This is a genomic window from Streptomyces shenzhenensis, from assembly GCF_003688995.1.
Lineage (GTDB): Bacteria > Actinomycetota > Actinomycetes > Streptomycetales > Streptomycetaceae > Streptomyces > Streptomyces shenzhenensis_A.
In genome coordinates this window covers 1-57671 of the sequence record NZ_PENI01000027.1, presented here as the reverse complement: position 1 = coordinate 57671, position 57671 = coordinate 1, and the positions used below count along the sequence as shown (strand labels likewise).

General features: G+C 72.8%; 45 protein-coding genes and 1 pseudogene (1 of these 46 running past the window's edge). 22 read left to right on the top strand and 24 right to left on the bottom strand.

Annotated elements, in window-relative coordinates:
- The 6 genes from CTZ28_RS32845 to CTZ28_RS32820 form a co-directional block, all read left to right on the top strand.
- Positions 1-876, top strand: partial view of a GMC oxidoreductase gene (locus tag CTZ28_RS32845; protein WP_121893370.1) — the 3' portion only. Its footprint begins 663 nt before the window's first position; only the last 876 of its 1539 coding nucleotides appear in the window; the start codon falls outside the window, past its left edge; the stop codon is at positions 874-876.
- A 423-nt stretch (positions 877-1299) separates the two neighbouring features.
- Positions 1300-2772, top strand: coding sequence for an AAA family ATPase (locus CTZ28_RS32840; RefSeq protein WP_121893369.1), 1473 nt, complete (start codon positions 1300-1302; stop codon positions 2770-2772).
- A gap of 310 nt (positions 2773-3082) precedes the next feature.
- A complete protein-coding gene (rsgA, locus tag CTZ28_RS32835) occupies positions 3083-4195 on the top strand; it encodes a ribosome small subunit-dependent GTPase A (protein ID WP_121893368.1) in 1113 nt (370 codons plus the stop codon).
- A gap of 75 nt (positions 4196-4270) precedes the next feature.
- The gene (locus CTZ28_RS32830) at positions 4271-5725 is read left to right on the top strand and encodes an AlkA N-terminal domain-containing protein (protein ID WP_121893367.1); all 1455 of its coding nucleotides are present in this window, start codon (positions 4271-4273) and stop codon (positions 5723-5725) included.
- Entirely contained in the window at positions 5722-6222 is a 501-nt protein-coding gene (locus tag CTZ28_RS32825; RefSeq protein WP_121893366.1) for a methylated-DNA--[protein]-cysteine S-methyltransferase, read from the top strand. Before CTZ28_RS32830 ends, CTZ28_RS32825 begins: the two co-directional genes overlap by 4 nt.
- Positions 6223-6370: 148 nt before the next feature.
- A complete protein-coding gene (locus CTZ28_RS32820; protein WP_121893365.1) occupies positions 6371-7618 on the top strand; it encodes an SGNH/GDSL hydrolase family protein in 1248 nt (415 codons plus the stop codon).
- A 12-nt stretch (positions 7619-7630) separates the two neighbouring features.
- Here CTZ28_RS32820 and CTZ28_RS32815 read toward each other — a convergent pair whose 3' ends face one another.
- Both CTZ28_RS32815 and CTZ28_RS32810 read right to left on the bottom strand, forming a co-directional pair.
- Entirely contained in the window at positions 7631-8113 is a 483-nt protein-coding gene (locus tag CTZ28_RS32815) for a DUF456 domain-containing protein (RefSeq protein ID WP_121893364.1), read from the bottom strand.
- A 47-nt stretch (positions 8114-8160) separates the two neighbouring features.
- Positions 8161-9150 (bottom strand): helix-turn-helix transcriptional regulator, encoded by a 990-nt coding sequence (locus CTZ28_RS32810; RefSeq protein WP_121893363.1) that lies wholly within the window; start codon positions 9148-9150, stop codon positions 8161-8163.
- Positions 9151-9464: 314 nt separating this feature from the next.
- Between CTZ28_RS32810 and CTZ28_RS32805 the strand changes: the two genes are divergently transcribed.
- The 3 genes from CTZ28_RS32805 to CTZ28_RS32795 all read left to right on the top strand — a co-directional run bounded on the left by CTZ28_RS32805 (position 9465) and on the right by CTZ28_RS32795 (position 13371).
- Positions 9465-10772, top strand: coding sequence for a protein phosphatase 2C domain-containing protein (locus CTZ28_RS32805; protein ID WP_121893362.1), 1308 nt, complete (start codon positions 9465-9467; stop codon positions 10770-10772).
- A gap of 74 nt (positions 10773-10846) precedes the next feature.
- Complete coding sequence (locus CTZ28_RS32800) at positions 10847-12589, top strand: pyruvate dehydrogenase (protein WP_121893361.1); 1743 nt, start codon at positions 10847-10849, stop codon at positions 12587-12589.
- 329 nt (positions 12590-12918) lie between these two features.
- Positions 12919-13371, top strand: coding sequence for an ATP-binding protein (locus tag CTZ28_RS32795; RefSeq protein ID WP_121893360.1), 453 nt, complete (start codon positions 12919-12921; stop codon positions 13369-13371).
- Positions 13372-13490: 119 nt separating this feature from the next.
- Here CTZ28_RS32795 and CTZ28_RS32790 read toward each other — a convergent pair whose 3' ends face one another.
- On the bottom strand, positions 13491-14534 hold the full coding sequence (locus CTZ28_RS32790; protein WP_121893359.1) for a DUF2637 domain-containing protein: 1044 nt from the start codon (positions 14532-14534) through the stop codon (positions 13491-13493).
- A 436-nt stretch (positions 14535-14970) separates the two neighbouring features.
- Here CTZ28_RS32790 and CTZ28_RS32785 point away from each other — a divergent pair, with 436 nt between their 5' ends.
- Positions 14971-15768 carry a GntR family transcriptional regulator gene (locus tag CTZ28_RS32785; RefSeq protein WP_121893358.1) on the top strand — a complete coding sequence of 266 codons (798 nt, stop codon included), beginning with the start codon at positions 14971-14973 and terminating at the stop codon, positions 15766-15768.
- A gap of 299 nt (positions 15769-16067) precedes the next feature.
- On the opposite strand, the gene CTZ28_RS32780 is transcribed toward CTZ28_RS32785, so the two are convergent.
- On the bottom strand, positions 16068-16835 hold the full coding sequence (locus CTZ28_RS32780; protein ID WP_183154700.1) for a hypothetical protein: 768 nt from the start codon (positions 16833-16835) through the stop codon (positions 16068-16070).
- 167 nt (positions 16836-17002) lie between these two features.
- The gene (locus tag CTZ28_RS32775) at positions 17003-18730 is read right to left on the bottom strand and encodes a PucR family transcriptional regulator (protein WP_121893356.1); all 1728 of its coding nucleotides are present in this window, start codon (positions 18728-18730) and stop codon (positions 17003-17005) included.
- Between the two features lie 345 nt (positions 18731-19075).
- On the opposite strand from CTZ28_RS32775, the gene CTZ28_RS32765 reads away from it, so the two are divergent.
- The 4 genes and pseudogenes from CTZ28_RS32765 to CTZ28_RS32750 all read left to right on the top strand — a co-directional run bounded on the left by CTZ28_RS32765 (position 19076) and on the right by CTZ28_RS32750 (position 24207).
- Positions 19076-19966, top strand: coding sequence for an FAD binding domain-containing protein (locus CTZ28_RS32765; protein WP_121893354.1), 891 nt, complete (start codon positions 19076-19078; stop codon positions 19964-19966).
- Positions 19966-20538 carry a (2Fe-2S)-binding protein gene (locus CTZ28_RS32760; protein WP_121893353.1) on the top strand — a complete coding sequence of 191 codons (573 nt, stop codon included), beginning with the start codon at positions 19966-19968 and terminating at the stop codon, positions 20536-20538. Before CTZ28_RS32765 ends, CTZ28_RS32760 begins: the two co-directional genes overlap by 1 nt.
- Before the next feature lie 2 nt (positions 20539-20540).
- Entirely contained in the window at positions 20541-22922 is a 2382-nt protein-coding gene (locus CTZ28_RS32755) for a xanthine dehydrogenase family protein molybdopterin-binding subunit (protein WP_121893352.1), read from the top strand.
- Positions 22923-23056: 134 nt separating this feature from the next.
- Positions 23057-24207: pseudogene (locus CTZ28_RS32750) on the top strand (XdhC family protein).
- A 22-nt stretch (positions 24208-24229) separates the two neighbouring features.
- Here the strand turns inward: CTZ28_RS32750 and CTZ28_RS32745 are convergent.
- A complete protein-coding gene (locus tag CTZ28_RS32745) occupies positions 24230-24670 on the bottom strand; it encodes an SRPBCC family protein (RefSeq protein ID WP_121893351.1) in 441 nt (146 codons plus the stop codon).
- Positions 24671-24781: 111 nt separating this feature from the next.
- Between CTZ28_RS32745 and CTZ28_RS32740 the strand changes: the two genes are divergently transcribed.
- Together CTZ28_RS32740 and CTZ28_RS32735 are read left to right on the top strand one after the other, a co-directional pair.
- Positions 24782-25423, top strand: a complete 642-nt coding sequence (locus CTZ28_RS32740) for a phosphoribosyltransferase (protein ID WP_121893350.1) — start codon at positions 24782-24784, stop codon at positions 25421-25423.
- A gap of 32 nt (positions 25424-25455) precedes the next feature.
- Positions 25456-25926: a TIGR03668 family PPOX class F420-dependent oxidoreductase gene (locus CTZ28_RS32735; protein ID WP_183154699.1), complete on the top strand. Its 471-nt coding sequence runs from the start codon at positions 25456-25458 to the stop codon at positions 25924-25926.
- Positions 25927-25951: 25 nt separating this feature from the next.
- Here CTZ28_RS32735 and CTZ28_RS32730 read toward each other — a convergent pair whose 3' ends face one another.
- Positions 25952-26248 (bottom strand): SCO0607 family lipoprotein, encoded by a 297-nt coding sequence (locus CTZ28_RS32730; protein WP_121893349.1) that lies wholly within the window; start codon positions 26246-26248, stop codon positions 25952-25954.
- Between the two features lie 124 nt (positions 26249-26372).
- Here CTZ28_RS32730 and CTZ28_RS32725 point away from each other — a divergent pair, with 124 nt between their 5' ends.
- The gene (locus CTZ28_RS32725; RefSeq protein ID WP_121893348.1) at positions 26373-26810 is read left to right on the top strand and encodes a Fur family transcriptional regulator; all 438 of its coding nucleotides are present in this window, start codon (positions 26373-26375) and stop codon (positions 26808-26810) included.
- A 33-nt stretch (positions 26811-26843) separates the two neighbouring features.
- The gene (katG, locus tag CTZ28_RS32720; protein WP_121893347.1) at positions 26844-29063 is read left to right on the top strand and encodes a catalase/peroxidase HPI; all 2220 of its coding nucleotides are present in this window, start codon (positions 26844-26846) and stop codon (positions 29061-29063) included.
- A gap of 104 nt (positions 29064-29167) precedes the next feature.
- Here katG and CTZ28_RS32715 read toward each other — a convergent pair whose 3' ends face one another.
- The 3 genes from CTZ28_RS32715 to CTZ28_RS32705 all read right to left on the bottom strand — a co-directional run bounded on the left by CTZ28_RS32715 (position 29168) and on the right by CTZ28_RS32705 (position 31408).
- Entirely contained in the window at positions 29168-30382 is a 1215-nt protein-coding gene (locus tag CTZ28_RS32715) for a glycosyltransferase family 39 protein (protein ID WP_121893346.1), read from the bottom strand.
- A gap of 143 nt (positions 30383-30525) precedes the next feature.
- Positions 30526-30942, bottom strand: a complete 417-nt coding sequence (locus tag CTZ28_RS32710; protein WP_121893345.1) for a VOC family protein — start codon at positions 30940-30942, stop codon at positions 30526-30528.
- A gap of 10 nt (positions 30943-30952) precedes the next feature.
- Entirely contained in the window at positions 30953-31408 is a 456-nt protein-coding gene (locus CTZ28_RS32705) for a helix-turn-helix transcriptional regulator (RefSeq protein WP_259471921.1), read from the bottom strand.
- A 726-nt stretch (positions 31409-32134) separates the two neighbouring features.
- Here CTZ28_RS32705 and CTZ28_RS32700 point away from each other — a divergent pair.
- Positions 32135-34519, top strand: a complete 2385-nt coding sequence (locus tag CTZ28_RS32700) for an ATP-binding cassette domain-containing protein (RefSeq protein ID WP_121893343.1) — start codon at positions 32135-32137, stop codon at positions 34517-34519.
- Between the two features lie 344 nt (positions 34520-34863).
- Here the strand turns inward: CTZ28_RS32700 and CTZ28_RS32695 are convergent, their stop codons facing one another.
- The 8 genes from CTZ28_RS32695 to CTZ28_RS32660 form a co-directional block, all read right to left on the bottom strand.
- Entirely contained in the window at positions 34864-35442 is a 579-nt protein-coding gene (locus CTZ28_RS32695; protein WP_121893342.1) for a universal stress protein, read from the bottom strand.
- Positions 35443-35613: 171 nt separating this feature from the next.
- Positions 35614-36915, bottom strand: coding sequence for a Gfo/Idh/MocA family protein (locus CTZ28_RS32690; RefSeq protein ID WP_121893341.1), 1302 nt, complete (start codon positions 36913-36915; stop codon positions 35614-35616).
- A 77-nt stretch (positions 36916-36992) separates the two neighbouring features.
- A complete protein-coding gene (melA, locus tag CTZ28_RS32685) occupies positions 36993-38321 on the bottom strand; it encodes an alpha-glucosidase/alpha-galactosidase (protein WP_121893340.1) in 1329 nt (442 codons plus the stop codon).
- The gene (locus tag CTZ28_RS32680; RefSeq protein ID WP_121893339.1) at positions 38321-38563 is read right to left on the bottom strand and encodes a hypothetical protein; all 243 of its coding nucleotides are present in this window, start codon (positions 38561-38563) and stop codon (positions 38321-38323) included. The genes melA and CTZ28_RS32680 overlap by 1 nt, the downstream gene beginning before the upstream one ends.
- A 96-nt stretch (positions 38564-38659) precedes the next feature.
- Entirely contained in the window at positions 38660-39556 is an 897-nt protein-coding gene (locus CTZ28_RS32675; protein ID WP_121893338.1) for a carbohydrate ABC transporter permease, read from the bottom strand.
- A complete protein-coding gene (locus CTZ28_RS32670) occupies positions 39553-40536 on the bottom strand; it encodes a carbohydrate ABC transporter permease (RefSeq protein WP_121893337.1) in 984 nt (327 codons plus the stop codon). The genes CTZ28_RS32675 and CTZ28_RS32670 overlap by 4 nt, the downstream gene beginning before the upstream one ends.
- A 10-nt stretch (positions 40537-40546) precedes the next feature.
- Complete coding sequence (locus CTZ28_RS32665) at positions 40547-41884, bottom strand: ABC transporter substrate-binding protein (RefSeq protein ID WP_121893336.1); 1338 nt, start codon at positions 41882-41884, stop codon at positions 40547-40549.
- A gap of 238 nt (positions 41885-42122) precedes the next feature.
- Positions 42123-42941 carry an endo alpha-1,4 polygalactosaminidase gene (locus CTZ28_RS32660; protein ID WP_121893335.1) on the bottom strand — a complete coding sequence of 273 codons (819 nt, stop codon included), beginning with the start codon at positions 42939-42941 and terminating at the stop codon, positions 42123-42125.
- A gap of 287 nt (positions 42942-43228) precedes the next feature.
- Between CTZ28_RS32660 and CTZ28_RS32655 the strand changes: the two genes are divergently transcribed.
- A complete protein-coding gene (locus CTZ28_RS32655; RefSeq protein WP_121893334.1) occupies positions 43229-43990 on the top strand; it encodes a DeoR/GlpR family DNA-binding transcription regulator in 762 nt (253 codons plus the stop codon).
- 300 nt (positions 43991-44290) lie between these two features.
- On the opposite strand, the gene CTZ28_RS32650 is transcribed toward CTZ28_RS32655, so the two are convergent.
- The 6 genes from CTZ28_RS32650 to CTZ28_RS32625 form a co-directional block, all read right to left on the bottom strand.
- A complete protein-coding gene (locus CTZ28_RS32650) occupies positions 44291-46138 on the bottom strand; it encodes a phospholipase C (RefSeq protein ID WP_121893333.1) in 1848 nt (615 codons plus the stop codon).
- A 176-nt stretch (positions 46139-46314) separates the two neighbouring features.
- Positions 46315-47529 carry an iron uptake transporter deferrochelatase/peroxidase subunit gene (efeB, locus tag CTZ28_RS32645; RefSeq protein ID WP_121893332.1) on the bottom strand — a complete coding sequence of 405 codons (1215 nt, stop codon included), beginning with the start codon at positions 47527-47529 and terminating at the stop codon, positions 46315-46317.
- Entirely contained in the window at positions 47526-48722 is a 1197-nt protein-coding gene (locus CTZ28_RS32640; RefSeq protein WP_121893331.1) for an EfeM/EfeO family lipoprotein, read from the bottom strand. Before CTZ28_RS32640 ends, efeB begins: the two co-directional genes overlap by 4 nt.
- Before the next feature lie 344 nt (positions 48723-49066).
- Entirely contained in the window at positions 49067-49858 is a 792-nt protein-coding gene (locus CTZ28_RS32635) for a S1 family peptidase (protein ID WP_121893330.1), read from the bottom strand.
- A 201-nt stretch (positions 49859-50059) separates the two neighbouring features.
- On the bottom strand, positions 50060-52906 hold the full coding sequence (locus CTZ28_RS32630; RefSeq protein WP_183154698.1) for a helix-turn-helix transcriptional regulator: 2847 nt from the start codon (positions 52904-52906) through the stop codon (positions 50060-50062).
- 145 nt (positions 52907-53051) lie between these two features.
- Entirely contained in the window at positions 53052-53897 is an 846-nt protein-coding gene (locus CTZ28_RS32625; protein ID WP_121893329.1) for a helix-turn-helix transcriptional regulator, read from the bottom strand.
- A gap of 172 nt (positions 53898-54069) precedes the next feature.
- Here CTZ28_RS32625 and CTZ28_RS32620 point away from each other — a divergent pair, with 172 nt between their 5' ends.
- Entirely contained in the window at positions 54070-55740 is a 1671-nt protein-coding gene (locus CTZ28_RS32620; RefSeq protein ID WP_121893328.1) for an AMP-binding protein, read from the top strand.
- Positions 55737-57365 carry an AMP-binding protein gene (locus CTZ28_RS32615; RefSeq protein ID WP_121893327.1) on the top strand — a complete coding sequence of 543 codons (1629 nt, stop codon included), beginning with the start codon at positions 55737-55739 and terminating at the stop codon, positions 57363-57365. Before CTZ28_RS32620 ends, CTZ28_RS32615 begins: the two co-directional genes overlap by 4 nt.
- Positions 57366-57671: the final 306 nt, after the last annotated feature.

Sequence of the window (57671 nt, the reverse complement as noted above, 5' to 3'; positions counted from 1 at the left end):
ATCGGCCATGGCACGGACGACCGTTTCCTGTTGCTGTCCGACACGCTCTGCCTGAAAGTCCTCATGAACGGCGAGCGCGCGACGGGCGCGCTGGTACGCAACCTCGTCACCGGTGAGGAACACGAGATCAGGGCGTCCGCGGTGGTGGTGTGTGCGGACGCGCTGCGCAGCCCGCAGCTGCTGTGGGCCTCCGGAGTGCGCACGGCGGCGCTCGGGCGACATCTCAACGAGCACGTTTTCGTCAGTGGCCGTGTGTTCGTCGACTTGGACCGGGTGCCGGTCGACCTGAGCAAGCTGCGGCTTCCGCTGCCCGGCGAGTGGTGTGTCGCCTCGCACTGGCTGCCCCACAGCGGGAGCCGGCAGCCGTTCCAGGGGCAGATCATGAGCTCCCTGCTCCTCGAGTCCGACCTGCGCACCCCGTACGGGTACTCGGTGCAGTTGTCCTGGTACGTCCCGACCGAGACGCAGGCCGAGAACCGTGTCGAGTTCTCGGACAGCCTGACGGACGCCGCGGGCCTGCCGCGGATGCGCGTCCGCTTCTCCTACAGCGACAAGGACCGGGAGACCATCGCCGCCGGGCTGAAGTGCCAGCAGCAGGCCGGGCAGGCGCTCGGGGACTTCGACCCCGAACGGGACTCGGCGGTGCTCGCTCCGGGCTCCTCTCTCCACTACACGGGAACGGTCCGCATGGGCCCGCACGACGACGGCACCAGCGTCTGTGACCCCGACGGCCGAGTCTGGGGCACCGACAACCTGTTCGTCGCCGGCAACGGCGTGATCCCCACGCCGATGACGGCCAACACGACGCTGACCGGCATGGTGACGGCCGTCCGAGCGGCCCGCGGGCTCACCCGGGGCGTCCTGACCCGGGGCTGAGGCACCCGTGCCTGTGGAACAAAGGCGCCCTGGACGATCTCACTGACATCGATCCCCTCGACTACGAAGATGCCCTGGCTGCGTGCCGACGCCGGGCAGCGACAGCGGTCCTGGTACGGCGGCCGGGTCCTGGTCGGTGCCCTGCTCGGCGACGGTGACGCCGATGCTGCCCGGCGGGCCGCGGCCGAACCGCGTGCGCACGACCGGCAGTGGCTCGCCCGCGCCGACCGGGCCAGCGCTCCGTCCTGCCGACGCGCTCGGGGTCTGCCTACGGCTGGCCGAACCACTCATGAAACAGACGAGCAGGCGCGACTGCCACCGTCGCCTGGGTGCGGAAGTCCAGCCCTCGGCAGATGCAGCGATGGTGAGATAGATAGGGGTACAGTTTATAGAAGTGTGGTTCTGCTATAGGGGCGGAGAGGCATGGACAAGCCCGTCGAGATGTTCGACCGCGACTACGAATGGTCGGCACTGGCCCGGTTCATCGAAGATGACCAACCCGGTGCGACGCTCGGGGTGGTCTCCGGACGGCGCCGACAGGGCAAGACCTTCTTGCTCGACGCGGCCTGCCGCGCCGCAGGCGGGTTCTACTTCGGGGCGACCGAGGCCGCCGATGCCGAGTCCCTGCGGCGCATGAGCGCTGCGCTCACCGCGCATGTGCGCCCTGCCAGTCCGTACCACTTCTCCGACTGGGCCGAGGCCGTCGACGCACTCCTCGCGCTGGGTGCGGAACGGCCTGTGCCCGTCGTGATCGACGAATTTCCGTACCTCGCCAAGGCGAGTCCGGAGCTCCCCTCGATCATCCAGGAGGCGTTGCGGACCCTGCGCGATCAGCGCATCGGTTCCCGCACCCGGCTACTGCTGTGTGGCTCGGCGCTGTCGTTCATGGGAAGGCTGCTGTCCGGCAATGCCCCCCTGCGAGGCCGGGCAGGGCTGGAGTTGGTGGTCCGCCCTCTCGACCACCGCTTGGCCGCGGAGTTCTGGAACATCACGGACCCGCGCCTGGCCATGCAGGTCAACGCGATCGTGGGCGGTACACCTGCGTATCGACGGGAATTCGCCCGTGGCGACACCCCGAACGGTGCTGACGACTTCGACGACTGGGTCGTTCGCACCGTCCTCAACCCAGAGACTCCCCTTTTCCGGGAGGCCCGCTACTTGCTCGCGGAAGAGCCCGACCTGCGAGACACCGCCCTGTACCTGTCTGTGCTCGCCGCAGTAGCCGACGGCAACGCGACCCGGGGCGGGATGGCCGGGTACCTGGAGCGCAAGGCCACCGACATCGCTCACCCCATCAATGTCCTCGAAGACGCCGGCCTGCTGCACCGGGATGCCGACGCCTTCCGCGACAACCGTCCTACCTACCGCATCGCCGAGCCGCTGATCGGCTTCTACCATGCGATCATGCGACCGGTCTGGGACCAGTTGGAACGTCCTGGCAGCGCAGCCCGGGTTTGGCAGGCCAGCCGCCGCCGCTTCACCAGTAATGTCCTCGGCCCCCATTTCGAACAGGTCTGCCGCGACTGGGCGCTGCACCACGCCGACCCCGAAGTGATCGGCGGTCTGCCCGCCCGGGTCGGACGCGGCGTGGTGCACGATCCCAAGGCCCGCATCGGACACGAGGTGGATGTGGCGGTCATCGGTATCGCCGACGGAACCAGGCCGCCGCTTCTGGCCATCGGCGAGGCCAAATGGAATGACACGATGGGCATCGCCCACATCGAACGCCTCCGGCGCATCCGCGACCTCATCACCCAGGCCGGTCGCTACGACACCAGCAGTACCCGACTCCTGTGTCTCAGCGGCGCAGGCTTCAATGACAAGGCATACGCGGCCGCACAGACTGACCCTGATATCCAACTGGTCGACCTGGAGGCGCTCTACGGCATGGAATGAAGCTTGCGAAGGTGTGGTGCGGTCGGTCCAGAGGGTCGCCTGCCGGGCTGGCAGATGTGAGCCTGTCAGAAAAATAGGTGGCGCCGGAATGCGCCCGGTTCTAGTGTGAAGCCCGCTTCACGCAGTGGCTGTCGGCCGCTGCTGTCGGCTGGGTGAGGAACGGGAGGTGTGACCGATGGCTGTCTCTGTGGTGGGCGCTGCCCGCAACCAGAAGTTCATCCACTCCACCTCCGTGGCCTCCGGCTGATCTATCCTGCTTCTTCGCGCCTGCGAGTGCGCGCGGCCGGGGCCGCCCTGTGAAGGGTTCCCCTTGCATCTCTCTTCTCTTCCGGCTTCCTCCGCTTCGTCGCACCCTCTGGCCCCCTACGGGTGGGATGCGGACTGGGAAGCCGAGTTCGCTCCCTACGCCGAGCAGGGTCTCCTGCCCGGCCGTGTCGTGCGGGTCGACCGCGGTCAGTGCGACGTGGTCACCGCCGTCGGAACCGTGCGTGCCGACACCGAGTTCGTCGTCCCCCGCGACCCGATGAAGGTCGTGTGCACGGGGGACTGGGTCGCCGTCGATCCCGGAGGCAGTGATCCGCGGTATGTGCGGACGCTGCTGCCCCGGCGTACCGCGTTCGTCCGGTCGACGTCGTCCAAGCGTTCCGACGGGCAGGTGCTGGCCACCAACATCGATCACGTCGTCGTCTGCACGTCGCTCGCTGTCGAACTCGACCTCGGCCGCGTCGAACGGTTCCTGGCCCTGGCCTGGGAGTCCGGCGCGCAACCGGTGGTCGTGCTCAGCAAAGCCGACCTCGTGCCCGACCCGGTGACCCTCGCGCACCTCGTGCGGGACGTGGAGACCGCCTCGCCCGGAGTGCCGGTGCTCACCGTCAGCGCCCTGCACGGGGAAGGCCTCGGCACCCTCGGCGCGCTGGTCGGCGCCGGCACCACCGTGCTGCTCGGGCAGTCCGGGGCGGGCAAGTCGACCCTCGCCAACGCCCTGGTCGGCGAGGACGTCATGGACGTACAGGCCGCCCGGGACGTGGACGGCAAGGGCCGGCACACGACCACCACCCGCAATCTGCTCCCGCTGCCCGGTGGTGGCGTGCTCATCGACACGCCGGGGCTGCGCGGCGTCGGGCTCTTCGACGCCGAGACCGGGGTCGGGCAGGTCTTCGCCGAGATCGAGGGACTGGCCGGGGAGTGCCGGTTCCACGACTGCGCGCACGACAGCGAGCCCGGGTGCGCGGTCATGGCCGCCGTCGAGAACGGCCGGCTGCCGGCCCGCCGCCTGGACAGCTACCGCAAGCTCGTCCGGGAGAACCAGTGGATCGTCGCGAAGACCGACGCCCGGGTCCGCGCCGAGCTGCGCCGGGACTGGAAACGGAAGGGGGCGGAGGGCAGGGCGGCCATGGAGGCCAAGCGCGGACGCCTGCGCTGACCCCACGGGGGCGGCAGCGTCGCGTCCGATTTCCGCCAGCCCCCCCCGTACGCGTCACCCACACTGGATGACGTGATGGACGAAGACACCAGGTACGAGGCCGTGCGCAGCCGGGACGCCCGGTTCGACGGGGAGTTCTTCTTCGCCGTCGAGACGACCGGGATCTACTGCCGGCCCAGCTGCCCGGCCGTGACCCCGAAGCGGCGCAACGTGCGGTTCTTCACGACCGCCGCCGCGGCGCAGGGCGGCGGTTTCCGGGCGTGCCGCCGCTGCCGCCCGGACGCCGTGCCCGGCTCCGCCGACTGGAACGTGCGCGCGGACGTCGTGGGCCGCGCCATGCGGCTGATCGGCGACGGCATCGTGGACCGCGAGGGCGTCGCCGGGCTCGCCACCCGGCTCGGCTACAGCGCGCGACAGGTCCAGCGGCAGCTCACCGGCGAGCTGGGCGCCGGACCCGTCGCGCTCGCCCGGGCCCAGCGGGCGCACACCGCGCGCGTCCTGCTGCAGACCACCGGCCTGCCGATCACCGAGATCGCGTTCGCCTCCGGGTTCGCCAGCGTGCGGCAGTTCAACGACACGATCCGGGCCGTGTACGCGGCCACCCCGAGCGAGCTGCGCGCCGCCGCGCCCCGGGACAGGGGCCGGGCGCCGCGTGCCGTCCCCGGCACCGGGATCCCGCTGCGGCTCGCCTACCGCGGGCCCTATCAGGCCGCCGCCGTCTTCGATCTGCTCGCCCGCGAGAGCGTGCGCCGGGTCGAGGAGGTGAGCGGCGCCTGGGGCGACCGCACCTACCGGCGCACGCTCCGGCTGCCGTACGGCACCGGCATCGTCGCCGTCGCGGAGCGCACCCGGTCCCCGAAGGCGGGGCCCGCCGCCCACCCCGGCGGCTGGCTCGACGCCCGGCTGCAGCTGACCGACCCGCGGGACCTGACCACGGCGGTGCAGCGGCTGCGCCGGCTGTTCGACCTGGACGCCGATCCGTACGCGGTCGACGAACGGCTGAGCGCCGACGCACAACTCGCCCCGCTGGTCGCAGCCCGGCCCGGGCTGCGCTCACCCGGAGCCGCCGATCCCGCGGAGTGGGCGGTGCGCGCGCTGGCCGGGCCCGCTGAGTCGGAGCGGCTGGTGCAGCGTTACGGAAAGGCGCTCGACGCCCCCTGCGGCAGCCTCACCCAGCTGTTCCCGGAGCCCGCCGTCCTTGCCGCTGCCGAGCCGCACGGCACCCTGGGCGCGCTGGCCGCCGCGCTGGCCGACGGCACCGTACGGCTGGATCCGGGCGCGGACCGGGACGACGCCACACAGGCCCTGCTCGCCCTGCCCGGCCTGGACCCGGCCGTCGCCGCCGCGATCCGGGTCCGCGCCCTGGGCGATCCCGACGTGGCCCCGCCCGGCCTCGACATGCCGGACGGCCGACGGCCCTGGCGCTCCTACGCCGTGCGGCACCTGGAGGCCGCACGGGACCTCGGTGCAGGGCCAAACCCGTACGCCCCGCAACACCCGTATCCGGAAGGGAAATCGGAACAGGCATGACCCTCGAACCGACGTACTGGACCACCGTGGCCGGACCGCTCGGCCCGCTGCTGCTCACCGCGGGCCCGGACGGCGCGCTCAGCTCGCTCTCCGTGCCCGGCCAGAAGGGCGGCCGCACGGTCGGTGAGGGCTGGCGGCGCGACCCCGGCCCCTTCCGGGCGGCCGAGGAGCAGCTCGCCGCCTATCTCGCCGGTGAGCTCAAGGAGTTCCGGCTGGAGCTGCGGACGCACGGCACCGAGTTCCGGGAGCGGGTGTGGGCCGCGCTCGACTCCGTTCCCTACGGGGCGACCACGACGTACGGCGAGATCGCCGCGCGGATCGGCGCGCCGCGGGCAGCGGTGCGGGCGGTCGGCGGCGCGATCGGCGCCAACCCCTTGCTGATCGTGCGCCCGTGCCACCGGGTGATCGGTGCGGACGGCTCCTTGACCGGCTACGCCGGCGGCCTCGACCGCAAGACCTGGCTGCTCACCCTGGAGGGCGCGCTCGCCCCGCGCTGACCGCCCGCGTGACCGGACCGCCTCGTTCTGCCAGGTCGATCGCGTGCGCTGGGCCGAACGGGTGGCATCGCGGTGATACCGGCCCGGCACCGTCCGTCCGCGTGCGACCTTCGCCTCCTGGGGGACATCGGGAAGGGCGGGGGCACACATGGTCAAGGCCGGGCGGGTACTTGCGGCGGCGCTCCTCGCGCTGATCGGCACGACGGGAGCGGCGCCGCAGACGGAGGCGGCGACAGCAACGGCGCCGGGTGCGGTGCGCGCGGCGGTGCCGGCAGCGGTCCGCGCCGCGCCCGCGCCGGCCCCCTGGACCGGTACCTGGGAGGCCGCGCCCTCCGGTACCGCCCCCGCGCTGCCCGGCGCCGCCGTCCGCAACGTCGTGCATCTCAGCGTCGGCGGTGACCTCCTGCGGATCCGGCTCAGCAACCGGCTCGGCACCGGACCCCTGACGCTCGGCGCGGTCACCGTCGCGCTGCGCGGCGCGGCCGGTCCGGACGCCGTCCCCGGCACGATGCGGAAAGCGACCTTCGGCGGCGCGCCCACGGCCGCGGTCCCGCCAGGCGGCGACCTGGTCAGCGATCCGGTGCCGCTGGCCGTGCCGGCCGCCGCCGACCTGCTCGTCACGGTCCACACACCCACCGACTCCGGACCCGCGACGTACCACCGCACCGCCCTGCGGACCAGCTACGTCGCCCCGCGGGGCGCCGGCCGGGCCGCCGACGAGGACGGTGCGGCGTACACGGCCACCACCAGCCACTGGTACTACGTCACCGGCGTCGACGTCCGCGCACCCCGCGGCGCAGGCAGCGTCGTGGCCTTCGGGGACTCCCTCACCGACGGCACCGGCTCCACCCACGACGCCGACCGCCGCTGGCCCGACCGGCTCGCCGAACGCCTCCGGCCCCGCCGGCTGGGGGTGCTCAACGCCGGGATCGCCGGCAACCGCCTGCTGCGGGACGGCACCGGGCCGAGCGCGCTGTCCCGGCTGGACGCCGACGCGCTGTCCCGGTCCGGCGTGCGGGTGCTGATCGTCTTCGAAGGCATCAACGACATCAACGGCACACCCCGGGCGAACGACGTCGCCGGCTTCGAGGCCGCGTACCGCACGATCGTCTCCCGCGCGCACGCCCACGGCATCCGGGTCGTCGGCGCCACCCTCACCCCGTACGGCGGCCACCGCGCCTTCACCGCCGCCCGCGAGGACCTGCGGCAGCGGATCAACGCCGTCATCCGCACCGGGGGCGTCTTCGACGCCGTGGCCGACTTCGACGCCGCCGTCCGTGACCCGGCACGGCCCCAGCGGATCAGGCCCGCCTACGACCCCGGCGACCATCTGCACTTCAACGACGCGGGCATGCGGGCGCTGGGCGACGCGATCGACCTCGGCGCCCTGCGCTGAACCGTCGTGCCGTCAGCCCCAGACCACCGCGCCCAGCCAGGCGCCCATGATCAGCAGACAGGTGAACAGCTCCGTCAGCACGCTGGAGCCGCCCGAGCGCATCGCCGTGCGCAGCGCGGCCACCGCCTCGCCGTGGCGGCCCAGGCGCAGCCGCTCGTGCAGATAGATCCCGGCCAGGAAGCCGGGTATCGCCCCGACCACGGGCAGCAGGAAGAAACCGAGAAACGCCCCCATCCCCGCGTACGCCTCCGTCTGCGGTGTCGCACCGCGCGCCCGCAGCCGCCGGGGTGGCAGCGCCCAGCGCACCACCTGGGACAGGAACAGCACGACGGTCGCCCCCACCAGGACACCCCACGCGACCGGCTGCGGATCCTGCAGCGCCCACCACAGCACCGCGGCCCACACCAGCCACGAACCCGGCACCCCGGGCACCAGCACCCCGCACAGGCCGAGCGCCATGACGAGGCCGACCAGCAGGAGTTCCCACACTCCCATCTGCCCAGCGTGCCGGAACCCGGCCGCCGACGCAGGACACGTACACGTCACTCGTGGACGTCCCGGGCCACCCAGCCGCGCTCGTAGGCGTGCCAGCCCAGCTGCAGCCGGGTCGTCACCCCAGTCAGCTCCATCAGCCGCTTCACCCGCCGCTGCACGGTCCGCAGGCCCAGGTCCAGCTGTTTGGCGACGCTCGCGTCGGTCAGCCCGGCGAGCAGCAGCGACAGCACCTCCAGGTCGGTGCCGTCGGGGCCGTCCGGCTGCTGCTCGCAGACCCCCTGCGCGCCCAGCCTGAGCGGCAGCGCCCGGTGCCACACCGACTCGAACAGTCCCGACAGCACCTCCAGCAGGCCGCTGGCGTGCACCACGAGCGCGGCCGGTTCCGCGCTGTGCGAGGTGAGCGGCACCATGGCGAGCGAGCGGTCGGCCACCACCAGCTTGGTCGGCACCTCGTCCACCACCCGCACCTGCTCGTCCCGGCCCAGGGCCGCCGTCAGCTCGGTGATCCCGTCCGGCATGTTCAGCACCGCGCGCTCGATCACCACCCGATAGCGGACGCCGCGTCCGGCGGCCTGCTCCTCGGCGTCGTTCTCCGTGCCGGAGACGACCATCGGGTTGCCGGTGACCAGCGCGCAGACCTCGTCGCTCGCGGCCAGCTGCATCTGCAGGAAGCGCTGGGCCACGGCGGCGGCGCCGGTCACCACCTCGACCAGGTCGTGCACGGCGGGCTCGGCCGCCGCCGCCCGGTACTCCTCGGCGAGCAGGGCCGCCGCCAGCTCGGCCTTCTCCAGCTCGTGCCGCTGCTGGGTGAGCAGCGCGCCCAGCGCGACGCCCGGGGGTGCCGCCACCCAGCGGCCGGGGCGGGCCGACGACTGGGCCGCGAGGCCGTGCCGCTCCAGCCGGCGCAGGGCGCGCTCCGTGTCGTGCTCGGCCAGCATCAGCCGCCGTGCCAGATCGGGTACGTCGGCCGCGCCCACGGACACCAGTGCCCGGTACGCCGTCTCGTGCGTCTCGTCCAGCCCTATCGCTGCCAGCATCGGCCCTCGTCCCTCCCCGGCGACCCGACCGCCCCTCGCGGTGGGGCGTGGCGGAGAGCGGCCACGGCGCACACCCGCCTCGGCACAGCGTCGCCACACCACCGGTCACTCTGCCATGGTGGCCGCACCGCGAAGTCGGTCACCTGACGGTCGACGGGGGGTTCCGGGGGTGCCCGCCGACCCGCTGGACCGGGTACCGCCGTGTTTCGTACGGGAGTTCACCGCCTCCCTCGACCGCCGTACGAGGCGGACCGCGCGCCGCTTTTTCCGGATGCCCCGTTTTCCCGGGGCCCGCGCGGTGGACAATTAGGGGCATGAGCCAGCAGGGGGGTAGGCCCACCCGGGACGAGGACGACTGGTGGGGCCAGCTGTACGACGACGCCACACAGGACACCGGCCCCGCACCCGCGGCCGATTCCCTGGACGACCGCTTCGCCTCGGCATCGCACACGCTGAGCACCCGCCCACCGAGCCCGCCGCCCGCGGACCCGCCGCTGCTGTCGGCCTTCCCGGCGGCGGCGCAGCACCGTCCGGGTGCGGCCGAAGGGGTGCCCGAGGACGATCCCCGCGTGCTCCATGCGGCACCCGAGAGCCCGCAGGACCCTGGTTCCGGCATCGGGCAGGGGCTCGGCGCGGGGCGCGGACCGGTGGGGGGCGTCGAGTTCGTCGGGTCAGGGCCGCCCACCTATGACGCCGAGCCGACCGCTCTGCCGCTCGCCGATCCCGCCGGGCTCGACGAACTGGTCGCGGACACCGTGCTCGACGGTGCCCGGTACGGGGTGTGCACCCTGCGCGCCGCGTCCGTGCGGGGCGACTCGGCGCGGTACCGGGGCGAACCGCGCCGCGACGCGCTGCTCACCGCGCGGTTCGGCACCGGCGAACAGGCGCTGATCCTCGTCGCGATGGCGACCGGCGCCCGGGCCACCCCGGGTGCCCACCGGGCCGCGGCCGAGGCGTGCCAGTGGATCGGCCGGGCCGTCGGCCTCAGCCATCAGCGGCTGGCCGAGGACATCCACGCGGCCCGCCGCGGCGACCTCAAGTCCGGTCTGCACCGGCTCACCGACCGCACCCTGGGCAAGCTCCGTGCCAGCGCCACCGAACAGGGCATCGCCCCGGACGAGTACGCGGCCGGCCTGCGCTGCCTGTTGCTGCCGGCCCGCCCCGACTGCCGTACCCGCGTCTTCTTCGGCGTCGGCGAGGGCGGCCTGTTCCGGCTCAGGGACGGCGTCTGGCAGGACATCGAGCCGCAGGTCACCACGGACGGCACCACCGGTGACGCGGTGCTCGGCCGCGGGGCGCCGCCCGCCGAGACCCCCGAAGGCGACCGGCTCACCATGGACCTGGGCATCCCGACGCCGCCGAGCCCCTACGAGCCCGTCCCGGAGCCGCCCCGCGAACCCTTCCGTTTCCGGGACTCCATCGCCCGCCCGGGTGATGCGCTGCTGATGTGCAGCGGCGGCCTGGCCGAACCGCTGCGCGGCGAGCCCGCCCTCTGCGCCTATCTGGCCCGGCGCTGGTCCGACGGCACTCCGCCGGGCCTGGCCGCGTTCCTCGCGGACACCCAGGTGCGGGTCAAGGGGTACGCCGACGACCGTACGGCCGCCGCCGTGTGGGAGGCGTAACCGCGGACCCTGTGCCTCCATGGAACTCCGAGCCGACCGTCGGATCCCCGAGACCGGAGGGGCACTCGAAAGCCATGGCCAAACAGAACGTCGCGGAACAGTTCGTGGACATCCTCGCCCGCGCCGGGGTGCGCCGCCTGTACGGCGTCGTCGGCGACAGCCTCAACCCCGTGGTCGACGCCGTACGCCGCAACTCGGCCATCGACTGGATCCACGTACGGCACGAGGAGACCGCCGCCTTCGCCGCCGGTGCGGAGGCCCAGATCACCGGGAAGCTGGCCGCCTGCGCCGGCTCCTGCGGCCCCGGCAATCTGCACCTGATCAACGGCCTGTACGACGCCCACCGCTCCATGGCGCCGGTGCTCGCCCTCGCCTCGCACATCCCGTCCAGCGAGATCGGCCTGGGCTACTTCCAGGAGACCCACCCCGACCAGCTCTTCCGCGAGTGCAGCCACTACAGCGAGCTGATCTCCACCCCGAAGCAGATGCCCCGGCTGCTGCAGACCGCGATCCAGCACGCGGTGGGGCAGCGGGGCGTCAGCGTGGTGGCCCTGCCGGGTGATGTCGCCGCCGAGCCCGCGCCGGAGAAGGCCGCCGAACTCGCCCTCGTGACCTCCCGGCCCTCCGTGCGGCCCGGCGACGCCGAGATCGACGCGCTCGTCCGGATGATCGACGAGGCCGACAGGGTGACCCTGTTCTGCGGCAGCGGCACGGCGGGCGCGCACGCCGAGGTCATGGAGTTCGCCGGGAAGATCAAGTCCCCGGTCGGCCATGCGCTGCGCGGCAAGGAGTGGATCCAGTACGACAACCCGTACGACGTCGGCATGAGCGGTCTGCTCGGCTACGGCGCCGCCTACGAGGCCACCCACGAGTGCGATCTGCTGATCCTGCTCGGCACCGACTTCCCGTACAACGCCTTCCTGCCCGACGATGTGCGGATCGTCCAGGTCGATGTGCGCCCGGAGGTGCTGGGCCGCCGCTCCCGCCTCGACCTGGCCGTGTGGGGCGATGTGCGCGAGACCCTGCGCTGTCTCGTGCCGCGGGTGCGGACGAAGGAGAACCGGCGCTTCCTGGACAAGATGCTGAAGAAGCACGCGGACACGCTGGAGGGTGTGGTCAAGGCGTACACCAGGAGGGTCGAGAAGCACGTTCCGATCCACCCCGAGTACGTGGCCGCGGTCCTCGACGAAGTCGCCGACAGCGACGCCGTGTTCACGGTCGACACGGGTATGTGCAATGTCTGGGCGGCCCGCTACATCTCGCCCAACGGCCGCCGCCGCGTCATCGGTTCCTTCTCGCACGGCTCGATGGCGAACGCGCTGCCCATGGCGATCGGGGCGCAGTTCACCGACCGCGGGCGACAGATCGTGTCGATGTCGGGCGACGGCGGATTCGCCATGCTGATGGGCGACTTCCTGACCCTCGTGCAGTACGACCTGCCGGTGAAGGTCGTACTGTTCAACAACTCCGCCCTGAGCATGGTCGAGTTGGAGATGCTGGTGGCCGGCCTGCCCTCGTACGGCACCACCAACACCAACCCCGACTTCGCCGCCGTGGCCCGCGCCTGCGGTGCCTTCGGGCTGCGGGTGGAGAAACCGAGGCAGCTCGCCGGAGCGCTGCGGGACGCCTTCAAGCACCGGGGCCCGGCCCTGGTCGACATCGTCACCGACCCCAACGCGCTGTCCATTCCGCCGAAGATCAGCGCCGACATGGTCACCGGCTTCGCCCTGTCCGCCTCGAAGATGGTGCTGGACGGCGGTGTCGGCCGCATGGTCCAGCTGGCCCGTTCGAACCTGCGGAACGTTCCACGGCCCTGACCGGACGCACGGCAGGGCGATCGATTCCGGCCAGATTCACGTGCACTGACGGTGCGTCAGGGCCGCGCGGAGGCCGCCCCGGCCCGTCGCGTCGGGGCGTCCATGGCGCCGTACCGCCCACTCCGTGGCCGGATCACGGTCCGTGTGGCGCACGGGCCGCCGTGGCGTCGCCGTACCGCCATGGCCGAACCGCCGGACGTCGACGATCGGGCAGGACTGGCCAGGGGCTCACGGGGCAAGGATCCCCGTGAAGGTGTTCGACCAGGAGGGGCAACGGCAACGGCGTGCGGGCGGGGGACATGAGAAGGCAGGCGCGAGGGGGTGGTCCCGTGGTCATCGGGGCCTCCTCGGTGAAGGCGACGGGAGAAGAGACCGACGACGGCACGGACCGGGCGCACGCGCCGCAACTGCGGCGCAGGCTCGGCCGGGCGGACCTGCGGGCCGTGCCCGAGGCGCGCAGGGAACTGCGTGAACTCCTGCGGCACTGGGGGAAACCGGGCCGCTCCGAGATAGCGGAACTCCTCACCAGCGAACTGGTCACCAACGCGCTCGTCCACACCGACGAGGACGCCGTCCTGACGGCGGTCGTCGGACCGCGCGGACTGCGGGTGGAGGTGCGGGACTTCGTGGCCCGCCGGCCGGTGCTGCGGGCGCCCTCGGCCGGCGACGGCACGCACGGCCGGGGCCTGGTCCTGGTGCAGTCCCTCGCGGACGCGTGGGGCGTACGGGCGCACGGCGTGGGCAAGTCGGTGTGGTTCGAACTGGGCGCGGAGGCCGCCTGACCGAAGCGGGAACGTGCAGGGGGCAGGAGCGCGCACGGGGCGGGGGCGTGACCTGCGTGGTCACGCCCCCGCCCCGTGGTGCCCGGTCCGGCCGGACCGGGTCCTGGTCGCACCGAGTCCTAACCGAACTGCTGCTCCAGGTCCTTGAGCTTGCGCTCCAGGGAGTCGAGTCGCGGCAGGGCCATGGTGTCGTCCTCCGCGGTCAGGTCGACGGTGATCGGGTCAGCCCCTTTGCGGACCGGCTGAAGGGACGGCCGAGAGCGTACGGGCAGCGGTTCCGGCGCGGATATGGCAGGCTCCGCGGAAACTTGTGCGGAGCCGCGCTCCACCGACACCTCGACCTGGCGGCCGCCACGCCCGATGAAGCCGCGGGTGCCACGGGTGCCGCGGGTGATGGCCTTGAGCTGGGCCCGCTCGAGGCGCTGCTGCTCACGCCTGCGCAGCCGGGTCTCTTCCTTCTGCCGCTTGTCATCGCGGACCTCGTCGACGGCCTCGTCCAGGCTGCGCACGTTCTCCAGCAGCATGAGCGACCAGGCCTTGTAGGTCTCACGGGGCGCGCGCAGCCAGCGGACGATGCGGATCTGCGGCAGCGGACGCGGCACGAGACCCTGCTCGCGCAGGGCGGCCCGGCGGGTCTGCTTCAGCGCGCGGTCGAACAGCACGGCCGCGGAGAGGGACATGCCCGCGAAGAAGTGCGGCGCACCGTCGTGGCTCAGCCCCCTGGGCGCGTGCACCCAGTTGAACCAGGCAGCGGCGCCCGCGAACGTCCATACGAGGATCCGGGAGCCGAGGGCCGCGTCGCCGTGGCTGGCCTCACGCACCGCGAGGACGGAACAGAACATGGCCGCGCCGTCCAGGCCGAACGGCACGAGGTACTGCCAGCCGTTGGACAGGCCCAGGTTCTGCTCACCGAAGCCGACCAGACCCTTGAAGGAGAGGGCGGCCGCGACCGCCGCACAGCAGAAGAGGAGTACGTAGGAAGCCGTGCCGTAGATGGCCTCCTTGCGCCTGCGCCGCTCCTCGTTCCGCTCCCACGAGTCCTCGGTCTTCGCGTGCTCCCCGGACCGCTTGCTGCGCGCGAGCACCGCCACCGCCGCCAGGATGCCCAGGAGCAGTACGGCGCCCGGAAGCAGCCAGTTCAGCGATATGTCGGTCAGTCTCATCTGGGGTCCCTTGCATTGGGATAGGGCGTAACGCCCGTCATAGTGGCCCAATTCCGCCGGCCCTCAGGGGGTTTCGGGGCAAGAGGCCGCCAAGGAGGTGCAAGGGGATGCCCATGGCGGCGTTCTGCTCGAACTGCCGCTTGAGGGGCGGGAGTTGAGTTCGAGTAAGACTACCCGTACGGATGGTTCCACGGAAAGTTCCCGTGGAAAGTGAGGAAGTTGTGAATCGGCTGCCCCCGTACGAACGCCCCGATCGTAGATGATCTTAGTGGACGCCGGGGGTGTGTCGTGCCACGCGCCGGCCGTGAGACGGGTGAGCCTTGCCTTACCTGGCCGGTTGGAATTTGAACTGTCGCGTCATGCGCCTAAGGTGCTTGACGGACAGGTAACAACCCGTCGTAATGACCCCAAGTGCCGACAACCCGGAGGAGGGCCCGTGAGGCACGGTGTGCACGACTCCGTCGCGACCGGGGTCCCGGAGCTGCGGGCGGAGGCGGCCCGGGTGCCCGCCCAGGCTCTCCCCGCGGACGGGGGCCGGGAGCGGGGCGCGCCGCCGCCGGGCGTCCGCGGCGAGCATACGCACAGTGAGCGGCCCATTCCGCAGCCGCGCCCCGTCCAGCGGGCGTCGGTGCGCGGACAGATCCTGGACGCGCTGCGCACCGCGCTGGTGACGGGTGACCTGGAGCCCGGCGAGGTGTACTCGGCGCCGGCGCTCGGGGAGCAGTTCGGGGTGTCGGCGACGCCCGTGCGGGAGGCCATGCAGCGGCTCGCGCTCGAAGGCGCGGTCGAGGTCGTGCCGAACCGCGGGTTCCGGGTGGTCCGGCGGGGCGCGCGGGAACTGGCCGAGCTGGCGGAGGTCCGGGCGCTGATCGAGGTGCCGGTGGTGCTGCGGCTGGCCCGTACGGTGCCGGCCGAGCGCTGGGCGGAGCTGTGGCCGCTGGCCGAGGACACCGTGCGTGCCGCGTCCTCCGGGTGCCGGGCGACGTACGCCGAGTCGGACCAGGTCTTCCACCGGGCGGTGCTGTCGCTGTCCGGCAACGAGCAGCTGGTGCAGATCGCGGAGGACCTGCACCGGCGGTCCCAGGGGCCGCTGGCCGACGGTCCGGCCCGGCTCCAGCGCGCCGACCTGCTGGCGGACGCGGTCCAGCACACGGCCCTCCTGGAGGCCCTGATCGCCCACGACCTGAACGCGGCGCAGACCCTGACGACAGCCCACTTCACCCCCACCCCCTGACCTCACCTGGCAGAAGCCCTTCACCCCCCTGCGAGCACCCGACGAACGGTCGGGTGCGGCCACGGTTCGGTGCGTCCCCAGGCGGCCGCGGGCCGGGGTGGCCCATGTCCCGCGTGGGGCCCGGGGCGGTTCGGTCGTGGTCGGGCCGTGCCGCGTCCGCGCCCTTTCGCCTCCGCTGCCCGTCGCGCTTTTGCGGCCGGCGGGTGCCTGGCGGGCGGTCGGGTGGCTGCGGTTCGGTGCGTCCCCAGGCGGCCGCGGGCCGGGGTTGCCCAGGTGGCGGATGGTGTTCGTTGTGGGGGTCAGGCCGTTGCTGTGTCCGGGGCGGGTGGGGTGAGGTGCTGGGCGAGCCAGGTGGGTACGCCGCCGAGGAGGCGGAACAGCCGGAGGGCCTCCTCGCGGAGGCGGGACGCCTCCGGCTCGGGTGAGGTGTCGGCGAGCGAGGCCAGGGCCGGCGCCGTGCCGACCAGGTAGCCCAGCTCCTCGCGGATCCGCAGGGATTCGGCGAAGCCATGGCGTGCCTCGGCCACCTCGCCGTCCCGCAGGGCGAGCCCCGCGAGGTGCCGCCAGGTGAAGGACAGGAGCAGCGGGTCGCCATGCGCGGCAGCGCTCGCGTGGGCCCGGTGGTACGCGGCCCGCGCCGCCTGCGGGGAGCGGGCCAGGTTCTCGGCCAGCAGACCCCGGCGGAAGTCCAGCAGCGCCCGGCCGGCCGCCCCGGGCGGGATCAGCGCCGCCGCCCGGCCCAGCGCGGCCCGCGCCTCGTCCGCCCGGTCCCGCACCCCGTGCAGCGTGGCCGCGTAGGCGAGCTGGCCGCGCTCGCAGGCCGCCGCGCCGCGCTCCTCGTCGCTCTGGGCCACCGCCTCCGCCGTACGCAGCGCGTCCTCGGCCTCGGCCCAGCCCCGCTCGGTGTACAGACAGCGCTCCACCAGCAGCCCGGCCCGCTGGAGCGCGGCCGGCGCGGTGTCGGGCCGGAGCAGGGCCGCCGCGTCGGCCCAGCAGGCCCGCGAGCGCAATCGCCATACCGCGGTCTGGAGCGGATCGTCACCGGCGGTCGTTCCGTTACCAGACATGGCGGAATGCGCCACATTGCCCTCCCCGAGCGCGCCGTCGAGCTGTTGAGTGGTGGCGGCATTCCAGCACCCTTTCCGGGGCCGGGCCAAGAGGGTGGGTGAAGGATTTCACAAAGTCGTGGGACAGGACGTCACCCGACGTCCACCCGGCGCACGCCCGCGTGACCTCAGCTCATGCGCAGCGCCAGGAAGAAATCGAGCTTGTCCTCCAGCCGCGAAAGGTCCCGTCCCGTCAACTGCTCGATCCGGCCCACCCGGTACCGCAGCGTGTTGACGTGCAGGTGGAGCCGGGTGGCACAGCGGGTCCAGGAGCCGTCGCAGTCCAGGAACGCCTCCAGTGTCGGGATCAGCTCGGCCCGGTGCCGGCGGTCGTAGTCGCGCAGCGGGTCCAGGAGCCGGGCGGTGAAGGCCCGCCGTACGTCGTCCGGCACGAAGGGCAGCAGCAGTACGTGCGAGGCCAGCTCCTGGTGGCCCGCCGCGCACACCCGCCCGGGGCGCGCCGCGGCCACCCGGCGGGCGTGCCGGGCCTCCTCCAGCGCCCCGCGCAGCCCCTCCGCCGAGTGCACGGCCGCGCTGACGCCCAGGGTGACCCGGCCGTCGTCGTTCAGACCCGCCGTCAGCGGGTCGCGTACGGACGCCAGGAGCGCGTCGGCGAGGATCCCGGACTCCGAGCCGTCGTGCTCGGCGGAGACGGCCGGGAGCGGGACCAGCGCGACGGCCTCGTCGCCGGTGTGGGCGACGGCGATGCGGTCGGCGGGCTCGGGCCCGGTGGCCAGCGGGTCGACCAGGATCTCCTCCAGCAGCGCCTGGGCGACCGGGCCGCCCGCGATGTCGCTCGCCCGGTGCCCTCCGGCGCCCTCGGCCGAGGCCGCCGCGGGCCCGCCGGGCAGGTCCTCCCATTCGACCCGGGCCACCACCACCTGCCAGTGCGGGGCCGCGCCGAGCCCGGGCAGCAGCACGGGCGCGGTCACCCGCAGCCGCGCGGCGATCTCGGCGGGCGCCGCACCCGCCTGCACCAGCTCCACCACCTCCTGCGCGAGCCGCCGCCGCACCGTGCGCGCCGCGTCCCGCCGGTCCCGTTCGACCGCGATCAGCTGGGTGACGCCCCGGAGCAGTTCGAGCCGCTCCTCGGGCCAGTCCCCGGCGTCGGCCTCGACGGCGAGCAGCCAGTCCGACAGCACTGTCTCGCGGACGTCCCGGGCGGCCTGCGGGGAGCGGCCGCTGGAGCGGATCGGGAAGAGGGAGTACGTCGTGCGGCCGAGGACCAGCCGGTGCGGTCCGCGGCGGCCGGTGCGGACGGCCGCGAGGTGCTCGGCGGCCAGCCGGGCGCCGGTCTCGGCGGGCAGGTCGGCGCCGGCGACCTTGGAGCCCGCGATGAGCCGGCCGGTGGGGGAGAGCACCCAGGCCCGCAGGTCCAGGTCGGTGCCGAGCAGGTCGAGGACCACATCGGGGCCGCCGCCCGCGGGGCCCGCGGTCATCATCCGCCGGTGCCGGTCCACGACGGCCGCGAGGTCCCCGGCGCGCTCGCCGGACACCTGGCGCACGACGTGCTCGGTGATCGTCGCGAACGACACCGCCTCGATCACGGCGAACAGCGGCAGCCGGTGCCGCGCGCAGGCCAGCACCAGATCGTCCGGGACCATGCCGAGCTCGGCCTCGCCGGCGGCCAGGGCGGCGACGCCGGCCTGTACCAGGATCCGTACGAAGCGCTCGGAGTCGGTGGCGTCCCGGCGCCAGGCCAGCCCCGTCAGCACCAGCTCGCCGCCCGAGAGATAGCGGCTGGGGTCCCGCAGGTCGGTGGTCATCACGCCCCGTACGGTCCGGTCCAGCTCGTCCTCGCCGCCGAGCAGCCGCAGGCCCAGCGCATCGGTGTCCAGCAGTGCGCGCAGCCGCATTTCGTCGCCGCCGTTCTGTGTCTCGAAACCTACGATGAATCTTGGTGGGAAGTCGTGGGAGGAGCCGGCGACCGGTGCGCGGACCGCTCTGCATGACGGCCCGGCCGTGTCCCGCGTTTCCTCGGGAAAACGGAGAGGTTACGGATGACCTCCGTTCATACGAATCTACAAGATGCCCGTCCTGGCCAGCCAACTCCTTCATGGTTTCGGTGACTGACCCGCTCGGAGCACAGCCCTGTGTACTGACCCCGCTGCGCGTAAACAGCTCATGAACGAGCCGGGCCCGCCGCACACGGATTGGCTCAATCTGTACGCCCCGCACGACGACGAAGAAGAGAGCCGGTCATGGACTTCCTTCGCCCCGCCAGCTGGGACGAGGCGCTCGCCGCGAAGGCGGAGCACCCCACCGCTGTGCCGATCGCGGGTGGCACCGATGTGATGGTCGAGATCAACTTCGACCACCGGCGGCCCGAGTACCTCCTCGACCTCAACCGGATCGGTGATCTCTACGAGTGGGAGGTCGGCGCGGACACCGTGCGGCTGGGCGCCTCCGTCCCGTACACCAGGATCATGGAGCACCTCCGCGCCGAACTGCCCGGCCTCGCGCTCGCCTCGCACACGGTCGCCTCCCCGCAGATCCGCAACCGCGGCGGCGTCGGCGGCAACCTCGGCACCGCCTCCCCGGCCGGGGACGCCCACCCTGCGCTGCTCGCCGCGGGCGCCGAGGTCGAGGCCGAGTCCGTGCGCGGCACCCGGCTGATCCCGATCGACGACTTCTACACCGGCGTGAAGCGCAACGCCCTCGCCGCGGACGAGCTGATCCGCGCGGTGCGGATCAAGAAGGCCGACGGGCCGCAGCAGTTCTCCAAGGTCGGCACCCGCAACGCCATGGTCATCGCCGTGTGCGCCTTCGGGCTGGCACTGCACCCCGAGACCCGGACCGTCCGCACCGGCATCGGCTCGGCCGCGCCCACCCCGGTGCGCGCCAGGACCGCCGAGGACTTCCTGAACGCGGCGCTCGACGAGGGCGGCTTCTGGGACAACGGCAAGGCCGTCACCCCGTCGGTCGCCAAGCGGTTCGCGGACCTGTGCGCCGCCGCGTGCAACCCGATCGACGACGTCCGGGGCACCGCGAGCTACCGCCGCCACGCGGTCGGCGTCATGGCCCGCCGGACGCTCACCTGGACCTGGGAGTCGTACCGCGGCGCCCGCCGCACCACCGAGGGAGCTGCCTGATGCGCGTCACCTTCACCGTCAACGGGCGGCCCCAGGAGGCCGACGACGTCTGGGAGGGCGAGTCCCTGCTGTACGTGCTCAGGGAACGCCTCGGCCTGCCCGGCTCCAAGAACGCCTGCGAGCAGGGCGAGTGCGGCTCGTGCACGGTCCGCCTGGACGGCGTGCCGGTGTGCGCGTGCCTGGTCGCCGCCGGTCAGGTCGAGGGCCGCGAGGTGGTCACCGTCGAGGGCCTCGCGGACCACGCCGAGCAGCGGTCGGGCGAGGCGCCCGCCCGCGGCACGTCGCTCGACGGGGCCCGGCGCCGGCAGGCGAACGGTACCGGCGCGCGGACCGGCGAGGGCACCGGGCTCTCCCCGGTCCAGCAGGCGTTCATCGACGCGGGCGCCGTCCAGTGCGGCTTCTGCACCCCCGGTCTGCTGGTCGCCGCCGACGAGATGCTGGAGCGCAACCCCGATCCGACCGACGCGGACATCCGCGAGGCGCTGTCGGGCAACCTGTGCCGCTGCACCGGCTACGAGAAGATCATGGACGCGGTCCGGCTCGCCGCCGCCCGGCAGTCCGAGGGGGTCTGACCATGCCCAACGGCGCTCCCACCAAGATCACGCAGGGCACTCCGACCAAGGGCGGCATCGGCGAGTCCACGCTCCGTCCCGACGGCATCCTCAAGGTCACCGGAGAGTTCGCCTACGCGTCCGACATGTGGCACGAGGACATGCTCTGGGGCCAGATCCTGCGCTCCACGGTCGCGCACGCCGAGATCGTGTCGATCGACACGAGCGAGGCCCTGGCCATACCGGGCGTCCATGCCGTGCTGACGTACGACGATCTGCCGGCCGACGTGAAGCACTACGGCCTGGAGATCCAGGACACCCCCGTGCTGGCCCACGGCAAGGTGCGCCACCACGGCGAGCCGGTCGCGGTCATCGCCGCCGACCACCCGGAGACCGCGCGCCGCGCCGCGGCCAAGATCAAGGTCGACTACCGCGAGCTGCCCGTCATCACCGACGAGGCCTCCGCGACCGCCCCGGACGCGCTCCTCGTCCACGAGAACCGCACCGACTCCCACATCGGGCACGTCGCGCACCCGAACATCGTCCACCGCCAGCCGATCGTCCGCGGCGATGTGACGGAGGCCGCGAAGAAGGCCGACGTCGTCGTCGCGGGCGACTACACCTTCGGGATGCAGGACCAGGCCTTCCTCGGCCCCGAGTCGGGCCTCGCCGTACCGGAGGAGGACGGCGGCGTCCACCTCTACGTGGCCACCCAGTGGCTCCACTCCGACCTGCGCCAGATCGCGCCCGTGCTCGGCCTGCCCGAGGACAAGGTCCGGATGACGCTGTCCGGCGTGGGCGGCGCGTTCGGCGGACGCGAGGACCTGTCGATGCAGATCCACGCCTGCCTGCTGGCGCTCCGCACCGGCAGACCGGTCAAGATCGTCTACAACCGCTTCGAGTCCTTCTTCGGGCATGTCCACCGCCACCCGGCCCGGCTGCACTACGAGCACGGCGCCACGAAGGACGGCAAGCTCACCCATGTGAAGTGCCGCATCGTGCTCGACGGCGGCGCCTACGCCTCCGCCTCCCCGGCCGTCGTCGGCAACGCCGCCTCCCTCGGCATCGGCCCGTACGCCGTCGACGACGTCGAGATCGAGGCCGTCGCCCTCTACACCAACAACCCGCCGTGCGGCGCGATGCGCGGCTTCGGCGCGGTCCAGGCGTGCTTCGCGTACGAGGCGCAGATGGACAAGGTCGCCGACCGCCTCGGCATGGACAGGGTCGAGTTCCGTCAGCTGAACGCGATGGAACAGGGCACGGTCATGCCGACGGGCCAGCGGGTCGACTCGCCGGCCCCGGTCGCCGAACTGCTGCGCCGCGTCAAGGCGATGCCCATGCCACCGGAGCGCCAGTGGGAGTCCAGCGAGGGCGCCGACGTACGGCAGCTGCCCGGCGGCCTGTCCAACACCACCCACGGAGAAGGCGTCGTACGCGGTGTCGGCTATGCGGTCGGCATCAAGAACGTCGGCTTCTCCGAGGGCTTCGACGACTACTCGACCGCCAAGGTCCGGATGGAGGTCGTCGGCGGCCGGCCGGTGGCCACCGTGCACACGGCGATGGCGGAGGTCGGCCAGGGCGGCGTCACCGTCCACGCGCAGATCGCCCGCACCGAGCTGGGCGTCGCCCAGGTGACCATCCACCCCGCCGACACGCAGGTGGGCAGCGCCGGTTCAACCTCGGCATCCCGGCAGACGTACGTCACCGGCGGCGCCGTCAAGAACGCCTGCGAGCTGGTGCGCGAGCGGGTCCTGGAACTGGGGCGCCGCCGGTTCGGCACGTACCACCCCGCCTGGGCCACGGCCGAACTGCTGCTGGAGGGCGGCAAGGTCGTCACCGACGGCGGCGAGGTGCTCGCCGATCTGGTGGATGTCCTGGAGGGCGAGGCCGTCGAGGTCGAGGCGGAGTGGCGGCACCGGCCCACCGAGCCCTTCGACCTGCGCACCGGCCAGGGCAACGGCCATGTGCAGTACTCCTTCGCCGCGCACCGCGCCGTCGTCGAGGTCGACACCGAACTGGGCCTGGTCAAGGTCGTCGAGCTGGCCTGCGCCCAGGACGTCGGCAAGGCGCTCAACCCGCTGTCGGTCGTCGGCCAGATCCAGGGCGGCACCACGCAGGGCCTGGGCATCGCGGTGATGGAGGAGATCATCGTCGACCCGAGGACGGCGAAGGTCAGGAACCCGTCCTTCACGGACTACCTGATCCCCACCATCCTCGACACGCCGACCATCCCCGTCGACGTGCTCGAACTCGCCGACGACCACGCGCCGTACGGGCTGCGCGGGGTCGGCGAGGCCCCCACCCTGTCCTCGACGCCGGCCGTCCTCGCGGCGATCCGGGACGCGACCGGGCTGGAGCTGAACAGGACGCCGGTCCGGCCGGAACACCTCACCGGCACGGCATAGCTCCGCTGGGTCGGCCGGGCTGTGCCGTCGTTCGGCTGCGGCCCGGATCGTGGCTGGTCGCGCAGTTCCTCGCGCCCCTTTGGGGGCGCGGTCCGGCTGCGCCCTTCATCCGATGGCCGTGAGGAGACCGAGACATGCTGGACATCGCCGACGAGCTGAACCGGTGGGTCGAGCGGGGCCGGGACGCCGCCGTGGCCACGGTGGTGGCGGTCGGCGGCAGCGCGCCGCGACTGCCCGGTGCCGCCCTCGCGGTGGACGCCGACGGCACCGCGATCGGCTCGGTCTCCGGCGGCTGTGTGGAGAGCGCCGTCTACGAGCTGTGCCGCCAGGCGCTCCAGGACGGCGAGACCGTTCTCGAACGCTTCGGCTACAGCGACGCGGACGCCTTCGCCACCGGCCTGACCTGCGGCGGCGTCATCGACGTCCTCGTCACACCGGTGCGGGCGGCCGATCCCGCCCGCCCGGTGGTCGCCGCCGCGCTGGCCGCCGCCGCGCGCGGGGAGGCGGCGGCGCTCGCGCGGATCGTCGCGGGCCCGGCCGGGCCGACCGGCCGGGCGCTGCTGGTGCGCGCCGACGGCACCGTCGAGGGCGGCTTCGGCGGCCACCCGGCACTGGACCGCACCGTCGCCGCCGAGACCCGTGCCTTCCTGGACGCGGGCCGCACCGGCACCCTGCAGACCGGCGAGCGGGGCTCCCGCTGCGGGGCGCCGCTCACCGTCCTGGTCGAGTCGTCCGTGCCGCCGCCGCGGATGATCGTCTTCGGGGCGATCGACTTCGCGTCGGCGCTGGTGCGGATCGGCAAATTCCTCGGCTACCACGTGACGGTGTGCGACGCCCGACCCGTCTTCACGACGAGGGCCCGGTTCCCGGAGGCCGACGAGATCGTCGTGGAGTGGCCGCACCGGTATCTGGAGCGCACCGGCGTCGACGGCCGGACCGTGCTGTGTGTCCTCACCCATGACGCCAAGTTCGACATTCCGCTCCTTCGGCTGGCGCTGCGCCTGCCGGTCGCGTACGTCGGCGCGATGGGCTCCCGCCGCACCCATCGGGACCGTACCGAGCGGCTGCGCGAGGCCGGCGTCTCCGAACTCGAACTGGCCCGGCTGCGCTCACCGATCGGCCTCGACCTCGGCGCCCGCACGCCCGAGGAGACGGCCCTGTCGATCGCGTCGGAGATCGTCGCGCACCGCCGCGGCGGCACCGGTGCCGCCCCACCGGGGCCCACACCCCGATCCACCACGACCCCGCCGCGCCCCCACCCCACCGGATCGGCTCCGTGGCCTGACCCGGTCCCGCGGCGGGGCTCGTCAGGCCCTTCTGAGCAGGGAGTTGACCGCCCGGCCGAAGACGGCTCGGGCGGCTCGGGTCAGCAACGGGTCGAAGAGCGGCGGGAGTCCGCGGATCCGCAGGTCCTCCCGCCACAGCACCCGGGTGCGGCCGCCGGGGCCCGGGCGGACCTCCAGTTCGGCCCAGCCGAGGACCACCCGGCCCCGCTTGGCCAGATGGACGAGGCCGGGCTCGCCGTCGGCCGGCGGGCACCACACCGTGACCTCCATCGGATCGTCGAAGGCGAACGGCCCGATGCCCGTGCGGGCCACGATGCGCGTGCCCACCCGGGTCGGCGGACCGGTGACCACGGCGACGCGGGTCAGCGGCACCGCGTCGCCGTGCCGGGGCCACTGAGTGAGCCGACGCCACGCCTCGTCGACGGGAAGCGGTGCCGTGCGCTGGAGAAGGAAGTCGGCCACGCGACGATCTTAGGGAACCGACCGTCCGGAACAGGGTGTGTATAGCCCCGGTGGGGTCGTCGTACCACCATGGGAGGAGAGGGGAGCCACCTCCGGCGGAGAGGACGGACCATGCGGTTCCAGAACCGGAGCCAGGCCGGACGGGAACTCGCCGGGCGGCTGACCGTACTGCGCGAGCAGGGCGGCCTGCCGGACCCCGTCGTGCTGGCCCTGCCGCGCGGCGGCGTCACGGTGGCCGCGGAGATCGCGCGCGCCCTCGGCGCCCCGCTGGACGTCCTGCTCGTCCGCAAGATCGGCGCCCCGCACCACGAGGAGTTCGGCATCGGCGCGATCGCGGGCGACGATCCGCCCCTCTACGACGCGTACAGCCTGGAGCGGCTCGGCCTGAGCGAGAAGCGCCTCGCCCCCACGGTGGCACGGGAACGGACCGAACTACACCGCCGTGAGCGGCGCTACCGCGAGGGCCGCCCGCCGCCCGGACTGACGGGCCGCACGGTGATCGTCGTCGACGACGGGCTGGCCACCGGCTCCACCGCGCGCGCCGCCCTGCGCCATGTGCGCCGCCAGGCGCCCGCGCGCCTCGTCCTCGCCGTCCCCGTCGGCGCGCCCGAGTCGCTCGACGCCCTGCGCCATGAGGCGGACGACATCGTCTGCCTGTACGCGCCCCCCTCCTTCAGCTCGGTCGGCCAGTGGTACGACGAGTTCGGACAGCTCACCGACGACGACGTGATCGACGCGCTGCGCCGGAACTGACGCGCCGCCCACGGGAACGAAGGAGGCCCACGGTGCCGGAGATGCCCGCCGACGAGGCGCGACGGCGGTTCGCCGCCGCCCGGGTGGCACGGCTCGCGACGGTCGACGAGGCGGGCCGCCCCCATCTGGTGCCCGTCGTGTTCGCGATCGCGGCCGGGCCGGGCGGGCACGGCGCCGACGGCATCGTCACGGCCGTGGACGGCAAGCCGAAGACCACGACCCGGCTGAAGCGGCTGCGCAACATCGCCGCCCACCCCGCCGTGTGCCTGCTGGCCGACGTGTACGGCGAGGACTGGGGCCGGCTGTGGTGGATCCGGGCCGACGGCGAGGCCCGCATCCTGCGGTCCGACGCCGCCGAACCCGCCGCGCGGGCCGAGTGCCGGGCCGCACTCGGCCGGCTGCGCGACAAGTACCCCCAGTACCGCGACCGTCCGCCGGCCGGCCCGGTCGTGGCCGTCACTGTCCTGCGCTGGACCGGCTGGCGAGCGGGCCCCGAGGCCTGACGCCCCGCCGGGTGCCGTGCCCTGCCTACTCGCCTTCCTCGGCCTTCCTGACGGTGCCGTTCTCGTCGATCACATGGGTGTTCCAGTACCGCTCCCACTTGTCGTCGACCGTCTTGGGGACCTTGCCCTCGGGGTAGCGGACGTAGCCCTTCGGCGGGTCCTCGCCCTTGGGCGCGCAGGCGCTGCCGGTGCTGCCCACGGCCTGGACGGGGTACTCGCCGCCACCGCAGACCGCTTCGTCCATCGAGCAGCCGGTCAGCATCACGGCGGCCAGCGCCGTGGCCACCAGCGCGGCAAGAGGAAGGGGGCGGAAACGTAACATCTCTCTCCTTGAAACACGTGCGGGAGGGCCGTCTCGGCCGGCCTCCGGGACATGACCGACTCTATAAAACCTGTACCGCTCGTTTTCTTGAAGCATTCGTGTTTGGGGCGGTAGGTTGGCCGCCATGACCGCAGCCCAGCCTCCGACCGCCGCCGACGAGCTGCGCGGTGCCGGTCTGCGTGTGACGGCCGCCCGTGTCGCCCTGCTCGACACCGTCCGGCGCGGCGACCACCTCGGCGTCGAGGCCATCGCCTCCGGGGTGCGCGAGCGCGTCGGCCACATCTCCCTCCAGGCCGTGTACGAGGGCCTGCACGCCCTCACCGCGGCCGGACTCATACGCCGTATCGAACCGGCAGGCAGCCCCGCCCGGTTCGAGGGCCGCATCGGCGACAACCACCACCACGTCATCTGCCGGTCGTGCGGTGCCGTCGCCGACGTCGACTGCGCGGTCGGCGACGCCCCCTGCCTGACCGCCTCCGACGACCACGGCTACGTCATCGACGAGGCCGAGGTCATCTACTGGGGCCTGTGCCCCGCTTGTTCCACCGCCCGCAGTTCCTGAGCACCAAGATCCGCCCAGTCCGGAAGGATTTCAATGTCCGAGAACCATGAGGCAATCGTCACTGACGCGAAAACGGAGGAGACAGGCGGCTGCCCGGTCGCGCACGATCGCGCCCCGCACCCGACGCAGGGCGGCGGCAACCGCCAGTGGTGGCCGGAGCGGCTCAATCTGAAGATCCTTGCGAAGAACCCCGCCGTGGCCAACCCGCTCGGTGAGGAGTTCGACTACGCCGAGGCCTTCAAGTCCCTCGATCTCCCGGCCGTCAAGCGGGACATCGAGGACGTGCTGACGACCTCACAGGACTGGTGGCCCGCCGACTTCGGCCACTACGGCCCGTTCGTCATCCGCATGGCCTGGCACAGCGCCGGCACCTACCGGATCAGCGACGGCCGCGGCGGCGCCGGCGCCGGCCAGCAGCGCTTCGCCCCGCTCAACAGCTGGCCGGACAACGCCAACCTGGACAAGGCCCGCCGTCTGCTGTGGCCGGTCAAGAAGAAGTACGGCCAGAGCCTGTCCTGGGCCGACCTGCTGATCCTCGCCGGCAACGTGGCCCTGGAGTCCATGGGCTTCGAGACCTTCGGCTTCGGCGGCGGCCGGGCGGACGTCTGGGAGTCGGAGGAGGACGTCTACTGGGGTCCCGAGACCACCTGGCTCGGCGACGAGCGCTACACCGGCGACCGCGAGCTGGAGAACCCGCTCGGCGCGGTCCAGATGGGCCTCATCTACGTCAACCCGGAGGGCCCCAACGGCACCCCGGACCCGATCGCCGCGGCCCGCGACATCCGCGAGACGTTCCGCCGTATGGCGATGAACGACGAGGAGACCGTCGCCCTGATCGCCGGCGGCCACACCTTCGGCAAGACCCACGGCGCCGGCCCGGCGGACGCTGTCGGCCCCGACCCCGAGGCCGCCCCGCTGGAGGAGCAGGGCCTCGGCTGGAAGAGCGGCTACGGCACCGGCAAGGGCGCGGACACCATCACCTCCGGCCTTGAGGTCACCTGGACCAGCACCCCCACCCGGTGGAGCAACGGCTTCTTCGACAACCTCTTCGGCTACGAGTGGGAGCTGACCGAGAGCCCGGCCGGCGCCAAGCAGTGGAAGCCGAAGGACGGCGCGGGCGAGGGCACGGTGCCCGCCGCCCACGACCCGTCGAAGAAGATCGCCCCGGCGATGCTCACCACCGACCTGGCACTGCGCTTCGACCCGGTCTACGAGCCGATCTCCCGCCGCTTCCACGAGAACCCCGCGGAGTTCGCGGACGCCTTCGCCCGGGCCTGGTACAAGCTGACCCACCGTGACCTGGGCCCGAAGTCGCTGTTCCTCGGCCCGGAGGTGCCCGCGGAGACCCTGCCGTGGCAGGACCCGCTGCCGGCCGCCGAGGGCGCGGCCATCCACGCCGCCGACATCGCCGCGCTCAAGGCCAAGCTGCTCGACTCGGGCCTGACGGTCGCGCAGCTCGTCTCCACCGCGTGGGCCTCGGCGTCGACCTTCCGCGGCAGCGACAAGCGCGGCGGCGCCAACGGCGCCCGTATCCGCCTGCAGCCGCAGAGCGGCTGGGAGGTGAACAACCCGGACGAGCTGGCGACCGTGCTGCGCACCCTGGAAGGCATCCAGCAGGAGTTCGACTCGGGCGCCAAGAAGGTCTCGCTGGCCGACCTGATCGTGCTCGGCGGCAGCGCCGCCGTGGAGCGGGCCGCCAAGGACGCCGGTCATGACGTCGAGGTCCCCTTCACCCCGGGCCGCGTCGACGCGACGGACGAGCACACCGACGCGGAGTCGTTCGCCGCGCTGGAGCCGGCCGCCGACGGGTTCCGCAACTACCTCGGCAAGAGCAACCGGCTGCCCGCCGAGTACCTGCTGCTCGACCGGGCGAACCTGCTCACCCTGAGCGCCCCCGAGCTGACGGTCCTCGTCGGCGGTCTGCGCGTCCTGGGCGCGAACCACGACAACACGAAGCTCGGCGTCCTCACCGACGCCCCCGGCACCCTCACCAACGACTTCTTCGTCAACCTGCTCGACCTGGGCACGACGTGGAAGGCGACCTCGGAGGACCGGACCACCTTCGAGGGCCGGGACGCCACCGGCGCGGTCAGGTGGACCGGCAGCCGCGCCGACCTCGTGTTCGGCTCCAACTCCGAACTGCGGGCGCTCGCCGAGGTCTACGCGAGCGACGACGCCGCGGAGAAGTTCGTGACGGACTTCGTCGCGGCCTGGACGAAGGTCATGAACCTCGACCGGTTCGACCTCGTCTGACCGCTCGCACGCTCGGACGTCCGGGCCGGCCCACGGTGGCCGGCCCGGACGTCTGTCTGTGTTTGTATTCGTTTTAACCGCCACCGCCGCGCCGGGACCGCGGGTCACAGGGGCTGACGCGCGACCGCCACCACGAACGTCCCGTACGCGAGCGACACGGCCGTCAGCGCCCCGCCCAGCAGCAGCGCCCTCGCCCGCTTCGCGCGCCAGGTCCGCACGAGCGCCAGGGCGAGGGGCACGAGGAGCGGGAACGCGGGCAGCAGAAAACGGGGCTTGGACGCGAACGGCCCCGACACCGCCACCACCAGCAGGAGCAGGGTGCCCGCGAACACCACCAGCGGCAGCGGGGCGCGCTCCAGACACAGCAGGCCGAACAGCAGGATCCCGGCGCCCACCACCACCAGGGCCAGCGGGTAGACGACCCCGCCGCCGTGCAGGAACAGCGCCTTGAGGAAGCGCAGGGCGCCCATCCCGAAGTCGAGGCGCGAACTCCAGGCGCTCTGCACCCGGAAGTAGCCGTGCAGCAGGTCCCCGGTACGCCACCCCACCCACAGCACATAGCCCGCCCAGCCCAGCGGGGCGAGGACGGCGCCCGCCCACAGCCCGGCCGGCGCCCGGCCGCGGCGCCGCACGATCGCGTACCCGGCCGCCGCGACGACGGCCACGGCCGCCGCGATGCCGCTCGGCCGTGACAGCCCGGCCAGGGCCGCGAGCACACCGGCCGTCAGCCAGCGGTCCTTGAGCACGGCGTACAGACACCAGGCCGCGAGCGCGGCGAACAGCGGCTCGGTGTAGGCGAGCGTGAGGACGACCGAGTGCGGCAGCGAGGCCCACAGCGCCACCAGCGCGGTGGCGACCGCCCGCCCGTACAGACGGTGGCCGACGGCATAGATCCCCCAGGCGGCCACGGCCGCCGCGCACCAGGCGATCAGCAGGCCGGCCCCGGCGGGGGAGAGGGGCAGCACGGCCGTGAGCGCCCGGATCAGGGTCGGATACAGCGGGAAGAACGCCCAGTCGGTCTGCACGTCGCCCGTGGGAGTGATCCAGATCAGGTGTCCGTAGCCGTGCGTGGCGATATGCAGGTACCAGTTGGAGTCCCAGGAGTGGGCGAGGTTCTTGGTGAGCGGCCGGCCGTACAGCCGGCTCGTCACGACGACCGCGACGACACCGGCGGCGCGGACGGCCACGAACAGGGCGAGGGCCGGGAGCACACCGGCCGGAGCCGGGTGCCACGGCCGCAGCGCCCGGCGGGGAGCGGGACGCCGCACGGACGGGTACGGCACGGCGGGTTCGGGCAGCGGTGCGGAGGGCGTGCTCACTCTTCGACCTTGGGCACGCCCCGCCCCGCACGCAATCGGGACTCCGCCCTTCTCACCCGCCGTTTACGTCGCCGGAGGGAGCCCCCGACGGGAGTCCCCCGCAGAGCCTTCGGTGCGGGACGCCCCTGAGAACGGGCGGGGGGTCAGCGAGTGCGGGGCTGGTTGAAGCGGAGCATGTTGCCCGCCGGGTCGCGGAAGGCGCAGTCCCGGACGCCGTAGGGCTGGTCGATCGGCTCCTGGAGGACCTCGCCGCCGGCCGCCCGGATCCGCTCGAAGACCGCGTCGACATCGTCGGTGGAGAAGATCACACCGCGCAGCAGGCCCTTGGCCAGGAGCTCGGCCATGGCCTGCCGGTCGGCCGGCGAGGCGTTGGGGTCGGCGAGCGGCGGTTCGAGGACGATCTCCACGTCCGGCTGCGCGGGCGATCCGACGGTCACCCAGCGCATCCCCTCGAAGGCGACGTCGTTGCGCACCTCCAGGCCGAGGACGTCCCGGTAGAAGGTGAGCGCCTTGTCATGGTCGTCGACTGCGATGAAGCACTGCGAGAGCTTGATGTTCATGCCGTCGACGCTACGAGGCGGCGGCCGGATCCGCTTCTCCGATCCTGACCGGTCGCCCGCTCGCGCCCGGCCGGCCGGCTCTGACCGGTCGCGTGAAGACCTTGGCCACGCACGCCGGGATCGCGGCGCCCTCCTCGTGCCGGCGGGCCCGGTACGCGCTCGGGCTCTCGCCGACCAGCTCCGTGAAGCGCGAGCTGAACGACCCCAGTGACGTACACCCCACCTCGAAGCAGACCTCCGTCACGCTCAGGTCGCCCCGCCGCAGCAGCGCCTTGGCACGCTCGATACGGCGGGTCATCAGGTAGCTGTACGGCGTCTCGCCGAAGGCGGCGCGGAAGCTGCGGGAGAAGTGCCCGGGCGACATGAGGGCGACGGCGGCCAGCGCGGGCACGTCCAGCGGGCGGGCGTAGTCGCGATCCATCACGTCCCGTGCGCGGCGCAGTCTCACCAGGTCCTCGAGCGTCACGCAAACCAGCATCGCACGGGCCACCGACAACGCCACCGCAGCCGCCGTACCGCCCGGCGCCGGGCGGTCACCGACCTGAGCGGCCGATTTCCGAACATCGAGGTACCGGGCTGTCCGTCGGTGGGACGCGGGGCTCGGGAGCCGCCGGACCGGCGGGGTGGCGGGTGGTTGTCGACCTGGGCGGCCGATGCCTGGAGGCCGAGGTGCGGGGCGGCGGGGTCGGTGGTGTCCCGGTGGTGGCGCCAGCTGTCGTGGCACGTGGTGCCGGGCTGCCCGTCGGTGGGACGCGGGGCCCGGGCGGCTTCGACGGTCGTGCCGTGGCAGTCGTCGTTGGACCCGGTGCCGCCGGACCGGCCAGGGGGGCCTGACGGCCCGTGACGCAGCCGAGAAAAAAGGGGGTAGCCACGCCGGCGAGGGGGCGGGCTATTCTCTGACCGCAGCCAGGCGGCCCCGCGCCGCGCCCCGGGTCGGCAGCGCCCGGAGCCGGTCCCCTCTCCGCCGAGGTCGGTCCTGGCTCGGCCACGCCCACCCGCACACCGCGTCCGGTCACCTCCCGACGGAGGGCCTCGGCTCCCGCGCCGAGCGCGCCCGGGCGGCGTCGGAGGGGCATCGCGCAGCCCCGGCCGAACCCTGATCAGCCCCGGTCACCGGCGGACCGTTGCCGCGCCCGCCCCGACCACGCCGACGCGGACCGCGACGGCGGCCCAGCCCACAGAGGGAGAGACGATGAGCAAGGCCCCGAGGACGGACCCGCAGGCGCCCGCGTCGCACGCCGCCGACAGCCACGAGCTGATCCGCGTGCACGGCGCGCGCGAGAACAACCTCAAGGACGTCAGCGTCGAGATCCCGAAGCGCCGGCTGACGGTGTTCACCGGGGTGTCCGGCTCGGGCAAGAGCTCACTGGTGTTCGCCACGATCGCCGCCGAGTCGCAGCGGCTGATCAACGAGACCTACAGCGCCTTCGTACAGGGCTTCATGCCCACCCTCGCCCGCCCCGAGGTCGACGTGCTCGACGGGCTGACCACCGCGATCATCGTCGATCAGCAGCGCATGGGAGCCGACCCGCGCTCCACGGTCGGCACGGCCACCGACGCCAACGCGATGCTGCGCATCCTCTTCAGCCGTCTCGGCGAGCCGCACATCGGCCCGCCCGGCGCGTACGCCTTCAACGTGCCCTCGGTGCAGGCGAGCGGCGCGATCACCGTCGAGCGCGGTACCAAGAGGACCGAGAAGGCCACCTTCAGCCGCACCGGCGGCATGTGCCCGCGCTGCGAGGGCCGGGGCCGGGTCTCCGACATCGACCTGACCCAGCTCTACGACGACAGCAAGTCGCTCAACGAGGGCGCGCTGACGATTCCCGGCTACAGCATGGACGGCTGGTACGGCCGCATCTTCAGCGGCTGTGGCTTCTTCGACCCGGACAAACCGATCCGCAGGTTCACCGAGCGGGAGCTGAACGACCTCCTCCACAAGGAGCCGACCAAGATCAAGGTTGATGGCATCAACCTCACGTACGAGGGACTGATCCCGCGGATCCAGAAGTCGATGCTGTCGAAGGACATCGACGCGTTGCAGCCGCACATCCGGGCGTTCGTGGAGCGGGTGGTGACCTTCGCCGTCTGCCCCGAGTGCGACGGCACCCGGCTGAGCGAGGGCGCCCGGTCCTCGAAGATCGAGGGGATCAGCATCGCCGACGCCTGCGTGATGGAGATCCGCGATCTCGCCGAGTGGGTCCGCGGCCTCGGCGAGCCGTCGGTGGCCCCGCTGCTGGCGAAGCTCCAGCACACCCTGGACTCGTTCGTGGAGATCGGCCTCGGCTATCTCGCGCTGGACCGGCCGTCGGGCACGCTGTCCGGCGGTGAGGCGCAGCGCGTGAAGATGATCCGCCACCTCGGCTCCGCACTCACCGACGTCACCTATGTCTTCGACGAGCCCACCGCGGGCCTGCACCCGCACGACGTCCAGCGGATGAACGACCTGCTGCTGCGGCTGCGCGACAAGGGCAACACCGTGCTGGTCGTGGAGCACAAGCCGGAGCTGATCGCCATCGCCGACCATGTCGTGGACCTGGGTCCGGGCGCCGGCACGGGGGGCGGCACCGTCTGCTTCGAGGGCACCGTCGAGGGGCTGCGGGGCTCCGACACCGTCACCGGCCGCCATCTCGACGACCGGTCGGCCCTGAAGGGGACGGTGCGCACGCCCACCGGCGCGCTGAAGATCCGTGGCGCGTCGGTGAACAACCTGACCGGCGTGGACGTCGATGTCCCGCTCGGTGTGCTCACCGTCGTCACCGGCGTCGCCGGGTCCGGCAAGAGTTCGCTGGTGCACGGCTCGATCCCGGCCGACGAGGGGGTGGTCTCGGTCGACCAGAGCCCGATCCGCGGGTCGCGGCGGAGCAATCCGGCGACGTACACCGGGCTGCTCGAACCGATCCGCAAGGCATTCGCGAAGGCAAATAGCGTCAAGCCTGCGCTGTTCAGTGCCAACTCCGAGGGCGCCTGTCCCGCCTGCAACGGCGCCGGGGTCATCTTCACCGACCTGGCGATGATGGCCGGCGTCTCCTCGCCCTGCGAGGACTGCGAGGGCAAGCGGTTCCAGCCGTCGGTCCTGGAGTACACGTTCGGCGGCCGTGACATCAGCGAGGTCCTCGCGATGCCGGTGTCCGAGGCCGAGGAGTTCTTCGGCGCGGGCGAGGCACGCACCCCGGCCGCGCACCGGATCCTCACCCGGCTCGCCGACGTCGGGCTCGGCTACCTCACCCTCGGCCAGCCGCTCACCACGCTCTCCGGCGGCGAGCGGCAGCGCCTCAAGCTGGCCACGCACATGGCGGAGAAGGGCGGCGTCTACGTCCTCGACGAGCCGACAGCCGGCCTGCACCTCGCCGACGTCGAGCAGCTGCTCGGCCTGCTCGACCGGCTCGTCGACTCCGGCAAGTCGGTGATCGTCGTCGAGCACCACCAGGCGGTCATGGCGCACGCCGACTGGATCATCGACCTGGGACCCGGCGCCGGTCACGACGGCGGCCGGATCGTCTTCGAGGGCACCCCCGCCGACCTGGTGGCGGCCCGCTCCACCCGCACCGGCGAACACCTCGCGGCATACGTCGCCTGACACCCACGCGGCCCCGCCGGGACACCCTCCGGCGGGGCCGCCGGGCCGTACCCGGGCGGTGTCCGGCACTGCGGTGAGCATTCCTCTCCCGGGTGACGCCTCGTCAGATGGCTGCGGCAGGCGGTCGGTTGCCGGTCCGCCGCAGCCGCGCACGTGACGCTCCCCGGTGTCGGACGCCCCCGCAATGGGCGCTGTACGCCACGCCGAGTGCGCTCCACGCCCAGGGCCGCCCGGCGCCCGGATGACAGGCGGGGCGCAGCCCGGTGGCGCGGCACGGGGGCCGCGCCACCGCACCGGCACCCGGCCCTGTCGGCGGCGGGCGGCGCGTGCCCCCGGGCTGAGGGCTACCCGGGCGCGCCCCGGTCGGGCGGTACGGCCTCGAACTCCCGTTGCAGATGCCCGGTGTCCAGCCGCAGCCGCCAGGCATTGCGGCGGTGCACGGCCGCCAGCGCCGACTCCAGCGGGGAGGGCGGCACCGCGAGGACGGGGCAGCCGGCGTGCGCGAGGCAGTGGCGGCCGACCGAGGGCCACAGCCCCCGGTGCAGCAGCCCGCGCTGCCCGGCGCCGACCACGAGGAGGTCGGTGTCCCGGTCCGCGGTCCGCACCAGCACCGGCCCCGGGACGCCCCGGACGACGAGCGCCCGTCCGGGCAGCCCCGGGCCCGTTTCGCCGAACACCGCGCGCAGCGCGGCCTCCAGCCGTTCCCCGGCCAGCCGTTCCCAGTCCTCGGCGAGCACGGCCGCGGCCGGTGACCTGCGGCTCGAGAGATCCCCGCCGGGCGGCCGCCAGGCCAGCACCGGCCAGAGTTCGGCCCCGCGGCGCCGTGCCTCGTCGGCGGCCCGGCCCAGGGCGGTGCGGCTGCCCGGTGAGCCGCTCACCCCCACCACGACACGAGCGGCCGAGGGCGGACGGGACTCGGACATCGCAACCACCGTTCTGCACCCACCGGCCGGAGCCCCGGCCGGTGAACCTCCTCTTGGGCCGCCTCCATCACACCCCCGCTCCCCGGCCCCCGGCCACCCCGGACCCCCGTTCTTGGCATCCTCCTGACGCCCCCGCCCCGCGCGACACCGGTCTCCTCATGCGCGCGCCCCTCATGCCACGCCGAGTCCCGCCGGGAGTTCGACGACCGTGCCGGTGGTACGGGCCCGTTCCGCCGCCCACACCACACGGTGGGTGGCGAGGCTCTCCGCCGCGTCGGACAGCAGCAGCGAGGCGTCGCCGGTCGCCACGGCGGCCAGGAACGCCTCGGTCAGCGCCTCGTCCCCGCCGCCGTGCCCGTCCCGGGCGCTCGGTCCCGCCTGGGCCGCGGCCTCGCTGTGCGGATCCGGTACGCGGGTGTACGGGCCCACCACCCGCTCGGAGCCGTCGCGGAAGTCGACCAGCCGCAGTGTCTCGCCGTCGCCGTCCAGGAAGCCGTGCGTCCCGAGGATCCGGGTGCGCCGCTGTTCCATGGGGGTGAAGGCGCTCATGGTGAACGAGCAGGTGGCGCCCGAGGGGAACTCCATGGCGACCACCTGGTGGTCCACGACGTCGTTGTCGCACGCGTAGACGCACCGTCCGTACGGCCCGGTCCGCAGCGCCTCGCGCACCCCTGCCTCGGTGTGGTCGTCGGTCACGGCCGACAGCGGCCAGAACTCCCGTTCCGGGTCGCCGAGGCAGCCCAGATAGAGCCGCTCGGCCGAGTACGGGCAGCCGGCCTCCACCGCGCAGTCCGCGCAGCGCGCCGCGGCCCCCGCCGGCGCGGACTCGGGACGGAAGTGCGTCAGGCCGCCGAAGGAACTCACCCGCCGTGGGGGCTGCCCGAACAGGTGGACCAGCCAGTCGATGTCGTGGCACGACTTGGTGAGCAGCATCGGCGCCGAGGTGTCCTGCCGGCGCCAGTTGCCGCGTACGAACGAGTGCGCCTGATGCCACCAGCCGACCGGTTCCAGGTGCTGGACGCTGACGACGTCCCCGATCCGGCCGTCGTCCAGCAGCCGCTTGAGGAAGCGGGTGTACGGGGTGTACCGCAGCACATGGCACACGGCCAGCAGGATCCCGTTGCGCCGCGCCGCCTCCGCGATCGCCGTGGCCTCCGCCTCGCTGGTCGCCATGGGCTTCTCCAGCAGGATGTGGTGGCCCAGGTCGGCCAGCGCGACGGCCGGCTCGGTGTGCTCGCGGTCCTGGGTGGCGACGACGCACGCGTCGGCGAGCCGCCCGTCCCGTACGGCCGCGCGCCAGTCCGGGTAGGTGCGCTCCGGCGGGACGCCGAACTCGGCCGCCGCGCGGGCCCGCCGCCGCGGGTCCGGTTCGGCGACGGCGGTGAGGCGCGCGGATCCGGTGGCCACCGCGTGCCGTGCGTAGGTCATGCCGCGCAGACCGGCACCGACGAGAGCCAGCGTCACCTGGGCCATGGGAGTACCTCCTGGGGTGGGGCGAGAGCCGGGGCACGTGTGGACGGCGGACCGGGGCGGGTCCGCCGCCCGGCGGGTCAGTGCCCGAGGGTGGCGCGCAGCGCGGGCTGGAGCAGCTCGGCGTGGGCGCGGACCATGTCGTCGCACAGGTCCCAGATGCGTTCGACCGGCAGGGCGGCGGCCGTGGCCGGGTCCGCCATGGCGGCCTGCCGGATCGACCGCGGGTCGTCCTCCAGCGCGGCCCGCACGACCAGGTCGTTCATGCTCAGATACGAGCGGTTGAGCGCCGCGCACTGGGCGGGCAGCGCGCCCACCCGGGTGGGCTGGACGCCCAGGCCGTCGACGAGGCAGGGCACTTCGACGGTCCCGGTGGCGGGGAGGTTGTCGATGAGCCCGCGGTTGGGGACGTTGCCGTACACCGTGCGTGGGGTGCCCGTGGTGATGCTGTGGATGATCTGCGGGGCGTACTCCATGGTGCCCTCCACGGTGAGCGGGGTGCCCTCGGCGAGCGCGTCGCGGGTGTGCTCGTAGGCCGCGATGTTCTCGTCGACGATGCCGAGGTAGGCCCCGACCGGCAGCCGCAGCCGCTCGACCTCGCTGTCGTGGTGCAGATACCAGGGGACGTACTCGGAGGAGTGCTCGCTGGTCTCCGTCGGGTAGTAGCCGAGCCGCCGGTACATGTCGACGCGGACCCGCCGGCGCAGTTCGGGGTCGTCCGCGATCAGCTTGTCGAGGCGCGGGTACAGGTCGACGCCCTGGTGTTCCAGGCGCAGCACCCAGGCCTGGTGGTTGACGCCGGCGGCGCGGTACGTGACCTCCCGGTGCGGGACGCCGAGCAGGTCGGCCAGGTCATGGACGGTCCAGTACACCGAGTGGCACAGGCCCACGACCCGGGTCAGGCCGGTGGCCTGGGTGAGGTACTGGACGTTCATGGCCATCGGATTGGTGTAGTTGAGCAGCCAGGCGTCGGGGCAGACCTCGGCGATGTCCTCGGCCAGCGACTTCAGCAGCGGGAAGGTGCGCAGCGCGCGGAAGATGCCGCCGATGCCGAGGGTGTCCCCGATGGTCTGGCGCAGCCCGTAGCGGGCGGGGACGTCGAAGTCGGTCCGGGTGGCGGCGCGCATCCCCACCTGGACGATGTTGATGACGAAGTCGGCGTCCGCCAGGGCGGCGCGGCGCTCGGCGTGCGCGGTGACGCGCGGCCGGAGCGCGCCCTCGCCGGTGAGGCGGTCCGCGATCTGCCGGGCCGCGCCGTCGGCGGTGGCGAGCCGTTCGGCGTCGATGTCGTGCAACGCGATGTGCGCGCCCTGCAGTTCGGGGAAGGCCAGCAGGTCGGCGAGCAGGCCCTGGGTGAACACGACGCTGCCGGCGCCGATGAACGCGATTTTCGGGGCGGTGAGGGTCATCAGAGGTTCTTTCCGTTCCGAGCGAGTGCGGCGGCGGCCGTGGTGAGCCGGGGGAGCAGGTCCGGTGAAGTCCACTGCGGTTCGACAGCGCTCCGAAGGGGCGCGGGGAACTGCGCGACCGGCCACGACGATGCCGCGGACGACCGACGGCACATCGCGGCAATTCCAGCGGAGCGCTTGGTGGTGAGCCGGGCATCGGGGTTGGCGTCCTCGATGACGAGCAGGTCGAAGGTGTGCGCCATGCGGCTTCCTGTGAGGTGCGGGTGCGGGTGGTGGCCGTACGGGTGCCGGTGGCCCGCGGGCCGGCGCGGGCGCGGTGGGACGGGGCGCGTTCGGGGTCATCCCTTGAGACCGCTGGACGTGATCGACTGGATGAACGACTTCTGCGCGAACAGGAAGGCGAGCAGGACGGGCAGGACGGTGACGACGTTGCCCGCCATGACCGCGGACCATTTGGTGTGGTGCTGCCCCTGGAAGGTCGTCAGGCCCAACTGGAGCGTGTACTGGGTGTCGTGGTTGATGGCGATCAGCGGCCAGGACAGGTCGTTCCATGTGGTGAGGAAGGTCAGCACGGCCACCGTGCTCAGCGCGGGCCGGGACAGCGGCAGCACGATGCGGAAGAGCACCCGCAGCCGCGAGCAGCCGTCCAGCCACGCGGCCTCTTCCAATTCCCTGGGCAGGGAGAGGAAGAACTGGCGCAGCAGGAACACCGCGAACGGGGTGACCAGCGACGGCACGATCAGCGCGCCCAGGGTGTCGATCAGCCCCAGCCGCTTCATCACCAGGAACGTCGGGATCATCGTCAGCTGGAACGGGATCACCATCGTGCCCAGCATCAGGGCGAGCAGCAGCCGGGAGCCGGCGAACCGCATCCGGGCGAAGGCGTACCCGCCCAGCGAACCCAGCAGCAGGTTCGACACCACCGCCACCAGCGACACGATCAGCGAGTTGGCGAACCAGCGCGGGAACATGGCGTTGCCGAGGACGTACCGGTAGCCGCCCAGGTCGATCCCCGAAGGCCACAGGGCGGGCGGGAAGCGGTTGATCTCGGCGTCGCTCATGGCGGAGCTGAGCACGACCCAGATCAGCGGCAGCGCGAACAGCAGGGACAGCGGCGCGAGCAGCAGGTGCCAGGCGTGGAAGGGCAGCCGGAGACGCGGCGAGGGCCGGCGGTCCGGTCGCGCGGCGGCCGGCGCGGGGTGCAGGGCGGAGGGCGAGGGCGATGTGGCCGTCATCGTGCGGCTCCTTCGAGGCGGTGGTCCGCGCGGGCGCGGCCCCGTACGGCCCGCACCGTCCGGGGGACCGTGCCGAGGACGAGCAGGGCCAGCGCCAGGGCGTAGGCGGCTGCCGCGCCGTAGCCGGCCGTGAAGTTCTTGAAGGCCTGTTCCCAGATGAAGTAGACGATGACCGTGGTCGAGCCCAGCGGGCCGCCCTTGGTCGTCACGTACACCAGGTCGAAGACCTGGAGGGCGTTGATGGTCTGCCACACCGTGAGGAAGGTGAGGACCGGGGCGAGCGCGGGGAGGGTGACGTGGCGCAGCAGGTGCCGTCGTCCCGCGCCGTCGAGGCGGGCCGCCTCGACCAGGGAGGGCGGTACGTCCTGGAGCGCGGCGAGCGTGACCACCACACAGAAGCCGGTGCCGCTCCACAGGGAGATCGCCACCAGGGCGAGCAGCGCCTGTCCGGGATCGGTGAGGAAGCCCTGCGGTGAGATGCCGAGCTTGTGCAGCACGGAGTTGGCCGCGCCGAACTCCGGGTCGAGGATGAAGGAGAACAGCACGCCCTGCGCCGTCGCCGAGACGACGAACGGCACGAAGATGAGCGTGCGGTACAGGCCGACCAGGCGGATGCGCTGGTTCAGGGCGAGCGCCAGCGCCAGTCCGAGGGCGATGCTCAGCGGGACGTAGAGCACCGTGTACAGCACGGTGTTGCGCACCGCCTGGCTGAAGTGCGGGTCCTGCACGAGGGCCCGGTAGTTGTCCGGGCCGACCCAGCGGCTGGGGGTGACGAGATCGTCGGCCTGGAAGGACAGCAGCAGCGACCAGGCCACGGGTACGACGCTCAGCCCGAGGATGACCAGGACGGACGGGGAGACGAACGCCCAGGCGGTCGTGGTCTCCCGGCGCTGCCGGCGGCGCGCGGCACGCCGGCCTCGTCCGGTGTCCGTGTCCGTGCCGGGGTCCGCGAGGGTGAGGGGAGTGGGCAGGCGGGGCATGGTGATCCTCTCAACGCGGAATGAGCAGGGCGGCGTTGGCCTCGTCCGCGCAGTCGCGCATGGCCGCGGCGGGCGAACTCCTGCCGAGCAGCACGGCGGCGATCGCCTGCCCGAGGGCCTGCGAGATCTGCGGATAGGCCGGGTGCACGGGGCGCACCCGGGCCGAGTCGAGGGCCCGGGTGAACACCCGCAGCCCCTCGGTGCGGGACTCCTGCGTCCGCCACGCCGCGAGGGCCTGGGTGCTGCGGCTCAGCGGGAGGCTGCCGGCCTGGACGTCCCAGCGCACGTCCTGCGCGGGGCGGGACAGCCAGGCCACGAACGTGCGGGCCGCCCGAACCCGGGCCGGACCGTTGTCGAACACGGTCCAGGTGTCAGGACCGGAGATGGTGACGGGGCGGCCGCTGTAGCTGGGCAGCGGGACGACGTGGTAGTCGATACCGGCCTGCCGGACGTCGGGCAGCTGCCACGGCCCGGTGACGACCATGCCCATCCGGCCGGAGGCGAAGACCTGGTACATCTGCTCGCTGCCCGGCTTGGGGTCGACGTAGACGCTCTTCGCCCGCGTCAGCTCCGCCACCGTCTCCAGCGCCTTGACGCCGGCGTCCGCGAACCCGATCCGCCGCCCGCCCTCGCCGACGACGTCGCCGCCGAGGTCCCACACCATCGGCCACAGCCGCCACACGGTGTCCTCGTCGCCGACGCCGGGCCAGCCGGTGCCGAAGACGCCCCGCCGCCGGCCGGTGAGCCGCCCGGCCGTGTCCACGAACTCGTCCCAGGTCCAGCCCGCCCGGGGCAGCGGCAGTCCGGCGTCACGGAAGGTCTTCTTGTTGCAGACCACGGCGAGCGAGTCGAGCAGCGCGGGCGCCGCGCGCACCTGCCCGTTGAGGGTGACGGCCTCGCGTGCGGGCGCCCAGAAGTCCTGCCAGGGCACGGGCCCGGAGCGGACCGTGTCGGTCAGGTCGACCACCGAGGGGCTGCGCGCGACGCTGGCCAGGTCGGAGCCGAAGACGTAGGCGACGTCGGGGAAGGAGCCGGACGCGAGCGCGGCGGTGATCTTCTGCAGCATCGCGTCGGCGAGCACGCCGCCGCCGGCGTCGACCCGGATGCCGGGGTGGGTCCGGTTGAACTCGGACACCAGCCCCTCGATCGCCTTGCGGCCGGTGTCCGTCTGCCCGTGCCACAGCTCGACCGTGACCCGTCCGTCGGCCCCGATGCCGTCGTCCGCCTGCGCGCCGCAACCGGCCAGGGGAGCCGCCGCGGCGCCCAGCGCCAGGGCCGAGCCCCGGCGCAGGACCGTACGGCGCGTCGGCCCCGGTCCGGTCCCGGCGGGTGGATGTGCTGCGCTCATGTGGAAGCCCCCAATGAGTACGCGGTGCGGGAGACGCGTCGCGCGCGGCGCGTCCCTGCACGGCAGAAGGTGTGGATGGGCGGCGCACGGCGCGGCGGGCGCACGGTGTGCCGGAGCGCGCTCCCTCATGCGGGGGAGCAGGCGGTGGGGGGTGGGGGAGGAGGCGGCCCCGGCCACCGGGCGGGGGACCCGGTGGCCGGTACGCCGGTCCGTCGGCGCCGGCCGGAGAGCGGCCGGTTCAGCAGGTCTTGCGGACGTACCCGCTGTCGCCGGGCGCGCTGACGTTCACGTCGCGCAGGACGACGCTGAGCCGGTCGCCGAACTCGGCGCACGTCTTCCGGAAGGCCTTGTCCTGGTACTCGATCACGATGACGTTGTCGTTGAAGCCCGCGGTGTAGTCACCGCACTCGTCCCACTGGCCGCACTCCTCGGCGACGGCGAAGTCGAGTCCGGTCGTCGCGCGGTCCGTGGAGAAGCCCGGGGTGTTCTTCTGCGCGATGGCGAGGCCCTTGGCGTGGGCGTGGTCGGCGAGCAGCTTGACGTACGCCTTCGCGTTCGACTCGCTGATCAGGTTGGTGCGGTCGAAGGTGTCCAGGTTGTCGGGCTCGACGGCGTTGAAGCCCTTGCCTGCGCAGCCGTCGATCCACGCGTCCACCTTCGCGGCGATCTGCTTCCGCTTGGCGTCGGTGCGGATGTCCAGCATGGCCTCCCCCCAGTCCTCGTCGTAGACGACGTTCCCCTTGGCGTCCCGCAGCAGCAGGTCGCCCCACTCGCTCTCGGCGCCGGGCTGGGCCTGGAAGGCGTTGACGTAACAGATGTTGTAGAGGCCGGCCGCGGGTGCGGCGGTGTGGTCGCGGCTGACGACCTGCACCCCGGCCGGCGGGGTGTAGGGCGAGCCGATCTGGTAGTCGAAGCCGGCGTGTGCCGGCGGCGGCACCACCGCCTGGGCGGCGGCGTCCGCGGTCGGGGCGAGGAGGAGAGGACCGACTACCGCCGCCGCCGAGGCCACCGCGGCTGCGGTGAACGCACGGGTCCGGGCACGGGGGTTGAAGGGCATCGCGAGCTCCAGAAGATGGGGGGTACGTCCCCGCCTCGGACGCCGCGTCCACGCGGTCGTCCTGGCGACAGTGTCCGGACTTACGGTGCGTGCACCGCGCTACCGGCTGGGCGTACCTCTTGCGCCAGGTGCTCAATTTTGGCGTTGCATGGAGTAAAGCGAGCAGCAATCATCATGTCAACAGATCGAAGTTGCGCATTTTGTTCAAGTGGGCAGCAACCTGTGACGGGTGGCCGCCGCCGGAGCGCTCGGGCCGGTCCGGGCATGTCCGGGTCTATGCTCATTCCATGCTGAAATCCGAGCGTCATGCGCGCATACTTGAGCATGTCTCAGCGCGCGGCGCCATCGACGTCACCGAGCTGTCGCGGCTGCTGAACGTCTCCGGCGCCACCGTCCGGCGTGATCTGCAGCATCTCAGCGGCCGGAACCTGCTGCGCCGGACCCATGGCGGGGCGGTCCTCGGCAGCGCCGGACTCGAACTTCCCGTCGAGCACCGTACCGAGCACTGCCGCCCGGAGAAGCAGGCGATCGCTCGTGCCGCGGCCCAACTGGTGCCCGTGGGCGCGGTCGTCGGGATGACCGGCGGCACCACCGTCACCGAGGTGGCGCGCGTGCTCGCCGGGCGGGGTCCGCTCACCATCGTGACCAACGCCGTCAACATCGCCGCCGAGATGGTTCAGCACCAGGACGTCACCCTGGTCGTCGTCGGCGGCTACGCGCGCACCAAGAGTTACGAACTCGTCGGCCCCATCGCCGAGAAGACCCTCGCCGACCATCACACCGACATCACCTTCCTGGGCGTCGACGGCATCAGCACCGCGCACGGCTGCACGACACACGACCAGTTGGAGGCCGCGACCGACCGCGCCTTCGCCGACAGCAGCAGCCGGACCGTCGTCGTGGCGGACCACTCGAAGATCGGAAAGGTCACCTTCGCCAAGATCTGCCCGGTCACGGACATCGACCACCTGGTCACCAGCAAGGGCGCCCCCGCCGGCACCCTGACCGCCATCGCCGACACCGGGGTCACCGTCACGACGGCCGAATGACCACGCCAGCCCACCGGGCCCGGCCGTCGGCCGGACGCACACACCGACGACATCGCCCCGGCCCGGTCCGGGGAGAAGAACCGTGCCGGGGCGGCTGTGCGTGGGGCAGGTGGTGGTGTGCTGCCCGTGTTGCCCATGGCGCCCGCCGCCAGGAACACGCCCGTGTTGATACCCGCCGGGACGGCGGGGAACTTTCCGGCTCCGGGTGTCGCGGCGCCAGGCCCGCCTGGACGTGTGTGTCGACGATGTTGCCCCGGTGTGGTCCGGGGAGGGTGCCGTGCCGGGGCGGCTGTGTGTCGGTCAGGTGGTGGTGTGCTGCCTGCGGTGCCGGGTGAGGTAGGTGCCCGTGGCGCCCGCGGCCAGGAGTGCGCCCACGCCGATGCCCACCGGGACGGCGGGGAACCGGTCGGCGCCGGTCGTCGCGGCGGCGTTCTGCATCGCCGGGCCGGGTGTGATGCCGGTGGCGACCGGGGCCACATGGTGGATCGGGCCGACGGACTTGACCGAGCCGTCCGCGTTCAGCAGCACCTGCTTGTCGTTGGGGTGCCGGAAGTCGAACATGCCCCGCAGGGAGCCGGCGGCGGCGTCGAAGGAGTGGTCGCCGACGCGGCCGGTGCGCCAGTTGTCCTCGATGAAGCGGAGGACGGACGCCTGGTCGGTCCTGGTGTGGTCGACCTTGTCGACCTTGCTGTACGGGGAGATCACCAGCAGGGGCTGGCGGGTGCCAGGACCGCAGCGGTCCGCGTAGCCGCCGGACGCCTTGGGACCGGACTGGCAGGCGGGACCGTCGGTGGCCTTGTTGTCGGAGCCGGGCGAGGTGTCCTTGGAGCCGTTGCGCGGGGCGACGTAGGCGTGGTCGTACCAGCCGTCGGAGTCGTCGTAGGCGACGACGATCGCCGTGGACTGCCACTGCGGGGAGCTCTGGATCGCGTTGATCTCGCTGACCAGGAAGTGCTGTTCGTCGATCGGGTCGGAGTAGGCGGCGTGGCCGTCCTGGTACTCACCGGCCTTGACGAAGCTGACGGCCGGCAGCTTGCCCGCCTTGGCGACCGCGGTGAAGTCGGTCAGGTCGTAGTTGTGGTTGGCCTGGCCGTCGTGGCCGACCTCGTCGACGTTCTTCGGCGGCAGGTGGTGCGGGTTGGCCGTCGACCGGTAGTAGGAGAACGGGTTGTGGTGCGGGCTGTAGTCGACCACGGACGCCCCGCCGACGTTGGTGTGCGTGGTGTCGCACTTGGCGTAGCCGCTCTGCTTGCCGTCCCAGGCCGTGGAAGGCCGGAAGCCGCCCTGGAACCAACCCCACGTCACCTGCCGGGTGTTGAGCAGGTCGCCGATGTTCTTGCCCTGCATGGCGGCCAGGGCGTTGCTGCTGGTGTGGTCCTTGTCGGAGCAGTCGTCGTAGGCCGGGTCCGGGTCGTTGATCACCGTGCCGACGCCCTTGGCGTCGGGTGACTTCACGGCGTACGCGTCCGGGGCCGAGGTCCGTCGGGGGTTCTCGGTGCCGGAGGCCGGGTCGGTGGAGACGACGCCGTGCGTCTGACCGGAGATCAGGTTCAGCGCGCCGGGCGTGGAGGGGCCGTAGACCGAGCTGTAGGAACGGTCGTTGAGGGAGTAGTTCTGCGCGTAGTTCCACAGCGCGGTGACGGTGTTGCCGTCGTAGTAGTCCATCACCAGGCCGGGCTCGCCGAACAGCCCGCCGCTGCACTTGTCGACCTCGGTGTTCTGCACGTACTGGTCGGCCTTGCCGCCGTTCGCGGCGTACTGCTCGGGGCCGTACGAGTGGTTCTGGTCGCAGGTCATCGCCTGGGACGGGGTGAGCCGCTTGGGCGGGTACTGGTTGGGGTTCTTCGTCAGGAGCCCGGCGTGCGCGAGCGTGTCGATGTCCTCCGGCGTCTTCTCGGCCGCCGTGAACGCCGTGCCGTCCGTGTTCGCGGCCTTCGGGTACGTGGCGAAGTAGTGGTCGAAGGAGATGTTCTCGTCGAACAGCACGACCACGTGCTTGATCGGCGTGGCCGTCGAGGACCGGTCCTGGTGGTGGCCGGCGGGCACGGCGGCCCAGGTGGGCGCCGCGGCGCCGAGGACCGTGAGCGCGGCGGCGCCCGCCAGCGCGCCCAGGCTCCTGATCGTTGTTCTGCTTGCCCTGCTTGTCATGCTCGTTCACCCTCCGGGCGGGAACCGCAGTGAGCTGTACGGCCACGGATCCTTCGCCGCTCGGACGGCAGGTCGGCGGAGGCGCCGTGGCGGGTGAGTGAACACGGAGTCAGGGAAAAAGAGCCGAACTTTGACCGGTTATTGACCGGTCTGGCCCGCTGGTTGTCCGGACAGGTTCAGGTGAGGAGGGCGCGCCCGTACCAGTCGTTCCGGTCCCGTACGCCGGGCAGAGCGAAGAAGTAACCGCCGCCGAACGGCGATATGTAGTCGACGAGCGGCTCACCCGCCAGGCGCTGCTGCACGGTCTCGAACTGCCGGGCCAGGTCCCGCTGGTAGCAGCAGAACAGCAGGCCCATGTCGAGGTTGCCGTTGCTGTCCATGCCCCGGTCGTAGTTGTAGGCGCGGCGCAGGATCCGCCGGCCGTCGGTGGCCGGGGTGCGGGGGTTGGCGAGCCGGATGTGCGCGTCCAGGGGGATGACGTCGCCCTTGGGGTCGTCGGCGTAGTCGGGGGTGTCGTGCTCGGCGTTGCCGTCGAGGGGTGCGCCGGTGTCGCGGGCGCGGCCGAACATCCGCTCCTGCTCACTGAGCGAGACGCGGTCCCAGAACTCGACGAGCATGCGGATCAGCCGGACCACCTGATAACTGCCGCCGACCGTCCAGTCGGGCTCGTCCGACCCCCGGCCCACCCACACCAGGCGGTCCATCTCACGGGCGCTCGTGATGTCCGGGTTGGCTGTGCCGTCCTTGAAACCCAGCAGGTTGCGCGGGGTTCCGGCGGGCCGGGGCGGGCTGGTGAAGCCGTCCATGCGCCAGCGCACCTGCATGCCGCCACGGGTGTGCCGGGCGATGTCCCGCAGGCCGTGCAGCACGGTGTCGGTGTCGTCGGCGTGCAGTTGCAGGCTCAGATCGCCGTGGCACCACTCGGGCCGAAGGTCGTCGTCGGGGAAGGCGGGCATGGCCGTCAGACGGCGCGGCGTCAGTCTCCGGAGCCCGAACCGGTCGTCGAACAGTGCGGCGCCGACCCCGACGGTCACCGCCAGGGCACCGGACGGCAGCCGCTCGCCGAGGACGCCCGAGTCGGCGGGCGGGGCGGTGATACCGGCCGGGTCGGGCGTGCCGCCCGTGGTCAGGAACCGGGCGCGGTCGGTGAGCGTGCGCAGCAGACCGGCCAGCTCGGCCCGGTTCTCGACGGTCACGTCGCAGGAGGCGAACACGGTCGCCCGCCGCGGCGCCGCGATCACAGACTCCTGACGGGCGCCGTGGAACGGGGCGACGGGTGATGCCTCGGCTCCGGCCGCGGTTCCTGCGCCGCCCGCGGCCAGTGCGGCGCCCGTGAGGGCCGCGCCGCGGAGGAAGTGGCGTCGGTCGACTCTGCCGGTTGTGTCGGTCATGCCGTTCTCCGTGGGTCGCACAGGGTTGCCACGGATGCGAGTCGTTCCACCAGGTCGCCGAGGACGGCGTCGACGCGCTCGCGGTCGGCTCGGTTCAGCTGGGCCGGCGGAGTCCACCGCCCGCCGTGCCGGAAGCCGTCGAGGAGGTGTCCGGCCCGGTCCAGCCGGCTGTCCAGGCCGGGCAGGTCCGCGTAGCGGGTGGTGAGGACCGGGCGGAGCCGGGACAGCACCTCACGGGTGCCGTCCAGGTCGGCCCGTGCGGTGGCGAGATTGCTGCCGCTGCCGTAGTCGGTCCGGCCGGTCAGCTCGAACTGCACGGTGTTCTCCAGGATCTCGTGCGCCCGCAGCCCGAGCTGAGCGGGGTCCATCCGGGTCTGCGCCCACGCGTCGCGCAGCGCGGTGACCGCCTTCACCAACGCGGCGGCCGGGCCCCGCAGGGCGTCGGCGGACGCGCCGTGCCACAGGCCGTACTCGACGCGGTGGAAGCCGGTGAAGTGCCGGTCGCGCACCCCTTCGGGCAGCCCCGCGTCGATGCCGTTGATCTGCCCGTCCGCGTCACCGAACGCGCCGTACGCCGCGCCCATCCGCTCGTACTCCAGATGCGCCGGCAACCAGGCCGTCCGCGCCGCGGCGAGGTCCCCGCGGTCGACGGCGTCCCGCAGCTTCGTCGTCAGACGCACGACCTCGCCCAGTCCGCCGCCGATCCACTTCTGGTAGACGAGCGCCGGCGGGATCAGGTCGTGCTCGGTGACCGGAGCTGCCGCCGGGCCGCCGCTCCCGCCGGCGATACGGACCGTGGGCCCGGTGACCGCGTCGGCGTCGTCCGGTACACACTTGAAGGCGTACGTGCCCGTGCCGAGGCGGACGGTGAGCTCCCGTGTCGTGCCGGGGCCGATGCCCTCGACCTCGCCGTAGACGGCCTGGCTCCCGGGGTTCTCCAGGAACACCTCGGCGGATTCACCGGACGTGTTGTGCAGGTCGAACACCTGGATGCCCGGCCCGGGCGCGGTCCAGCCGCGACCGCAGCGGCTCGGTGACACCTCGACGGCGGTGTGCGGCAGCCCGGCGGACTCCGGGTGTGCCGGACGCGATCCGTGTGTGCCGGCGAGGACCGCGGCCGACAGGCACACCAGCGCGACACCCAGGACGCCCCACAGCCGCCATGACCTCCAGGTGCGGCCGGACAACACCATCCGGAGCCTCCCGGGGCCGTACCGTACGTGACCGCCTCATGCTAGGCAGCGGCCGCCGCTCGAACGGCCGGCCAAAGAAACCCATGACCAAGAGTTCCCTCCCGGTTCATCGGGCACCCCGCGGGACGGGCACCCGTCACTGGGCGGGGAGACGCACGGAATAGATGGACGGGGTGTCGATTCACGAACAGCACGCTCGGCAGGAGGCCGTCGGCCGTCGCCGGGCGGTCGGGCATGTGGACAGGGAGGCGCTGCGGGCCGCTCGTGGTGGCCCGCAACGCCTCCCCGGCTCTACCTGAGGGGTACTCAGGAGTTCGCTCCCCGGTGGCGAGTGCTCCGCCTGGCTACGCGTTGACCTGCGCGGTCACCAGGTTGGAGAAGGTGGTCAGCCGGGTGTAGACACCCGGGTAACCCGCGCGGGCGCAGCCCTCGCCCCAGGAAGTGATCCCTGCCAGGACGCCCCCGATGAGCAGGGGACCGCCGCTGTCGCCCTGGCAGGTGTCGACGCCGCCGGAGGTGTATCCGGCGCAGACCATGTCGGTCTGGACGAAGTCCGAACCGTAGGAGGTCCGGCAGCTGGAGTCGGACACGACCGGCACGGTCGCGGTCCGCAGCTGGTTGGAGGAGCTTCCGTTCTCCGAGGTGGTGCCCCAGCCGACGACGCGGGCCGTGGTGCCGGCGGCGTACACACCCGTCTGGGCGGAGGAGACGTACGAGGCCGTGGTGTACGGCATGGACGTCGACAGGGTCAGCACGGCCACGTCGTCGCCGTTGGTGGCGTCGGTGTAGCCCGGGTTGATCCAGATCCTGCTGACCCGGCTGACCGTGCCGTTGGTGCCGTTGAGGTAGGTCCGGCCGCCCACCACGCGCACGCTGCCGGTGGATTCGCCGACCATACAGTGCGCGGCCGTGACCACCTTGGTGGGAGACACCAGGGTGCCGCCGCAGAACTGGTTCTGCGAGGCGTCGGTGATCTGCATCATGAACGGGTACGCGGTCGTCGTGGTCGTCGTCCCGCCGACGATGGGCTGCGGGGCCGCGAGCGCCGTGGGGGCGGCGATCAGCGCGGTCGCGGCGGCGGCAGCGGTGGCCACGAGGGCGGCGGCGGTCTTTATGGCGCGGTTGAGCCCGAACATGAGTCTCCTCAGTGGGGGTTGCCGGTGGGGGGGCGCGCGGGTGGGGTGATCCATGAGGGCGGCGGGACCGACCCCCATGTGCCCGGGCGAGCGGCACGCCCTTACGCTAGGACCCGGGACGTACGACTCCCAATGAGGGAACCCCCTAGGGGAGTAGGGCAGGGAAAACCCTCGGTCGGGCACAGTAAACCGGCAGTGTTCTCACTTCGCTCGGCGGCCCGCCGCCAATCGGACGATATCCACGCGCGAACGGATCCCGAGTTTGCGGTACACCCGGGTGAGGGTCGCCTCGACCGTCTTGACGCTGATGAACAGGCGCGCGGCGATCTCCCGGTTGGTCGCGCCCTCCATGACCAGACCGGCCACCTGACGCTCCGTCGGGGCCAGTCCTTCGAGCCCGTCGAGCCCGTCGAGCGCGGCCGGGGCGGCGGGCGGCTGCGGATCGGGCGCGGTCAGGGCCTCGTCCACCCGGCGCAGCCAGGGCAGCGCGCGGCACCGGCGGAAGAGCCGGGTGGCCTCGTCGTACGACGCCGCCCGTCCGCGGGCCGTCTCCGGGGCGTCCGGGTCCGCCGGCCGGGTGCGCAGCTGGGCCAGCGCGAAGGCGGCGCGGGCCTCCTCCAGGCCGTGACCCAGCTTGCCGAGCCGGTCCTGAGCGGAGGTCAGCCGGGAGACGGCGGCCTCCCGGTCGCCGTGGGCGGCGCGCACCAGGGCCTCGGCCCGGTCCAGGACGCCGAGGACACTTTCCCGGCCGAGCCGCAGTGCGTGCTTCCGGGTGACGCCGATGACGTCCTGCGCCTCGTCCGGCGCGCCGATCCGGACGAGCGCCTCGGCGAGGTCGCCGTGCCAGCGGCCGCGTGCCGGGTCGGTGATGCCGAGCCGTTCCTCCAGTTCCCGTACCCGGCGCAGCGAGCGGACCGTGCCCGCCGGGTCCCCGGCCACCAGTTGGGCGTACCCGAGGGCGCCCAGGGCCCGGGACAGATACATCTGGTCGCCGTCCTCCCGGGCGTGGTCCACCGCCTCCCGGGCGAGCGCGAGCGCCCGGTCCACGTCTCCGCCGGAGGCCTCGGCCAGCGAGGTGAGCATGGCGGAGGCGGTCTCGCCGATGCCCGAGTCCCGGGCCAGCCGCAGGCCTTCGCGGGCCAGGTCGAGGGCCCGGCCGCAGTGCCCGGAGCGCAGTTCGGTCTCGGCGAGTCCGCGCAGGAAGTGCACCTCGCTCTCCACCGATCCGCGCCGCCGTACCTCGCGCAGCAGCGCGGTGACGGTGGTCCGCGCCTCGGCCAGCTGGTCGCCCATGACCAGCCAGCGGAACCGGGCGCTGCCCGCGCCGTTGTGGTGGCAGGCCACCGCGGGGTCCTGAGGCTCTTTCAGGGCGCGTTTGATGGTGGCGGGCGCGTTCGGATGGCCCATCAGGGTCTCGGTCTGGGCCTGGAAGGCCAGGGAGAGGAGCTCGGTGCGCCGGTCGCCGCCGCGGGCGGCCAGCTCCGCCGCGTGCGCGGCCGCCGCCCGCGCCTCGGTGAAGTCACCCTCCACGATCAGCCCGCGCCAGGCCAGCTGGTAGTGGACCAGGGCGAGCAGCCGCGGGTCGTCCCCGGCGTCGGCCAGGGCCTGCGGGAAGACCGAGTCGACCTCGGTCATGGTGTGACCGGCCGTGTCGATCACGATCATCCAGGCCCGCACCCGGTCGGCGGGCACGGTGGCCCGGGTCAGCACCTCGTGGGCGATGTCCCGGGCGAGGTCGACCTCACCCGCGGTGATCGCGTCCTCGGCGGCCTGCAGCCGGCGCTCCTCCGGTCCTGGCACGGTGTCGGCGGGGCTGTGCCGGGCGGCGAGCAGGCCGAGTTGCGCCGCCACGGCGGGGGCCCCGCGGTCCCGGGCCTGTGCGGCGGCCTCGGCGAGCCGGCCGGCGACCTCCGGGTCGGTGCCGGTGGTGGCCAGGGCGAGATGGCGGGCCCGCTCGATCGGGTCGGAGGCCGCGGTGGACAGCGCGGCGTGCGCGGCCCGCCGCTCGGGCGGGGTCGCCTCCGCGTACAGCGCGGCCGAGATGAGCGGGTGCGCGAACCGGATGGCGGGTCCGGAGGGGCCGTCGAGGTCGGTGGCCAGCAGGCCCAGTTCGGCGGCCTGGGCGCATTCGGCCTCGGCGTCGTCGCGGCCGGCCGCGAGCAGCAGGGCGGGCGTGGGGCGGGCGCCGGCGCTCGCCACCAGCAGGGTGCGGCGGGCCTCGACCGACAGCAGGTCGAGGCGGCTGAGCACCAGGGCGCGCAGCGAGGTGGGCACGGGCAGCGGTTCGCCGGGCCGCGGTGGGGTGGGGCTCTCGGCCAGGGCGCGGCCCAGCTCCAGGGCGAAGAGCGGGTTGCCGCCGCTGGTGCGGTGTATCTCGCGGACCGTGGCGCGGGACAGGCGGTGGCCGCGGTGGTCGAGCAGCGTGGCCACCTGGGTGCGGGAGAGCGGGCCGAGGCGTACGGCGACGGTGTCCGGCGGGGACGCGCGTAGATAGCGGTCGTACTCCGGCCCCTCGGTGCGCACGGCGCACAGCAGTTGCACCGGGGTGCCGCCGAGCCGGCGGGCGGCGAAGCCGAGCAGTTCGGCGCTGGCCGGATCGAGCCACTGCAGGTCGTCGGCGACGATCAGGACGCTGCCCTCGGCGGCGAGGGCACGCAGCGCCGACAGCACCGCGAGGCGCAGCGCCAGGCCGTCGCGCTGGAGGGTGGACTCGCCGCGCCCGGTGAGGGCCGACTCCAGGGCGGTGCGCTGGGCCGCGGGGAGCCGCCCGGAGACCTGGTCGAGGACCAGTCCGAAGAGGTCGGCGAGCGCGAGGAAGGGCAGATGGGATTCGGACTCGGTGGCGGAGCAGCGCAACACGGTACGGGCGGCAGCGGCGTATTCCGCCGCCAATGACCGCAGGACGGTCGATTTCCCTATTCCGGCGGGGCCGTGCAGCAGGACGCTGCCGCCCGAGGCGAGGTGGTCGCGCGCCGCGGCGAGCGGTTCGTCCCGGCCGAAGACCAGGTCGGGGCGGCATCTCGCAGGCTCCTGGAAGTCCCGTCGCACGGTCGCCGCTCCCCTCGTGTCGTGTTCGGGCCAAATTCTAGGCAATGATCAATGAAATTCGGACGGAAGGCGTGGTGAGGGAAATAACAGCCGCTACACGCAGGGAAATGCAAAGCCCCGTCCGCGTGAATGGACGGACTCCCGGCTACGGCAGCAGCCCGGCCCGGCGGGCCGCCGCCACCGCCTCACCACGGGTGTGGGCGCCCAACTTGCGCATCGCCGAACGGAGATAGCCCTTGACCGTCTCGGGGCGCAGCCCCAGCCGGTCCGCCACCGCCGCGTTGGTCGCGCCCGCGGCCACCCAGGCGAGGACATCCAGCTCCCGAGGTGCCAGGTTCGCGCCCCGCGCCGCCGGCTCCGGCGCGGTCAACAGCCCGCAGGCGGCCAGCAGTTCGGCCCGCAGCACCGGGTCGGCGATCCTCGGTGCCAGCGCGCGCAGCGCCGCGTGGGCCTCGCGCACCTGCTCCCGGCCGGGACCGGAAGGAGCGGGGCCGCCGTCGGCCGGGCGCTGTGGGCGGGCCGCCGCCAGCAGCGCGTGCGCCTCGTCCCGCCTCACGAGCGCCTGCTCCACGTCCCGGGCCGCGGCCACCGCCGCGCTCAGCGTGCGGTCGCCCAGCGGCTGCGCCGAGCGCAGCGCGCCGTACAGTACGCCCCGTACCCGCCGGCGCACCACCACCGGCACGGCGAGCACCGAGCGCAGGCCCTCGGCGGCCACCGGCACGTCGTACTCGTGGGTGATCTGCCGCGAGGAGGAGTAGTCCGTCACGGCGCACGGCCGGGCGAGCGCCACCGCCTTGCCGCCGAGACCGTTGCCCGAGGTCACCGCGAGCGCGCGCAGTGCCGGCGTGGACGTGCCGCTCAGCTCGCTGATGCGCACCCGAGGCCGGCCGGCCTCCACCAGGCCGCCGAAGGCGACCGGCAGCCCCGTGACGCGCCGCAGCCGGGCCAGGGCACTGCTGATCTCCACCGCCCCCGCGACGTCTGCTGCCACCTGTTCGCCCCTTCATCGCGGCTCTCGTGCGACCACACCCCCGTTCGGGGGTAGTGAGACCTGCATCACGGATTACACGATGCGGGAGAGCCGCCCGGCAATGGTCCGGCACCCGGAGAAACCGGAGATACCCGGAGATGACCGGAGTAACCCGTAGAAACAGGGAGTGCAGATGACGACGGCGACGGAGCTGTTCCGCAGGGCACGGGACTTCCTGCTGGACCACCGCGAGGACTACGCCACGGCCTACGAGGGCTTCGAGTGGCCGCGCCCCGAGCACTTCAACTGGGCCCTGGACTGGTTCGACGTCATCGCGGACGGCAACGGGCGCACCGCCCTGCACATCGTCGAGGAGGACGGCGCCGAGACCCGGCTGTCCTTCGTCGAGCTGTCCGACCGCTCCGACCGGGCCGCGAACTGGCTGCGCTCCCGCGGAGTGGCCGCCGAGGACCGCGTCCTGGTCATGCTCGGCAACCAGGCCGAGCTGTGGGAGATCGCGCTGGCCGCGATGAAGCTGCGCGCCGTGGTCGTCCCGGCGACCCCGCTGCTGGCCCCCGCCGACCTGCGCGACCGCGTCGAGCGCGGCCGGGTCCGCCATGTGCTCGTCCGCACGGCCGACACCGGCAAGTTCGACGACGTGCCCGGCGACTACACGCGCATCGCGGTCGGCGGCGCCCCGGCGGGCTGGCAGCCGTACGAGGACGCGTACGCCGCCTCCGCGGACTTCGCCCCGGACGGGCCCACGCTCGCCGACGACCCGCTGATGCTGTACTTCACCTCGGGCACGACCGCCCGCCCCAAGCTGGTCGAGCAGACCCATGTCTCGTACCCGATCGGGCACCTGGCCACCCTGTACTGGATCGGTCTCAGGCCCGGTGACGTGCACCTCAACATCTCCTCGCCCGGCTGGGCCAAGCACGCCTGGTCCAACCTGTTCGCGCCGTGGAACGCGGAGGCGACCGTCTTCATCCACAACTACACGCGGTTCGACGCGGCCCGGCTGATGGCCGAGATGGACCGGGCCGGGGTGACCACCTTCTGCGCCCCGCCGACCGTGTGGCGCATGCTCATCCAGGCCGATCTGAGCCAGCTGCGCACCCCGCCGCGCGAGGCTGTCGCCGCAGGCGAGCCGCTCAACCCGGAGGTCATCGAGCAGGTCCGCCGGTCCTGGGGCGTCACCGTCCGCGACGGCTTCGGGCAGACCGAGACGGCCGTGCAGGTCTCCAACAGCCCCGGGCAGCCGCTCAAGACGGGCTCCATGGGCCGGCCGAGCCCCGGCTACCGGGTCGTCCTGCTCGACCCGGTCACCGGCGCCCCCGGTGCGACGGAGGGCGAGATCTCCCTCGACCTGTCCGAGCGGCCGGTGGGCCTGATGGCGGACTACCACGGCGACGCCGACCGTACGGCGGAGGCGATGGCCGGCGGCTACTACCGCACCGGCGACATCGGCTCCCGGGACGCCGACGGCTACATCACCTATGTCGGCCGCGCTGACGACGTGTTCAAGGCGTCGGACTACAAGATCTCCCCGTTCGAGCTGGAGAGCGCCCTGCTGGAGCACGAGGCGGTGGCCGAGGCCGCCGTGGTGCCCGCGCCTGACGAGCTGCGGCTCGCGGTGCCGAAGGCGTACGTCGTGCTCGCCGAGGGCTGGGAGCCCGGACCCGACACCGCGAAGGTGCTGTTCGAGCACTCCCGCGAGGTCCTCGCGCCCTACAAGCGGATCCGCCGGCTGGAGTTCGGCGGCCTGCCCAAGACCGTCTCCGGCAAGATCCGCCGGATCGAGCTGCGCGAGGCCACGGCCGCGGGCTCGGGGAACGAGTACCGCGAGGAGGACTTCCGGTGAGCGAGTGGTCCTATGCGCACGGGACGAGCGGCAGCACACTGCTCGGCGACACCATCGGGGCCGGCCTGGACCGGACGGTCGCCGCCTGGCCGGACCGGGAGGCGCTGGTCGACGTACCGTCCGGGCGCCGCTGGACGTACACCGAGTTCGCCGCGGACGTCGACACACTGGCCTGCGCACTGCTGGCGAGCGGGGTCGCCAAGGGCGACCGGGTGGGCATCTGGGCGGTCAACTGCGCCGAGTGGGTGCTGGTCCAGTACGCCACCGCGCGGATCGGCGCGGTCCTGGTGAACATCAACCCCGCCTGTCGCACGCACGAGGTCGCCTATGTGCTGCGGCAGTCCGGCGTCTCCCTGCTGTTCGCCTCCCTGCGGCACCGGACCAGCGACTACCGGGCCATGGTCGAGGAGGTGCGCGGCGACTGCCCCGCACTGCGGGAGGCCGTCTACATCGGGGACCCGGGCTGGGCGGCGTTCACCGGGCGCGCGGGGGCCGGGCAGCGCGCCGAACTTGCCGCGCGGGCAGCCGAGTTGTCCTGCGACGACCCCATCAACATCCAGTACACCTCGGGCACCACGGGCTTCCCGAAGGGGGCCACGCTCTCCCACCACAACATTCTCAACAACGGCTATTTCGTGGGCGAGTCGATCGCCTACAGCGAGCAGGACCGGATCTGTATCCCGGTCCCCTTCTACCACTGCTTCGGCATGGTCATGGGGAATCTGGCGGCCACCTCGCACGGGGCGTGCATGGTGATTCCGGCGCCGTCGTTCGACCCGGCGGCGACGCTGGCGGCGGTCCAGGACGAGCGGTGCACGTCGCTGTACGGGGTGCCGACCATGTTCATCGCGGAGCTGAACCTGCCCGGCTTCGCCGACTACGACCTCTCCACCCTGCGCACCGGCATCATGGCGGGCTCGCCCTGCCCGATCGAGGTGATGAAGCGGGTGGTCGCCGAGATGCACATGGCGGAGGTCGCCATCTGCTACGGCATGACCGAGACCTCCCCGGTCTCCCTGCAGACCCGGATCGACGACGACCTGGAGCATCGCACGGGCACGGTCGGCCGGGTGCTGCCGCACCTGGAGGTGAAGGTCGTCGACCCGGTGACCGGCGTGACCCGGCCGCGTGGCGCGGCGGGCGAGCTGTGCACCCGCGGCTACAGCGTGATGCTCGGCTACTGGAACGAACCCGAGCGGACCGCCGAGGCCGTCGACGCGGGCCGCTGGATGCACACGGGGGACCTCGCGGTGATGCGCGACGACGGGTACGTCGAGATCGTCGGCCGGATCAAGGACATGATCATCCGGGGTGGCGAGAACGTCTACCCGCGCGAGATCGAGGAGTTCCTGTACGCCAACCCCAGGATCAAGGACGTCCAGATCATCGGGGTGCCGCACGCGAAGTACGGCGAGGAGGTGCTGGCCTGCGTCGTCCCGCGGGACCCGGCCGATCCGCCGACCCTCGCGGAGCTGCGGGCATTCTGCGAGGGCCGGCTCGCGCACTACAAGATCCCGAGCCGGGTGGAGATCCTCGACGCCTTTCCGATGACGGTGTCGGGGAAGGTGCGGAAGGTCGAGTTGCGGGAGATATACGGTCGCGCTCCGCTGGGTGGGGCGAGATAGGCCGTTGTCCGGCTGCGGGTTCGTTGTGGTTGGGCGCGTGGTTCCCCGCGCCCCTTTGGGGCGCTGGTTGGGGCTTGGTGGGGTTGTTGTGTGTGGGGGGGGCGGGTCCGTGTTCGGCTGCGGGGCCGTTGTGGTTGGGCGCGCAGTTCTCCGCGCCCCTTTGGGGCGCTGGCTTTGTGCTAGGCGGTTTCGTTTGGATCAGCGGGCGGACCAGAGGAAGATGCCTGCCACGTGGAGTCCGGCCAGGTAGATGGTTGCGGTCTTCTCGTAGCGGGTGGCGATCCCGCGCCACTGTTTCAGGCGATT

What these genes read in the sequence shown, in the direction of transcription:
- CTZ28_RS32840 (WP_121893369.1), top strand. Translation starts at nt 1,300, where the DNA reads ATGGACAAGCCCGTCGAGATGTTCGACCGCGACTACGAATGGTCGGCA.
- CTZ28_RS32830 (WP_121893367.1), top strand. Translation starts at nt 4,271, where the DNA reads ATGGACGAAGACACCAGGTACGAGGCCGTGCGCAGCCGGGACGCCCGG.
- CTZ28_RS32825 (WP_121893366.1), top strand. Translation starts at nt 5,722, where the DNA reads ATGACCCTCGAACCGACGTACTGGACCACCGTGGCCGGACCGCTCGGC.
- CTZ28_RS32820 (WP_121893365.1), top strand. Translation starts at nt 6,371, where the DNA reads ATGGTCAAGGCCGGGCGGGTACTTGCGGCGGCGCTCCTCGCGCTGATC.
- CTZ28_RS32815 (WP_121893364.1), bottom strand. Translation starts at nt 8,113, where the DNA reads ATGGGAGTGTGGGAACTCCTGCTGGTCGGCCTCGTCATGGCGCTCGGC.
- CTZ28_RS32810 (WP_121893363.1), bottom strand. Translation starts at nt 9,150, where the DNA reads ATGCTGGCAGCGATAGGGCTGGACGAGACGCACGAGACGGCGTACCGG.
- CTZ28_RS32805 (WP_121893362.1), top strand. Translation starts at nt 9,465, where the DNA reads ATGAGCCAGCAGGGGGGTAGGCCCACCCGGGACGAGGACGACTGGTGG.
- CTZ28_RS32800 (WP_121893361.1), top strand. Translation starts at nt 10,847, where the DNA reads ATGGCCAAACAGAACGTCGCGGAACAGTTCGTGGACATCCTCGCCCGC.
- CTZ28_RS32790 (WP_121893359.1), bottom strand. Translation starts at nt 14,534, where the DNA reads ATGAGACTGACCGACATATCGCTGAACTGGCTGCTTCCGGGCGCCGTA.
- CTZ28_RS32780 (WP_183154700.1), bottom strand. Translation starts at nt 16,835, where the DNA reads ATGTCTGGTAACGGAACGACCGCCGGTGACGATCCGCTCCAGACCGCG.
- CTZ28_RS32775 (WP_121893356.1), bottom strand. Translation starts at nt 18,730, where the DNA reads ATGCGGCTGCGCGCACTGCTGGACACCGATGCGCTGGGCCTGCGGCTG.
- CTZ28_RS32765 (WP_121893354.1), top strand. Translation starts at nt 19,076, where the DNA reads ATGGACTTCCTTCGCCCCGCCAGCTGGGACGAGGCGCTCGCCGCGAAG.
- CTZ28_RS32760 (WP_121893353.1), top strand. Translation starts at nt 19,966, where the DNA reads ATGCGCGTCACCTTCACCGTCAACGGGCGGCCCCAGGAGGCCGACGAC.
- CTZ28_RS32755 (WP_121893352.1), top strand. Translation starts at nt 20,541, where the DNA reads ATGCCCAACGGCGCTCCCACCAAGATCACGCAGGGCACTCCGACCAAG.
- CTZ28_RS32740 (WP_121893350.1), top strand. Translation starts at nt 24,782, where the DNA reads ATGCGGTTCCAGAACCGGAGCCAGGCCGGACGGGAACTCGCCGGGCGG.
- CTZ28_RS32730 (WP_121893349.1), bottom strand. Translation starts at nt 26,248, where the DNA reads ATGTTACGTTTCCGCCCCCTTCCTCTTGCCGCGCTGGTGGCCACGGCG.
- CTZ28_RS32725 (WP_121893348.1), top strand. Translation starts at nt 26,373, where the DNA reads ATGACCGCAGCCCAGCCTCCGACCGCCGCCGACGAGCTGCGCGGTGCC.
- katG (WP_121893347.1), top strand. Translation starts at nt 26,844, where the DNA reads ATGTCCGAGAACCATGAGGCAATCGTCACTGACGCGAAAACGGAGGAG.
- CTZ28_RS32710 (WP_121893345.1), bottom strand. Translation starts at nt 30,942, where the DNA reads ATGAACATCAAGCTCTCGCAGTGCTTCATCGCAGTCGACGACCATGAC.
- CTZ28_RS32700 (WP_121893343.1), top strand. Translation starts at nt 32,135, where the DNA reads ATGAGCAAGGCCCCGAGGACGGACCCGCAGGCGCCCGCGTCGCACGCC.
- CTZ28_RS32695 (WP_121893342.1), bottom strand. Translation starts at nt 35,442, where the DNA reads ATGTCCGAGTCCCGTCCGCCCTCGGCCGCTCGTGTCGTGGTGGGGGTG.
- CTZ28_RS32690 (WP_121893341.1), bottom strand. Translation starts at nt 36,915, where the DNA reads ATGGCCCAGGTGACGCTGGCTCTCGTCGGTGCCGGTCTGCGCGGCATG.
- melA (WP_121893340.1), bottom strand. Translation starts at nt 38,321, where the DNA reads ATGACCCTCACCGCCCCGAAAATCGCGTTCATCGGCGCCGGCAGCGTC.
- CTZ28_RS32680 (WP_121893339.1), bottom strand. Translation starts at nt 38,563, where the DNA reads ATGGCGCACACCTTCGACCTGCTCGTCATCGAGGACGCCAACCCCGAT.
- CTZ28_RS32675 (WP_121893338.1), bottom strand. Translation starts at nt 39,556, where the DNA reads ATGACGGCCACATCGCCCTCGCCCTCCGCCCTGCACCCCGCGCCGGCC.
- CTZ28_RS32670 (WP_121893337.1), bottom strand. Translation starts at nt 40,536, where the DNA reads ATGCCCCGCCTGCCCACTCCCCTCACCCTCGCGGACCCCGGCACGGAC.
- CTZ28_RS32665 (WP_121893336.1), bottom strand. Translation starts at nt 41,884, where the DNA reads ATGAGCGCAGCACATCCACCCGCCGGGACCGGACCGGGGCCGACGCGC.
- CTZ28_RS32660 (WP_121893335.1), bottom strand. Translation starts at nt 42,941, where the DNA reads ATGCCCTTCAACCCCCGTGCCCGGACCCGTGCGTTCACCGCAGCCGCG.
- CTZ28_RS32655 (WP_121893334.1), top strand. Translation starts at nt 43,229, where the DNA reads ATGCTGAAATCCGAGCGTCATGCGCGCATACTTGAGCATGTCTCAGCG.
- CTZ28_RS32650 (WP_121893333.1), bottom strand. Translation starts at nt 46,138, where the DNA reads ATGACAAGCAGGGCAAGCAGAACAACGATCAGGAGCCTGGGCGCGCTG.
- efeB (WP_121893332.1), bottom strand. Translation starts at nt 47,529, where the DNA reads ATGACCGACACAACCGGCAGAGTCGACCGACGCCACTTCCTCCGCGGC.
- CTZ28_RS32640 (WP_121893331.1), bottom strand. Translation starts at nt 48,722, where the DNA reads ATGGTGTTGTCCGGCCGCACCTGGAGGTCATGGCGGCTGTGGGGCGTC.
- CTZ28_RS32635 (WP_121893330.1), bottom strand. Translation starts at nt 49,858, where the DNA reads ATGTTCGGGCTCAACCGCGCCATAAAGACCGCCGCCGCCCTCGTGGCC.
- CTZ28_RS32620 (WP_121893328.1), top strand. Translation starts at nt 54,070, where the DNA reads ATGACGACGGCGACGGAGCTGTTCCGCAGGGCACGGGACTTCCTGCTG.